Here is a 57,671-nt window from a genome sequence, read left to right as displayed (position 1 = left end):
AACGGATGCAAATGGCATTACGCCACAAGCACCTGTGATGTATCGTGGAATGCAAGTGGGGATTGTGAACCGCTTAAGCTTAAGCGAATTAGGAGATAGAGTGCTCATTCACTTACGAATTGCAAGTAAGTATAAACATCTTGTGCGTAAAAATAGTGAATTTTGGGCTTCTTCTGGTTATACCATGGATATTAGTTTGGCAGGAGTCAGCATGAATTCAGGAACGATGTCGCAGTTATTCAATGGTGGAATTAGTTTCTCAACGCCATCAGGCAGAGTAGTCCAACCTCAAGCAGAAGCAAATAGACGATTCCTATTAAAGCGTAAGCTCCCTGAGGAAGCTTTGGGGTGGGATCAAGGGATTTCAGAATAGGAAGAACTATGTGATAAAAAGGCTGAAGAAGATATTTCTACTTCAGCCTTTATTTTAAGTATTTGCGTTATACCATATTCTATTAATATAAAGAGTGACTTTTCCAAGAGGCGTTTCAACCTGAATTTCATCATCAACTTGTTTACCAATTAATGCTCGAGCAACCGGAGAGTCAATAGAAATCCACTGTTTTGATGGATCAAATTCATCACAACCAACTATCCGATATTGTTTAATTTCACCTTCTTCATTTTCTAATTCTACCCAAGCACCGAAGAAGACTTTACCTTCCTGACTTGGATGATAATCGACAATTTGTAATACTTCTAAGCGTTTAGATAAAAAGCGAACACGGCGATCGATTTCACGTAAACGGCGTTTGCCATAAATATATTCGGCATTTTCGCTTCGATCACCAAGCGCTGCTGCATCAGATACCGCTTGAGTGACTTTAGGGCGTTCATCTTTCCAAAGGTATTTAAGCTCTTGGTCTAACGCTTGCCAGCCTTCACGAGTGATATGATTTGATTTTGCCATTAACTTGCAAACTCCACGATACCCGAGACTTTACCCTCTTCTGTTACCGCAATTAATGAGTGGATATGTTTTTCTTTCATGAACTCTTCTGCGTGTGCAAGGAAGGTGCTATCCAAAATGGTTTTTGGATTTCGAGTCATTATATCTTCTGCTGTTTTATTTAAGCTATCTGCTCCAAATTTAGCCAGAGTTCGACGAATATCTCCATCAGTAATAATCCCTTGCAACTCATCTTGTTGCATCACAATTGCTACCCCCATTCTGCCTTCATTCATCACATTTAAACAGTCACTAAAAGAAGCTGATGGATATGTGATTGGTAATTTACGTTGCATTACATCGCGAACGCGACAAAGTAGCTTACGACCTAAACTTCCACCTGGATGGAATCGAGCGAAATCTTCCGCTTTAAAATCTCTAGCTTTAATTAACGCAATTGCTAACGCATCACCAAGTGCCATCGTAATTAAACTAGATGTTGTTGGCGCAAGGTTATTAGGGCAGGCTTCACGTTCAATGCTGATATCTAAGGTAATATCAGCATGACGACCGAGAGTTGATTGCGGGTTCCCTGTCATGGCAATAATTTTATTACCAAAGTTTTTTAGGCTAGGGATTAATTTATTGACATCGTCCGTTTCGCCACTATAAGAAATCAAAATAACCACATCAATGGGTTTTAACATCCCTAAATCGCCATGAAATGCTTCGGTTGGGTGTAAAAAGAAACTTGGTGTGCCTGTTGATGCGAAAGTTGCTACCATTTTTTTACCCACTAAGCCTGATTTCCCTATACCCGCGACAACAACACGTCCTTCGCAATGTAAGATCATTTCAACGACTTGATTAAAATTGTCAGATAAATTTTGATTTAGACGAGAAATAGCTTGTGCATAAAGCGTTAACGCAGTATTGGCATTTGATAGATGATTCATTGGGTTATCCTTATTTAATCGGAAATTCGTGGCAAATTATACGCTTTTCTCAAAATAAAAAAACACGGAAAGTTTCCTGTTCCGTGTTTCTCAATCATAAATCGCTATCTATTATTCAGCTTTCGGTTTAATCACCGCATAAGTCACACCCGTCACCGCAGAACCAATTGCAATGGCTGCCAAGTACATCAACGGTTGCGAAACAAATGGGATCACGAATAAACCGCCGTGTGGGGCTTGTAATGTGATGCCTAAACCAAGAGAAATCGCGCCTGCCGTTGCACCGCCTAAGATGGAAGTGGCAATCACACGCACTGGGTCTGCTGCTACAAACGGTAACGCACCTTCAGAGATAAAGCATAAGCCGAGTACGAAAGAGGCTTTGCCTGCATCACGTTGGTTTACGGTAAATTTATTGCGAGCAATCCAAGTCGCAATCGCCATACCGATAGGTGGAACCATACCTGCAGCCATTGCTGCCGCCATCGGGGTATTTACGTCTGAGGCTAACATACCAACAGAGAAAGTGTAAGCTGCTTTGTTTACTGGACCGCCCATATCGGTACACATCATCACGCCAAGTACAATACCAAGTACAATCGCATTGATTTCACCCATTGATTTTAACCAGTTGGATAAGGCTTCCATGATGCTGGCAACAGGTGGGTTAATCACATAAACCATTGCAAGACCGACAATCGCAGAGCCTAAGAGCGGTAGGATTAAGATCGGTTTTAACGAAGTCAAACTTGCCGGTAACTTGATGTTATCATTCAAGAATTTCACCACATAACCTGCAAGGAAACCTGCGATAATACCGCCTAAAATCCCTGCACCTGCCGTTGTCGCTAACATACCGCCGACAAAACCTGCGGTTAAACCAGGGCGGTCAGCAATCGAATAGGCAACATAACCAGCAAAGACTGCGATCATTAAGTGGAATGCCGCACCGCCACCGATATCCATTAATGCTTTCGGTAAACCGCCTGCGATATTCGGATCTTTAAAGGCTTCAATACCAAACATAAAGGAAATGGCAATTAACAAACCACCAGCAACCACGAACGGCAACATATGTGATACGCCCGTCATCAAGTGTTTATAAATCCCTTTCTTCTCGCCAGTCGTTTCTTCGCCTTTCGCAGCTGCCGCAGAACCGCCTTGATAAACGGTCGCTTGTTGGAAGGCTTTTTCAAACTCTTGAGCTGTTTTCTTCAAGGCTAAACCTGTTGAAGTGCGGTACATTAATTTGCCTTGGAATTTGCTTAAATCCACATCAATATCCGCTGCCACAAAGACTAAATCTGCTGCTGCAACTTCTTCCGCTGAAATCGGATTGCCTGCACCGACTTGTCCACGGGTTTCTACTTTCACATTCCAGCCTTGTGCTTTGGCATAGTTTTCAATCGCTTCGGCAGACATAAAGGTATGTGCAACCCCTGTTGGACAAGCGGTTACTGCAACGATATTTTTTACGCCAGAGTTTGAAACCGCTGCTTGTGTTGCATTTGCAAAAGTTTGAGCAGAATTAACCGCTTGTGAGAATGTCGCTTCAGGTTGAGCAAAGGCTTGCTCAAGGCTAACCACCGCCCCTTGTTTACCGACAACGTTCGCAGGCACTTGCTCATCAAATAACACCACAAAATCCGCTTGTTCTGCATTGACCACAGAATGTCCTTGCTGTTTTGCCGCTGCCGTTAGCACTTCATTCACAAGAAATGCTCTTGCTTTACCGAGTTGTGCCGGGAAAATAAATGAAATATTCATATTTTATTCCTATCAATGTTTAAGAAATCTGTTTTCTTTCTAAGGTAGGGTGCGTTTACACGCACCCTACAATTAAAGTTCAGTCAATTTAACCTGTGCCAAAATCCCTTCCAACGCCGTTTTATCGCTTACGCCCACGTTACTTTGGGATACCGCTAGGGCAGATGTCGCACTGGCAAAGGCAAGGGTTTTCGCTTTATCCCAACCTTGCAAGAAACCGTAGATCAGCCCTGCAACCATTGAGTCGCCAGCCCCTACGGTACTTACCACATCTTCACAACGTGGCGGTTGAGCTTGAAGTACCCCTTCGTTATTGATCCAAACCGAGCCTTTTTCACCCATTGAGATAATCACATTTTCAATGCCTTGAGTGCGTAGCTCTTGTGCTGCTTCAATCACCGCATCTAAGGTTTCAAGCGGTCGGTTTGCCCACACTTCTAACTCACGGCGGTTTGGTTTCACCAACCAAGGATTTGCTTTTAAGCCTGCGGTTAATGCTTGGTTGCTGGTGTCTAACACCACTTTCAACCCTTGATCGTGCAAGGATTTCAACCAATCGGCAAACTGTTCTGCAGTAACTCCACGCGGTAGTGAACCGCAAATTGCCACCAAGTCAAACTGCGTATGCCATTGCTGTGAAAGTGCGGTGAATTTACGCCAATCGTTTGTACAAATTTCAAAGCCTAAGAAATTCAGATCCGTCACATCGGCTTCTGTTTCGGTAATTTTGACGTTAATACGGGTTTTGCCTGCAATGCGATAAAACTGATCGACCAGACCATTTTGTTGAAAGGCTTGAACAAAATCCCCTTGATTTTCTTCGCCTAAAAAGCCTGTTACCGTCAGATTTGTGCCTAAATCCGCAAGGACTTTTGCCACGTTAATCCCTTTTCCTGCTGGGTAAAGTCCAAGGGTTTCCACCGTGTTCACTTCACCGACTTCAATGCGTTTCAAACGCCCGACTAAGTCAAAGGCAGGGTTTAGGGTCACCGTTGCAATGCGTAATTGTTGTGCCATTTTTCCCCCTATTCGCCTAAGCCGGCTTCAATCGCTTTGCCGATACCGTCTAAGGCTTGCTGTGCTTCTTCGCCTGTTGCAACAAAGCGTAAGCGGTGTCCTTTTTGCACGCCTAATGCCACGATTTTCATCAAGCTTTTCGCACTGACTAGCTGGCTGTCACGGTCAAGGTTTTGCACTTGGATAGTCGCATTATATTTTTTCACTTCATTAACTAACATCGCACTTGGACGAGCGTGCAAGCCGTGTTCGTTGCGGATCGTGAATGTCGCTTCAAGTTCTTCTTTATTTGCAATATTTTCGTTCGATGTGACCGCTTGTGCGATTTCTTGAGCCACTTCTGCCACTTTCGCTGCGACACTATTTCCTGTCGCTTCAATCGTATCTTCAACTGCAGGAACAAAAGTCACCGCTTCCCCTAAGCCTGCCACAAACGCTTGTTGTAAGGCTTCGATAGCTTGTGGTGCATCACTGCCTTCTGCCACAAAGCGTAAACGGTGACCTTTTGCCGCACCAAGAGCAACCACTCGCATTGTACTTTTCGCATTCACAGGTTCTGCTTGGCGATCAAGATTAACAACGGTAACTTTGGCTTCAAATGGTTTTAAGGTTTGAACTAACACTGCACAAGGACGAGCGTGTAAACCGTGTTCATTGCGGACAGTGAAAGTGCCGATTACCTGATCTGCATTTGCAAAATTTTCAGCAGAAGCCGCCGCTTGTGCAGGTGCTGAAACAGCTTCTGGTGCAGATTGACCGAAAATTGCCAAAATACGATCTGCAGGGGCAATCATTAACTGCTGACGGGTCGTGATATTGAGCAATTTAGCTAAAGTAGTCTGCAAGCTGTCGTCCGTTGCCGCAACGGTTACAAGGGTTTTACCTTCTTTACTACGAGCAACCGCCACACCGTTTAATAAGTTACCTTTGCTGCTGTCTGCTAAGAAAACATTGTTGCCTAACGCTAGGGGCTGATTTTCTACGACATCGCTAATAAAGGTTTGATTAACATAGCCTTTTTCTTGCAATTTGGCTGCGTTAATCGCAGAAAGGGTAATAAGACTTGATGTATCAATGTCTAAAGAGATAAGTTCGGCTGAAATCACAGGTTCGTTACGTTTACCGCTTAATAACGCCACGAACTCATCAAGATCTTGCGTTTTCGCCAATTTTTCCGCTACCGCTTCATCGCCGAGTACCGTGGTTAATTGACGAAGTAGGGTTAAATGTTCATCGGATTTTGCCGCAATCCCAATCACAACATAAGCGGTATTGCCTTCGCCCCATTCGATCCCTTGTGGGAATTGATAAACTTGTACCCCAGTGGTTTTGACTAAATCACGAGTGTCTAAAGTGCCGTGTGGGATCGCAATACCATTGCCTAAATAGGTTGATGTTTGCGTTTCACGAGTTAGCATTCCGACTTCATAGCCTTCAACAACATTGCCGTTGGCAACTAAGCCACTTGCAACCAAGCGAATAGCTTCTTCTTTATTGCTTGCCGAGCCGTTTAAACGGATATTTTGTGCAGATAAGTTGAGCATTGAAACCCCTTATAAATTTAATTTAAAAGATAAAATAATTATAAGGATTGTACTCTATTTTTTGCTAAATCGATCTAGCAATTTAAGGGAAAGCAAAATAAAAATCCCTTTTTGTGATCTAGCTCACAAAAAGGGATATAAATAAGTTGTAGGGGCAAATTACATTTACCCCAAAATGATTGCAGGAACGTCAGGGCGAATGTTATTCGCCCCTGCATTTCATCTACACAATCTCACTCGGCGTAAAGAAATAGGCAATTTCACGTTTTGCGGAAGTTTCAGAGTCCGAACCGTGTACCGAGTTTTCACGGTAGCTTAAACCAAACATTTTGCGAATAGTGCCTAGTTTGCGTTCTTCGGGTTTGGTTGCCCCCATCAACAAGCGATAGTTTTCCACGGCATTTTCGCCTTCTAACACCGCAACAACGATAGGCTCAGAAATCATAAATGCCACGAGCGGATCAAAAAAGTCTTTTCCTTGATGTTCTGCATAAAAACCTTCCGCTTGTTCTTTGGTTAAGTGAAGCATTTTTAATGCTTTGATCGCTAAGCCATTTTTTTCCATATAACTTAAAATTTCACCGATAAGATGGCGTTTAGTCGCATCGGGTTTAATAATGGCGAGAGTTTGTTGGATCATTAGTTATCCTTTTATATCAATAAACTGACTTATCGGGTGGGGATAAACCCCAGCCCTACGAAGATTAAATGTAAGATGTATCTCTGATGAATTTACTTCACCTGCATACCAGCCGTTACGCCACTATCCGCAGAGAGCAAATAAAGATCTGCACCGCCTGTGCCAGCAGATAAAATCATTCCTTCCGACATACCAAACGACATTTTGCGTGGGGCAAGGTTGGCAATCATAATCACAAATCTGCCTTCAAGCTCTTCAGGTTGGCTGTACGCCGCTTTGATACCAGAGAAGACTTGGCGAGTATGATCGCCTAAATCGAGTTCAAAACGTAATAATTTATCTGATTTCGGCACAGCTTCACATTTCAATACTTTTGCCACACGCAGATCGAGTTTGGCGAAGTCGTCAATGGTGATTTCAGGGGCAATAGGTTCAACTTTGGTTTCACAAGCGGTCATTTCTTTTCCTTTTTTTGCAGTTTCTGCTTTTACGCTTTCGGCGAAAAGTGCTTTGGTTTCTTCAATCACAGCGTCAATCTGTTTTTTCTCTAAGCGAGAGAAGAGCGATTTAAACGGTGCAATGTTGTGGGCAAATAGCGGTGAACCGATATTGTCCCAACGTAGTTCTGTTTGTAAAAAGGCTTCGGCACGTTCCGCTAATTTTGGTAATACAGGTTTGAGATAGCTCATTAATACACGGAATAGCTCTAAGCCCATTGAACAGACCGCTTGTAATTCAGCGTCTTTGCCTTCTTCTTTGGCAATCACCCAAGGGGCTTTGTCGTCAATGTATTTATTGGCTTTATCCGTTAATGCCATAATTTCACGGATCGCTTTGTTGTATTCACGCGTTTCAAAATAAGTGGCGATCTGTTCCGATTGTGCAACAAATTCATCAAAAAGTGCTGGATTTTCTAATGTTGAAGCGAGTTTGCCTTCAAAGCGTTTTGTGATGAACCCTGCGGTACGAGAAGCTAAATTGACTAATTTATTGACGATGTCGCTGTTTACCCGTTGTACGAAATCTTCTAAATTGAAATCGAGATCTTCAATGCGATCGTTCAGTTTCGCCGCATAGTAGTAACGCAAACACTCAGGATCGATATGTTTCAAGTAAGTGCTGGCTTGAATGAACGTGCCACGGGATTTAGACATTTTTTGTCCATCGACTGTCACATAACCGTGTGCAAAGACGTTTGTCGGTTTGCGGTATTCGCTTCCTTCTAACATCGCAGGCCAGAATAGACTGTGGAAGTAAACTATGTCTTTACCGATAAAGTGATACAACTCAGCATCACTCTCTTTTTTCCAGAAATCATCAAAGTTCAAGCCCGTGCGGTCACAGAGATTTTTGAACGAAGCCATATAGCCGATAGGGGCATCAAGCCAAACATAGAAGAATTTGTTTTCGCTATCCGGAATTTCAAAGCCAAAGTAAGGTGCGTCACGGCTGATGTCCCATTGCTGTAAACCGCTTTCAAACCACTCTTGCATTTTATTGGCAATTTCAGGCTGAAGCGAGCCGGAACGTGTCCACGCTTTCAACATACCTTCAAAACTTGGTAAATCAAAGAAAAAGTGTTCCGACTGTTTTACCACAGGGGTAGAGCCTGATACCACCGAACGTGGATTGATTAAATCCATCGGGCTATAAGTAGAAGCACAGACTTCACAGTTATCGCCGTACTGATCTTCCGCTTTACATTTCGGGCAAGTGCCTTTCACAAAGCGATCAGGTAAGAACATATTTTTTTCAGGGTCAAATAACTGCGAGATCACCTTGCTTTTGATAAAACCGTTCGCTTTTAATTTTTTATAGATGGCGGAAGTATATTCACGGTTTTCTTCGCTGTGGGTGGAATGATAGTTATCGAAACTGATATTAAAGCCAGCAAAATCAGCAATGTGATCAGCTTTGGCCTTTTCGATTAACTGTTCAGGGGTAATGCCGAGTTTATCCGCATTCAACATAATCGGCGTGCCGTGAGCGTCATCGGCACAGACGAAGTGAATTTCGTTGCCACGCATACGCTGAAAACGCACCCAAATATCCGCTTGAATATGTTCAAGCATATGCCCTAAATGGATCGCTCCGTTAGCATAAGGCAAAGCACAGGTTACCAGTATTTTTCTTTTTGGATTTGACATTCTAAATCTCTCTAAAATATAGCAAAAAATTATGGGGATTGTAGCGGAAAAGGGCAGAAATGCCTAGTGATAAGGAAGAATGAAGGAAACAAAAAAGCTGAAATTTCTTTCAGCTTTTGCAACATTTTATTCGGATCTACCTGCTTGTTTTTCCGTTTTATCATCTTTCTCAGGATCAAACTTCACCACAGGCACACAACCACGGCATGCACCTTGATCCACACCAAGATCTTTACAGAGATCATTATATTTATCTAAGAGTTTACGGAAAAAGCTTTTGTGTTCGGTTTCCATTGTATTCTCCTTTAGCGAAATAAGTTGCGGTTTGTTTTACGGCTACGTTTGAACTGACTTAATATAATCAATACAAAAATCACCAGATAAACAGCAAAAATAGCAATAAGCCACTGTGGCATCGATAAATCGAAGAATTTCCAAACAATTTTGGCACAATCTCCACCTGCTGTTGCTTCAAATACATTTGGAAACCATTTGTTTAATGGCAATGTTTCAGGAAATTCAACAAAAGGTGAACATTGATTCCAAGGGGCTGGATTAAGTTGATAATCCGTATGCTTCAAGGCTAAATTTAATCCTTTGATTGAGCCAAAAAGTCCTAAAAGCAATGCAATCCAGCGAACTAAGGCATTACGGGGGGCAAGCATACCAATAACGCCAGCAATGAGAATAGCAAATAATGCTAAACGTTCGTAAATACACATTACACAAGGATTTAATCCCATGCCATGTTGGAAATAAAGAGCTGTCGCTTCAAGTGCCGCACAACTCGTTGTTAATAACAGCCAAGCACTACGGCTAAGAGAAAGCTCTTTGAAATAATTAAACATAATGTTCCTTAATTAGCGGGTGACTAACCATCCCCAATTTGTCATTAATTCGGTTAGTGGCGGTAGTAAGAATTCCAATGCTAAGAATCCAACGCCAGACAGAACGATAGTATATGGTAATGCCATATAAACCATTCGTCCATAGGATAATCGAATTAATGGGGCAATTGCTGATGTTAATAGGAATAAAAATGCCGCTTGACCATTTGGCGTGGCAACAGATGGCAAGTTTGTTCCTGTATTAATTGCGACAGCAATTAAGTCAAATTGTTCACGACTAATGATTCCTGCTTCAAAAGCAGATTTGGCTTCATTGATATAAACGGTGCCTACGAAAACATTATCCGAAATCGTTGAAAGTAAGCCATTGAATGTATAGAACAAGGCTAACTGAGAACTTGGTTCAGCGGATAGAACAAACTGAATAATTGGATCAAAGAGTTTCAAATCTACAATCACGGCAACGATAGAGAAGAAAACCACAAGCAACGCAGTAAATGGTAGCGATTCTTGGAAAGAACGTCCTAAGGCGTGTTCATCAGTGACACCACAAAATGCGGTACAGAGAATAATGACAGATAAACCGATTAAGCCAACATCCGCTAAGTGGAGAGCTAAGCCGATAATCAACCAAACCCCTGTTATCGCTTGAATGACTAATTTCATTCTGTCTTGTTTTGTCATCTCTTGCTCTTTACGCAAGTTATAATGTGCTAACACAACCCAAACCTTACGTGGCAAGCGGTCGCCATAGCCAAATAGTTTGTATTTTTCTACAAGGTAGCAAGTCGCAACGCCTGATATCAGTACGATGATACTAATTGGAGCTACACGTAAGAAAAATTCACCAAATCCCCAACCAGCTTGAGCCGCAATGATTAAGTTTTGCGGTTCACCCACCATTGTCATCACGCCGCCTAACGCACTTCCCACACCTGCGTGCATCAATAAGCTACGTAAGAAACCACGGAACTGTTCCAAAATTTGTTTGTTCGTAATTAATTTATCATTGGAAGCATCATCGGACTCATCATCATCTAAAAGTCCGCCTGATGCGACCTTATGGTAAACTTTATAGAAACCCATTCCAACGCTAATAATTACCGCAATGACTGTTAAAGCATCAAGGAACGCAGAGAGAAATGCAGCACTTAAACAGAATGTGAGTGCAAGTATTTTTTTAGAATGAATAGAAATCAGTAGTTTAGTGAACGCATAAAGTAACAAGCGTTTCATAAAGTAAATGCCTGCCACCATAAAGATCAACAGTAAAACAACTTCAAAATTCGCTAAAATTTCTTTTTTTATATGTCCAGCACTTGTCATTCCAATAGCTACTGCCTCAATTGCTAATAGACCACCTGGTTGGAGTGGGTAGCACTTTAGCGCCATTGCTAAGGTAAAAATAAATTCCGCAACTAAAGCCCAACCTGCAACGAAAGGACTGATGAAAAAGTAAAGTAGCGGATTAATAATTAAAAACGCAACAATGCAAACCTTATACCATTCAGGCGCATTACCTAGGAAATTTTTATAAAAAGCATCAATATTATTCATAATACTAAACTTAAGTAAGGAAAAAATGATTGTGGATTGTAATCTAGTTTGGATTAAACGATAATACCTAAAGAGTCCTTAATGTGGAAGGTAATATCATTTCTGATAAGTAAATCACACTTTTTATTATTTATTTGAAGTATTTCTTCATTTTTTGAGATAAATCAATGAATCAATCAAACATTTTAAAAGCCCAGAGTCCAGCAGCCCTTGCTGAAGAATATATCGTAAAAAGTATTTGGAGCCATCATTTCCCTGCGGGTTCTGATCTCCCTGCTGAACGTGAGCTAGCGGATATTATCGGTGTGACAAGAACAACGCTTAGGGAAGTCTTACAACGGCTTGCTCGTGATGGGTGGGTCAGTATTCAGCATGGTAAACCAACAAGAGTTAATAATATCTGGGAAACCGCTGGTCCGAATATTATTCATACGCTAATTAGCTTAGATACATCAATTACACCTACCATTATCTCCAATGTCGTTTCCTTGAGAACGAGGATGGGGGAATATTTTATTCCAGAGGCAATTAAGACAGATCATCAAGCATCTACCTTGCTTTTAAAGGATTTAGATCAACTGCAAGATAACGCACAAGCTTATGCGGAGTTTGATTATAAGCTTTATCATGATTTTACCTTTATTGCGAATAAACCCGTCTATGGACTCATATTGAATAGTTTTAAAGATCTCTATTTGAAAACGGCATCACTCTTTTTCTCTAACCCGAATTCACGTCAACTAAGCTTTGCATTTTATCAGGCTCTTCGTACCGCTTGTGAAACTAATGATGCTCAAAAAGCGGTAGAATGTTTAGCCATGAGTCGTCAACGTAGTACTGAAATCTGGGCTCTAATGCTAAAAAATCTTCCCTCCAATTTTGGAGAGTAATTTATTTTTCCTTTCTAAATTTAAAAGGCATCCTGGATGCCTTTCTTTTTTTCATATAAAGCTTGCCCATCACCTCCTAAAATTATAAAATTCTCAGATTAAAGTGGGAAAAAGTGGTGTTTTGTGGAACTTTTTCTATATTAGATACTCTGTAAACAATGGCGAGAAAATAGAAATGTTTCGTGGTGCAAGTTCAATTAGCATTGATAGCAAAGGGCGGATGGCAATTCCGACCCGTTATCGTGCTGAGCTTTTGGAGCGTCATCACGGCTCACTTGTTTGTACTGTGGATATTCGCCAGCCATGTTTATTACTTTACCCATTACATGAGTGGGAATTAGTAGAGCAAAAATTATTGGCTCTGTCGAATTTTGATCCTATGCAACGCCGTATTCAGCGAGTGATGTTAGGCTTTGCGACAGAGTGTGAAATGGATTCCTCAGGCAGAATTTTACTTAGCCCGACTTTACGCCAACATGCGCAATTAGAACAACAAATCATGCTTGTTGGACAATTAAATAAATTTGAAATTTGGCAAGATCAGCAATGGCAGCAACAAATTCATGAAGATCTTGCCATTGGCAGTTCGGAAGAAATGCTGAGTTGCGATGCGTTAAAAAATCTTTCTTTATAAACGACAGTGGATCATACAATGAGTGACTCACCCAAACATATTACTGTGTTATTGCACGAAGCAGTTGATGGTTTAGCCATTAAACCCAACGGTATCTACATTGATGGTACTTTTGGGCGTGGTGGGCATTCACGTCTTATTCTAAGCAAATTGGGGGAACAGGGTAGATTGATTGCGATTGACCGCGATCCGCGTGCGATTGCAGAAGCGAATACCATCACGGATCCTCGTTTCCAAATTGTTCATAGTACTTTCTCATCAATTCCGGATATTTGTGATGAACTTCATTTAGTCGGCAAAATTGACGGTATCTTACTCGATCTTGGCGTATCTTCCCCACAACTTGACGAAGCAGAGCGTGGCTTTAGTTTTATGCGTGATGGACCATTGGATATGCGAATGGACACCACCAAAGGCTTATCTGCAATGGAATGGTTAGCACAGGTGTCTGTTGATGATCTCGCTTGGGTGTTGAAAGAGTTTGGCGAAGAGCGTTTTGCCAAGCGTATTGCACAAGCGGTGGTTTCTTACAATAAATCTGCAAATGAAAAAATTTCCCGTACCTTGCAGCTCGCCCAAATTATTGCGGATGCGGTACCCTTTAAAGATAAACATAAACACCCTGCAACTCGTTCTTTTCAGGCAATTCGCATTTACATTAATAGTGAATTAGATGAATTAGAAAAAGCGTTAAATTCAGCCTTAACTGTACTGGCACCTGAAGGGCGTTTGTCTATTATCAGCTTCCATTCGTTAGAAGATAGAATGGTGAAGCAATTTATGCGTAAACAGAGCAAAGGCGAAGCCGTGCCGAAAGGTCTGCCGATTTTAGAAAGTGAGTTAAATAAGAATATTCCTTTAAAAACCGTTGGCAAAGCGATTATGCCAAGTGAAGCAGAGATTGAAGCTAATCCACGCTCACGCAGTGCGGTGTTAAGAGTTGCGGAGAAAAGATAATGTCGAGTGAACGCTATCCTCTACGTCAAGTGATTTTAGATGATTTAACCAGCCACAATAAAGTCGCTTTGTTATTACTACTTGGCGTTATTATGAGTGCAATTGCTACTATTTGGATTACACATCAAACACGGTTATTAATTGCAGAGCAGGGCTCTCTTGTTCAAAAACATCAAAAATTAGAAAGCCAATATATTCATTTGCAGTTAGAGGAAAATTCACGTAGTCAGAAATCTCGAGTTGAGGCAGTAGCAGAAAAATTTGGTTTACAGCCTGTTAAAAAAGAGCAAGAAGTTATTTTAGTAGAGTAATAATGAAAAAATCCGTTAAATTCAAACCGAAAAAAAAGGAAGAAATTGTTCAAGAACAAGATAATTCGAAAGGTGATAATCAATCGAGTTTTTTGCCTTGGCGTTTTACCTTGGCTTATGCTTTGTTAGCTATTTTAGCTATCGCATTAGTTTGGAAAAGTTTTTCTCTACAAGTGCTTGATTCAGAGAGATTGATTAAAGAAGCCAATGATCGCTCATTAAGAACCAAAGAACTGCCGTTTACTCGTGGAAAAATTCTCGATCGTAATGGGCGAGTGCTCTCTATTAGTGTGCCGATGTATTCGATCACTATCGACCCTAAAGAATATTTTGATACGAAACTTCGTCGTAATAAAGCACAGTGGCGTGCCTTAGCGGTGGATATGGAAACATCGGCAAGTAAAATTGAGGCAAGTGTGAATAATTTCATCAAAACAAAGCCTCAAAATAAAGAACAAAAATATGATGCGAGAGCGATTTTAAACAGTAAAAGTGAAGATTACTGGACGTTATTAGCAAGATCAACTGGATTAGACTATAACCAATTAATTCAGCGTGTTAGAAATAATCCTGAATCAGCTTTTTTACGTTTAGAGAATGAATATAGCCAGCTAGAACGTCAAAAAATGCAAGAGCTATCGAAAGCACTTGGTATGAAGTACAACGATATGATGGATAAAATGTATTCATCATCAAGCCAACGCTTTTTATATCTCTCACGCCATGAATCCGAAGTGGTAGCGGACTATTCTAAAGAACTTAAAATTGATGGGTTAGTACTTAAGGTAGAATCCCGTCGTGTTTATCCTTTAGCAGAAGAAGTTTCACAATTAGTCGGTTTTACGGATGTCGATGATAAGCAAGGCACAGAAGGTCTTGAACGTAGTTTTGATAGCTTATTAGTGGGTAAAAACGGTAAACAGGTTATTCGTAAAGATGCTCGTGGTAATGTGATTGAACATATTCGCGATGAGAAAAAATATGATCCGCAAGATGTAATGTTGAGCATTGATGAAGAACTTCAATCAATGGTTTATCGTGAAATTAAAAAAGCGGTAATCGAAAACAAAGCGGAATCGGGAACCGCTGTTTTAGTTGATGTTCAAACAGGCGAAGTGCTTGCAATGGCAAATGCACCCTCGTTTAATCCTAATAAGCGGGATACATTTAAGCCTGAGTTAATGCGAAATCGTGTGATTACCGATACTTTCGAACCAGGTTCTACGGTAAAACCTTTAGTTGTACTCACTGCATTACAAAATGGGGCAACTTATCGTGGCGAAATCATTAATACACGCCCATTTGTTGCTAATGGTCATACAATTAAAGATGTTTCGCCACGAGAAAGCCTTTCACTTACCGGGATTTTACAAAAATCCAGTAACGTAGGGGTAAGCCGCTTAGCACTGAGAATGCCAAGTACGGCGTTAGTCGATACTTACAGCAAAGTAGGCTTTGGTAAAGATACAGGATTAGGACTTGGCGAGCAGCGTGGTACAAACGGGGATCGTAAACGTTGGGCGGATATTGAGCGTGCGGCCATAGCATATGGTTATGGTTTAAGCGTAACACCGCTACAATTAGCCCGAGCTTATGCAACTTTAGGAAGTTTTGGGGTTTACCGTCCTCTTTCTATTACGAAAGTCGATCCGCCGGTGCTAGGGGATCGAGTATTACCGGAAAAGATAACACGTGATGTCGTGAAGATGATGGAAAGCGTTGCGCAAAAAGGCGAAGGCGGACAACGAGCAATGGTTGATGGCTACCGTGTGGCTGTAAAAACAGGTACAGCCCGTAAGTTGGAAAAAGGGCAATACGTTAAAAAACATTTAGCTTACACCGCAGGTATTGCGCCTGCAAGTAATCCACGCTTTGCGTTAGTGGTGTTGCTCAACGAACCTAAAGCAGGCAATTATTACGGTGGTGCAGTATCTGCGCCATTATTCTCCAGTATTATGGGCTATGCACTAAAAGCGTATAACATTAAACCGGATAATCTTTCAGAAACTCATTAAGTGATTATAGTATGAAACGTTTACTTTCATTTTTTCCGGCACTTGAAAGCTGGGCAGAATTAAAAACTTTAAACAAAATGACCTTGGACAGCCGTCAGGTTGAAAACGGCGATCTATTTGTTGCCTTAAAAGGACACCAAGTCGATGGTCGTCAATTTATTGAAAAAGCGATTGAACAAGGTGCTTCTTTAGTTTTAGCTGAAGCGGACGATGACGTTCAAGCGGTGAGATTTGCAGAAAAATTTGCAAATTCGACCGCTTGTGTACTGGAAGTACCAAATTTACCGAAACAACTTTCGGCGATTGCTGGTGCCTTCTATGGCAATCCATCAGAAAAATTAACCCTTGTGGGTATTACAGGCACTAACGGCAAAACCACTACCGCACAGCTTTTTGCGCAATGGCGAAACTTGCTTGGCGGTAAATCTGCGGTGATGGGCACTATTGGCAACGGACTATATGGGCAAGTGCAAGAAGCGGTAAATACCACAGGTTCTGCCGTTGAAATTCAACGTAACCTTGCGAACTTTGTCGAATTAGGGGCGGATTTCTGTGCAATGGAAGTCTCTTCTCACGGCTTGGCTCAATATCGTGCCGAAGCTCTTGCTTTTGACTTGGCGATTTTCACTAACTTAAGCCGTGATCACCTTGATTATCACAACACAATGGAAGAGTACGCTCTGGCAAAATATCGCTTATTTGGCGAGCTTTCATCAAAACAACAAGTGATTAATGCTGATGATGAAATCGGGCGTGAATGGCTGGCAAAATTACCTGAGGCTGTTGCTGTGAGTACCGACAGCCAGTTCCAACCACAACAAACCCGTTGGGTCAAAGCCAAAGCGGTACAATTTACCTTACAAGGTGCGACTATCGAATTTGAAAGTAGCTGGGGTAACGGCGAAATTAAAAGCCGTTTAATCGGGGCGTTTAATGTCAGCAACTTATTAACCGCTTTCGCTGGTTTATTGGCGTTGGGCTACGATTTGCAAAAATTAGTCGAAACCGCACCGCTGTTAAACGGTGTATGTGGACGTATGGAGTGTTTAATCAGCGAAGAAAATGCGGAAGAAAGCCCGATGGTGATTGTTGATTATGCTCATACCCCTGATGCCTTAGAAAAAGCCTTAGATGCCGCGCGTTTGCATTGTGAAGGCGAGTTATGGTGTGTCTTTGGTTGCGGCGGTGACCGTGATACAGGTAAACGTCCATTAATGGCACGTATTGCCGAACAGTTAGCGGATAAAGTAATTGTAACGGATGACAACCCACGTACCGAAGATCCTGATGTGATTTTTAACGATATTATGAAAGGTTTCCGCAAACCAAAAGCGGTACAGTCTATGCATATTCGCCAATATGCTATTGAACAAGCGATCGCCCAAGCCGAGCCAAAAGATGTGATTTTAATTGCCGGTAAAGGGCATGAAGATTACCAAATTATAGGCACGAAGAAATATCATTTTTCGGATCAAGAGTGGGCGAAAAAATTTCTTGGATAGGGATCGATGAATAAACAAAGAATTACGATTACTGCCTTTATTTTTAAATTAGGTGACGATTATTTAGGATTTTTAAGGAATCTTACTCCAACGGTACTTTTTCTTTCTTTGGCGTTTTTTGGATTGCCTGAATTAGAGAATCCAAATTGGAGCCTTGAAAAAGTAGGCATGGTGTTGTTTTCTTTAGGATCACTCTTTATTGCAATCAGCGCTATGGCGGTGAATATCGCCTCATTTGCTAAGAAAGCATTAAAAGCTTTACAAGAATTGCAGAATATAGAAGTCAACACACCGCTGAGTTTTTGGCAAACGGTGAAGTTATTTTGGCAAGAAGGTAATGCTAAAGTGGTGATGTTCTTTTTCGTCATTAACATCGTCGCTATTATGATGGTAATGACCTACGGCATGAACTATGCCTTTAATTTCTACCGAACCATATCTAGTATGGTGGGTTAATAAAAATAAGATAATAAATGATACAACAAACCACCCAACAACTCGCCCAAACTCTAAAGGGTAAACTACTCGGTAGTGGCGAGATAAGGCAATCAGTGTCTATCTTATATTGAATAGTCAGGAAAAACTTATGAAATTGCTGTTATCAGTCTGTTTGCTATGTTTACTCACCGGCTGTTCTATACTGAAAAGTCACTCCTGTTCTTCGGTCATCGTTGAATTATTAGAGGATACGAAGTTAGAAGAGCACGAAGGTACAGAAATCGACCTAAATAATAACAGGTCTAAATATACTTGGTATTCGGCTCATCTAGAGGGAATTATAATAGGGAGTACTGCTAGCTTTTTTGATCGTTGTGAATATTTTCCACAAGGAAAATTGGTTAATGCAAATGTAGAATTTCCAGAAAAATTGATATTGAAAAAAGGGCAAAGAGTCGAATTATTTGCTAACCATTATTATGAGCTAAATGGAAAGGCAATAATTGATGAGGGATATAAACTAAAATGATAAAACAAAGCACCCAACAACTCGCCCAAATCCTAAAGGGTAAACTACTCGGTAGTGGCGAGATTATTGTTGAAAACATCAGTACAGACACCCGTCAAGCGGTGGAAAAAGGCTTATTTTTTGCATTAAAAGGCGAAAAATTTGATGCTCACGATTATGTGGCAAAAGCGATTGAACAAGGCTGTGTGGCGTTAGTCGTTGAGCGTGAATTGGCGGTGAATATACCACAAATTATTGTGGAAGATACTCGCTTGGCGTTAGGACAGTTGGCAAAATGGCTGAAAGCAGAAATTAACCCTAAAACCGTGGCAATGACAGGGTCATCGGGTAAAACTACCGTTAAAGAGATGACGGCAAAAATTTTGCAAAAAGTAACCGCTTGTGAAGATCAAGTACTTTATACCTTTGGTAATTTAAACAACGATTTAGGTGTGCCATTGACCCTATTACGTTTAACTCCTGAGCATAAATTTGCCGTGGTGGAACTTGGGGCTAACCATATTGGAGAGATAGCTTATACCACTGAAATTGCACAACCTGATGCTTGTTTAGTGAACAATGTGGCGTCCGCTCACCTTGAAGGCTTTGGTTCATTGGCTGGTGTGGCTCAAGCCAAAGGCGAGATTTATCGTGGTTTGAAAGTGGGCGGTAAAGCGATTGTCAATTTAGCCCATTACTACCCTGAATGGCAGAAAGAGATTGGCGATCACGAGTTGCAATCTTTCTGTTATACAGGCGAAGATAAAGACAGTTATGCAGATTTTTGGGCGGAAAATGTTGAGTTACATCTCAATGGTTCACGCTTTACTTTACATACCCCACAGGGCGAAATTGAGACCAACCTGCCTTATTTGGGCGCACATAATGTAAGTAATGCGTTAGCGGCAACGGCACTCGCAATGGCAGTCGGAGCGGATTTAACGGCGGTTAAAGCTGGATTAGAACAGCGTTCAGCGGTTAAAGGGCGTTTGTATCCGATTGAAATTAAAGACAATGTACTGTTTATTGATGACAGTTATAATGCAAACGTGGACTCAATGAAATCTGCGGTATCTGTGTTAAAACAGTATCCGGCTTTCCGCATTTTTGTGGTGGGCGATATGGCGGAGCTTGGTAAAGACAGCCCAGCTTGCCACCAAGAAGTTGCCGATTTCGTTAAACAGGCGAAGTTAGATTTAGTGGTCAGCTTCGGCAAAGAGAGTGAGGTGATTAGCGGTAATTCAGCTCACCACTTTAATGACAAAACCGCAATGGCGACGTTTTTGCTTCCGATTATTTTGCAAAAAATCGAACAAAACCAACCGCTTGTATTATTAGCAAAAGGCTCTCGCAGCCAAAAAATGGAAGAAGTAATTGCTTCCTTATGTCGTTCTTTTGATGTTTCTTTTTAAGGATTAGCTTATGTTAGTGTGGCTCGCTGAATATCTGGTGCAATACAACACCGCGTTTAACGTGGTGTCGTACATTACTTTCCGTTCTATTATGGCGTTATTGACCGCGTTAATTATCGGCTTATGGATTGGACCGACGGTCATTCGCCGTTTACAAATTCTCAAATTCGGACAGGAAGTTCGCCACGATGGTCCTGAAAGCCACTACAAAAAACGGGGTACACCAACGATGGGCGGTATTATGATTTTATTCGCTATCGGTGTAAGTACGTTGTTATGGGCGGATCTGCGTAACCCTTATGTCTGGTTTGTGCTGTTTATCCTATTTGGTTATGGGGTTGTCGGTTTTGTTGATGATTATTGGAAAATCGCCCGTAAAAATACCGATGGCTTGATTGCCCGTTGGAAATATTTTTGGTTATCGGTGATTGCCTTAGTATCTGCGTTTGGTATGTATGCGATTGGTAAAGATACCGCTGCTACCCAGTTAGTTGTTCCTTTCTTTAAAGATGTGATGCCACAGCTTGGCTTATTCTATATTGTTCTCACCTATTTTGTGATTGTCGGCACCAGTAATGCAGTGAATTTAACCGACGGCTTAGACGGCTTGGCAATTGTGCCGATTATTATGGTAGCAGGAGCATTTGCGTTAATTGCGTGGGCAACGGGTAACTATAATTTTGCACAATATTTGCACATTCCTTATATCAAATATAGCGGTGAATTAGTGATTTTATGTACGGCGATTGTTGGAGCAGGTTTAGGTTTCTTATGGTTTAACACCTACCCTGCACAAGTCTTTATGGGTGACGTTGGTTCATTGTCACTCGGCGGTGCGTTGGGTGTAATTGCCGTGTTAGTTCGCCAAGAATTGTTATTGGTGGTGATGGGCGGTGTATTTGTGGTTGAAGCCTTATCGGTTATTTTACAAGTCGGCTCGTACAAACTTCGCCAAAAACGTATTTTCCGTATGGCACCAATTCACCACCATTTTGAACTTAAAGGCTGGCCGGAGCCACGCGTTATCGTGCGTTTCTGGATTATTACCTTAATGTTGGTGTTAATTGGATTGGTAACGTTGAAGTTACGTTAAGGAAATCTACACAAAATATCAGAATTTTCGTAGGGGTGGGGTTTATCCCCACCCGAATGCGATGGATATTTTTACGGGCGGGGATAAACCCCGCCCCTACGAATTTGCAATATAAGATCAATAAAATTTAAGAGACCAACAAAATGCAAAATCAATATCAAGGCAAAACCATCACAATCATCGGCTTAGGCACAACAGGCTTATCTTGTGTCGAATTTTTTGCGGACAAACAGGCTCAAGTGCGAGTGATTGATACCCGTGCAAATCCGGCTGGGGCAGATAAATTATCGAAGGACATTCCACTACATACAGGCAGTTTAAACCTTGAGTGGTTATTAAGTTCCGATTTAATTGTGATTAGCCCGGGGCTTGCCTTAGCAACGCCTGAAATTCAGCAAGCTATTCAAGCCGGTGTAGAAGTGGTTGGCGATATTGAATTGTTCTGTCGAGAAGCGAAAGCACCGATTATTGCGATTACAGGATCGAACGGTAAAAGTACCGTAACGACTTTGACGACTGAAATGGCAAAACAAGCTGGAGTTAAAGTTGGAATGGGCGGCAATATCGGCGTGCCGGCATTGAGTTTATTGAAAGGCGATTACGAACTTTATGTGTTGGAGTTATCGAGTTTCCAACTTGAAACGACCTATTCTTTAAAAGCAAAAGCGGCAACCATTTTGAATATCAGTGAAGATCACATGGATCGCTACGATAGCATTGAAGATTACCGCCAAGCAAAATTAAAAATTTATCACAATGCGGAAAATGTGATTGTGAATGGCGAAGATCCGCAAACCTTCCCCGAACAAGCGGTCGGATCTTTGAAAAAATTTGCAGAAAAAGATGCGGAATATACCGCTTGTAATGGCGAACTTTATTCAGGCGATGAAGCTGTCATTGCGATTAATGAGCTGAAAATCACTGGTCGCCACAATGTGATGAATGCCTTAGCGTCAATGGCATTGGCGGAAGCGGCTGGCGTTGATCGTTCGGGTATCGTGAAAGCTCTACAAAGCTATTCAGGATTAGATCACCGTTTCCAGTTAGTGCCGACGAATGATGGCGTGCGTTGGATTAACGACTCAAAAGCAACGAATGTCGGCAGTACTGTCGCAGCATTAAATGGTTTACAAGTCGAAGGAACGCTTTATCTGTTATTGGGCGGTGATGGAAAAGATGCTGATTTTTCTGAGTTAAAACCTTTTATTAATCAACCAAATACAGTGTGTTACTGCTTCGGAAAAGATGGGGCGGAACTTGCCGCGTTAACTCAAAATAGTGTTTTAGTGGAAACAATGACACAAGCTGTCGCACAAATTCGTTTAAGATTAAAAGCAGGCGATATGGTGCTACTTTCACCAGCTTGTGCAAGTTTAGATCAGTTTAAAAATTTTGAAGAGCGTGGCAAACAGTTTGCGGCGTTGGCTCAAGGGGTAAGTGCTTGATGCTTGAAACATTGAAGAATGAATGGCAAAAATGGACTGTATTGACGCCACAAAATTCATTATACGATAGAACGTTAATTTGGCTATTTATCGGTTTATTAATGATTGGATTTGTCATGGTGACATCTGCGTCTATTCCAGTCAGTACCCGATTATTTGATGATCCTTTTCATTTTGCTATTCGTGATGGCTTTTATGTGATTGCGGCGATGTTAGCATGTGCTTTCTTTGTTCAGATACCAAGCAAAAGCTGGGAGAAGTATAATGTTTGGTTCTTTGTTTCTGCATTAATCTTACTCATAGTCACTCTATTTATTGGTAAAAATGTTAATGGGGCAACACGTTGGATTCCTATTGGCCCAATTAATTTTCAGCCCGCTGAATTAGCGAAACTTGCTGTAATTTGTTATTTTGCAAGCTTTTATGTAAGAAAGTTTGATGAAATGAGACAAAAAAGTATGAGCTTTATTCGCCCCATGTTAATTTTGATGCTATTTAGTGGATTGTTATTATTTCAGCCAGATTTGGGAAGTACGGTTGTACTTTTTGTATTAACGTTTGCTATGCTTTTTATCATGGGAGCCAAAGTCCTACAGTTTATTTTATTAGGTGTCTCTGCTGTTGTTGTTTTCGGTGCTTTGATTTTAAGTTCCCCCTATCGTTTAAAACGTGTAACCTCGTTTATGGATCCCTTTGCGGATGCTTATGGAGATGGATTCCAATTATCCAATTCTCAAATGGCGTTTGGTCAAGGTGAATGGTTTGGACGAGGCTTAGGCAACTCTGTTCAGAAGCTAGAATATTTGCCAGAGGCACATACCGACTTTGTGATGGCTGTCGTTGCGGAAGAATTTGGACTATTAGGGATAGTCGTGATTGTGTTACTGTTAGTCGCTTTAACGGCAAGGGCATTAAAAATTAGCCGTGAATCTCTTATTTTAGAAGAAAAATTTAAAGGGTTCTTTGCTTTTGGTATTGGTGTTTGGATTTTCTTACAAGGATTCGTAAATTTAGGTGTAGCATCTGGTTTATTACCAACCAAAGGTTTAACTTTTCCATTAGTGAGCTATGGTGGATCGAGTCTCGTAATTATGGCAATAGCTATTGCGGTGTTATTGAGAATAGATCACGAGAATCGTCTTGAGCGAATTGGGCATGCTCACTTAAATGATGATTAATATTTAGGATAAAAAATGACAAAAAAATTATTGGTGATGGCTGGTGGAACCGGGGGGCATGTTTTCCCTGCGATTGCTGTGGCAAAAGAATTACAACAGCAGGGCTGGGAAATCCGTTGGTTAGGAACTAAAGATCGAATGGAAGCGGATTTAGTGCCAAAACACGGTATTCCGATTGAGTTTATCCAAATTTCAGGATTAAAGGGCAAAGGGATTAAAGCATTACTTACTGCCCCTTTTGCGATCTTAAGAGCAGTACTTCAAGCGAAAAAAATTATTAAAGCGTACAAGCCTGATGCTGTACTCGGAATGGGCGGTTATGTGTCTGGACCGGGCGGTATTGCGGCAAAATTATGTGGCGTGCCTGTGATTTTGCACGAACAAAATGCGGTGGCAGGTTTAACTAATGTATGGCTCTCTAAAATTGCTCGCCGTACTTTGCAAGCATTTCCAACAGCTTTTCCAAATGCGGAAGTGGTGGGAAATCCTGTTCGCCAAGATCTATTTCAAATTGCTCTGCCAGAACAACGTTTTGCAGAAAAGGGCTACCCGATCAATATTTTAGTGATGGGTGGCAGTCAGGGCGCATTGGTAATCAATAAAACGGTGCCAGAAGTGGCGAAAGTTTTAGGACAAAACGTATTTATTAGTCATCAAGTCGGTAAAGGCAAATTAGCCGGGGTGGAAGAAGTTTATCAAGCCACAGGCAACGGTACTGCAAGCGAATTTATCGATGATATGAAAGCCGCTTATGAATGGGCAGATTTGGTAATTTGCCGTTCGGGAGCTTTAACCGTATGTGAAATTGCTGCAGCAGGATTACCTGCGATTTTTGTGCCGTTTCAGCATAAAGACCGTCAGCAATTTTTAAATGCAGAATACCTTGCACAAGCAGGTGCGGCAGTGATTATTGAACAACAGGATTTTACCCCTGAAAGTTTATTAAAAGCATTAGAGCCTTTAATTGCCGACCGTCAAAAACTCACGGAAATGGCGATCAAAGCAAGAGCAAAAGCCACACCATTAGCCGCAAAACGTGTGGCGGAAGTGATTGTAGAAAATAGTTTGTAATATTTTCTCTTGTAAAAACGCAATTAAATTTGATTGTAGGGGCGGGGTTTATCCCCGCCCGATATAGAATAAAATGTGAACGGGTGGGGATAAACCCCACCCCTACGAATAAAAAAGGAAAATGAATGAAAAATTTCCAAGATAAAGTTAAAAAATTAGTCCCTGAAATGCGTCGTGTAAACCAAATCCACTTTATTGGGATTGGCGGTGCAGGTATGTCTGGGATTGCTGAAGTATTATTAAATGAAGGCTATCAAATTTCAGGCTCGGATATTGCTGATGGTGCAGTCACGCAACGTTTAGCAAAAGCAGGTGCAAAAGTTTTTATCGGACATAAAGCAGAAAATATTGAAGGTGCAAGCGTAGTTGTTGCTTCGAGTGCGATTGATGAAAGTAACCCAGAAGTTGCGGCTGCAAAAGAAGCGCGTATTCCTGTGATTCAACGTGCACAAATGTTAGCGGAAATTATGCGTTTCCGTCACGGTATTGCAATTGCAGGTACGCACGGTAAAACCACTACAACAGCAATGATTTCAATGATTTATACCGAAGCAAAACTTGATCCAACCTTCGTAAATGGTGGTTTAGTGAAATCAGCGGGTAAAAATGCTCATTTAGGCGCGAGCCGTTACTTAATTGCGGAAGCCGATGAAAGTGATGCATCATTTTTACATTTACAACCGATGGTGTCTGTTGTGACTAACATTGAGCCAGACCATATGGATACCTACGGTGGCGATTTCGAGAAAATGAAAGAGACCTATGTGCGTTTCTTACGCAACCTGCCTTTCTATGGTTTAGCGGTAATGTGTGCTGATGATGAAACGGTGATGGAAATTGCCCCGAAAGTTGGTCGCCAAGTGATTAGCTATGGTTTTAGCGAAAAAGCCGATTACCGTATTGAAGATTATCAACAAACCGGTTTCCAAGGGCATTACACGGTGGTTTGTCCAACAGGTGAGCGTATTGAGGTCTTATTAAACGTACCGGGTAGACACAATGCACTGAATGCAACGGCTGCATTAGCGGTTGCGAAAGAAGAAGGCATTGCGAATGAAGCGATTTTAGCTGCTCTTGCGGATTTCCAAGGTGCAGGTCGTCGTTTTGACCAGTTGGGTTCGTTTATTCGTCCAAATGGTAAAGTGATGTTAGTTGATGACTACGGCCATCACCCAACCGAAGTCGATGTAACGATTAAAGCAGCTCGCCAAGGCTGGGAAAATAAACGTGTGGTGATGGTATTCCAGCCGCACCGTTATTCTCGTACCCGTGATTTATTTGATGATTTCGTTAAAGTATTATCGCAAGTAGATGCATTGATTATGCTCAATGTGTATGCCGCAGGCGAGGCACCAATTGTGGGCGCAGAGAGTAAAGACCTATGCCGTTCAATTCGCACACTAGGTAAGGTGGATCCGATTTTAGTGTCAGATACTTCACAACTTGGTGAAGTGTTAGATCAAATTATCCAAGACGGTGATTTAATTTTGGCACAAGGTGCGGGTAATGTGAGCAAGCTTTCGCGTGATTTAGCAGAAAGTTGGAAAGCATAATAATATTTAACAAGCGGTCAGATTTTGCAAATTTTTTGCAATAAGTGACCGCTTGTAGAACAGAGATAAGGTACAAAATAATGAGCTTAAAAAACGAAAAAATTGCGGTGTTATTTGGTGGCGTTTCGGCAGAACGCGAAGTTTCGCTTAATTCTGGCAAATCGGTGTTTGAAGCCTTACAGAGTTTAGGTTATAACGTTGAAGCGATTGATACAAAAGAATTTCCGATTGAAAAATTGAAAGAAAAAGGTATTCAGCGTGTATTCAATATTCTTCACGGTGGTATCGGTGAAAATGGCGTGCTTCAAGGAGCGTTAGAACAGCTTGGTATTCCTTATACTGGCTGTGGCGTAATGGCTTCTGCAATTACGTTAGATAAATTCCGCACTAAATTATTGTGGAATGCAGTTGGTTTACCAACGGCGGCAATGGAAGTCGTACGCCGTGGACAAGCGGTCAATTCCGATGAAATTATTGCAAAATTAGGTTTACCGTTGTTTGTGAAACCTGCGAGCGAAGGCTCAAGTGTCGGCGTGAGCAAAGTGAAAACTGCAGAACAGTTACTCCCTGCAATCGAAGAAGCATTAAAATTTGATTCGATCGTATTAGTAGAAGAAAATTTAGCGGGAGCGGAATACTCTGTGCCAGTACTTGATGGCGAAGTGTTGCCGGCGGTACAAATTATTCCAGACGGCGAGTTTTATGACTACCACGCAAAATATATTTCAGACAATACCCAGTATGTTGTGCCAGCATTAAATGCGGATCGCCAAGCGGAAGTCGCTAAATTAGTGAAACAGGCTTATGATGTGGTTGGATGCCGTGGCTGGAGCCGAATTGATGTGATGGAAGATGGCGAAGGAAACTTCCGTTTAGTGGAAGTGAATACCTGCCCAGGTATGACTAGCCACAGTATTTTCCCGAAATCAGCGGCGACTGTGGGTTATAGTTTTGAGCGTTTAGTTGAACGTGTATTGGAGTTAAGTGCGTAATGGTTGCGGTTTTTCGTAAGAAACCAACGTCGGTGATACGCACAAAAGCGAGTAAACCGAAAGCACCTATTAATTGGTTGAATTTTTTTAAGCCTGCCTTAGTATTCGTTGGTTTAATTTTAGCGTATATTGTCTATGCGAATTGGACAACTTGGCTACAGGCTTTGGATAAAACCCCAATTCGTTCTTATGCATTGACACATAAAACACAATTTACGACGAATAATGATATTCGAGAAATATTATCAAAAGAACCCATATTAAAAGGGTATTTTGGACAAGATATTCAAGAAGTGAAAGATAAATTTTTATCGCTTTCTTGGATTAAAGATGTTGTTGTGAGAAAAGTTTATCCAGATAAACTCAGCCTCACATTATTAGAGCATCGTCCCGTTGCATTGTGGAATAATAGTGAATATCTTTCAGAACAAGGAGTGGTGTTTAGTTTACCTTCAGGTCGTTTTAATCCTACGGGATTACCTGTTTTATATGGACCAGATTCAGAAGGTAAGGTTGTTCTAGATGCGTGGAACAAAATAAAAAATGATTTAAAAGCGAGAAATTTAGCGTTATCTTCCATTTCCATGGATAATCGAGGGTCTTGGACAATTCGTCTTGATAATGGCGTAGAGCTTCGATTAGGTCGAGGAGATTGGTTGCCTAAGATTGATCGTTTTGTGACAATTTTCCCTGAAATTGAAATTCCTGAAGGAAAACGTTTGTCCTATGTCGATTTACGCTATGAACATGGCGCATCCGTAGGGTTTAGTAATCAATAATTTATTAACTTGCAAACATAATTAATATGACAAAAGTAGCAGACTCAAAAGTTATCGTTGGTTTAGAAATCGGCACTCATAAAGTCGTTGCCGTCGTGGGTGAAGTATTGCCTGATGGTGTGATTAATGTGATTGGCTCGGGTGTTAGCCAATCTAAAGGCGTTTATGGTGGCGGTGTTGTTGATTTAGATGCAGTAGTCAGCTCTATTCAAAGAGCGATTGAAGAAGCAGAATCTATTTCTGAGTGTCGAATTATGGGGGTAACGTTAGCCCTTTCTGGCTCTCATATTACTGCGTTTAATGAAAGTGGAACAGTTCCGCTCTCTGGCGCAGTAAGTGATCAGGATTTAGATAATGCGATTCATATTGCACGTTCCATTAAACTTCCAGATGGCTTAGAAACATTACATATTATTCCGCAAGAGTATAAAGTGGATAGATTACCTGCTACAAAAAATCCACTTGGTTTATCGGGGATGAGATTGCAAGCTCATGCTCACCTGATTGCTTGTCATAATGATTGGTTACGTAACTTAAAAAATGCTGTTGAGCGTAGCAAATTAAAAATTGATCAAATTGTTTTTTCAGGACTTGCTTCAAGTTATTCTGTATTAACGGACGATGAAAGAGAGCTAGGGGTATGTTTAATTGATATTGGTGGCGGTACGATGGATGTACTCGTTTACACGGATGGTGCTTTACGTTTTAGTAAAGTTATCCCATTTGGCGGAAATAATGTTACCGATTACATTGCTCAAGTATTTGCAACCTCTCGCCCAGAAGCGGAAACGATTAAAGTTCATCATGGTAGCGCAATTTCTCCACCAACACATTTCCCTGAGAAAAAAATTGAATTTGCGGGTTTAGGTGGAAGAACATCAAGAACTTTTACTAAAGAGCAGTTGTCAAAAGTCACATCGCAGTGTTATCAAGATTTATTAGGGGTTGTATCCCATGAATTAACACAATTACGCAATGAATTATATCAAAAAGGCATAAAACAAGAATTAATTGCTGGAATTGTGCTTACAGGTGGTGGCTCTCAAATAGAAGATATTGTAGAATGTGCAAAATCTGTCTTTGGATCACAAGTTCGAGTAGGTTATCCGTTAAATATTACGGGATTAACCGACTACGTAAATAAGCCATCATACGCCACAGTATTAGGATTATTACAATATAGTCACTACAATGATGCTGATAGTAGCCCAAGCGGTAAAGCAGATGGCAGTATTGGCGGTATCATTGATATAGTAAGTAATGGTGCTAAAAAAGCATATAATTGGATAAAAACAAGTTTTTAGTGGGCATTAATAAAAGAATTATGCCTTTAGGGAGAATCACAAATGTTTGAACCTATTTTTGAAGCAACGCAAGATGCGGTCATCAAAGTTATCGGTGTTGGTGGCGGTGGCGGTAACGCATTAAACCACATGGTCAGTAGTACTCAATCTGATGTTGGTAGTGTTGAATTTTTTTCTGTAAATACAGATGCTCAAGTATTACGTAGTAGCTCTGTACGTAATACGATTCAAATAGGTGCTACATTAACTAAAGGTTTAGGTGCAGGTGGCGATCCAAATGTAGGGCACCAAGCAGCAGAGGAAGATCGTGAAGCACTAAGCAATATGATTGATGGTGCGGATATGGTCTTTATCGCGGCTGGCATGGGCGGTGGTTCAGGTACTGGTGCTGCGCCTGTTATTGCTGAAATTGCAAAAAGCAAAGGGGCTTTAACTGTCGGTATTGTTACAAAACCATTCTCTTTTGAAGGTAAAAAACGTTCAGGATATGCAGAACAAGGTATCCGTGAACTTGCAAAACATGTAGATTCTCTCATTATTATCCAAAATGACAAATTATTAAAAGTTTTACCAAAAAATGTGAAGTTTAATGAAGCTTTTGGTGTCGCAAATGATGTATTACGTAATGCTGTATTAGGTATTACAGATATGATTACCTCTGAAGGTTTAGTAAACGTTGACTTTGCTGACGTGAAAAAAGTGATGTCTGAAATGGGTAGAGCGATGATGGGAACAGGTATTGCAGATGGTGAAAACCGTGCTGAGAATGCCGCAAAAGAAGCGGTAGCAAGCCCATTATTAGAAGATGTGGATTTATCTGGCGCTAAAGGTATCCTTGTTAACATTTCTTCTGGATATGATATTGAACTTGCAGAAGTCAATACTATCATGGAATATGTAACAAGTTTTGCTGATCCAGATGCGGCTATTATCTTTGGTTCGGCATTCTATCCAGAAATGGAAGGTCAAATCCGTGTAACATTAGTTGCAACAGGTATTGGCCAGCCAGAAGAAATGCCAAAAATTCCAGGTGTACAAGGACGAGCTGATATTCCTCAGCAACCTGTAGTTAATAATGGATTTGTTGGTGGCCGTCAGCCTGATTTTATGAATAATATGGGTGGTGGTTATTCAAACCAAAACCAATATGCTACTCATCAAATGCATCAGCAACCACAACAGGTTCAGCAAACTGCGCCAAGACCACAGCAAGTAGATACAGCTCAGGTCTTTTCGCCAAACTCAATCCCTGGGTTTATGAGAAATGGTCAATAACCATTTCGGGAAATAAGGAAACGATATGATTAAACAAAGAACCCTTAAACAAGCAGCAAAAGTAACAGGTATTGGCTTGCACAGTGGCAAGAAAGTCACCTTAACGTTACGCCCAGCACCTGCAAATACAGGGATTATTTACGCAAGAACAGATCTTGATCCTGTCGTTTATTTCCCTGCAAGCGCTGATTCTATCCGTGATACAACCCTTTGTACTTGTATGATCAACGATGAAGGTGTGCGTATTTCGACAGTTGAACACTTAAATGCGGCAATGTCTGCGTTAGGTTTAGATAACTTAATTGTAGAAGTTGATGCACCTGAAATTCCAATTATGGATGGTAGCTCAAGTCCTTTTATCTATCTATTGTTAGATGCAGGTATTGAAGAGCAGAATGCGCCGAAGACATTTATTCGTATTAAAGAAAATGTACGAGTAGAAGAAGGCGATAAATGGGCTGAATTTAAACCATACAATCACGGTCTTAAATTAGATTTTACCATTGATTTTACGCACCCAATGATCACCAAAGAAGTGCGTAATTACAAAATGGAATTTTCAGCACAGCACTTTATTCAACAGTTAAGCCGTGCTAGAACCTTTACCTTTATGAAAGATGTTGAATATCTTCAATCAATTGGTTTAGCGTTAGGTGGTAGCCTTGATAATGCGATTGTTTTAGATGAATATCGTATTTTGAATGAAGAAGGCTTACGTTTTAAAGACGAACTTGTTCGCCATAAAATGTTAGATGCTGTCGGTGATTTATTTATGTGTGGCTACAATATTTTAGGCGACTTCAAAGCCTATAAATCAGGTCATGGTTTAAACAATAAGTTACTACGTGCAGTTTTAGCGAATGAAAATGCTTGGGAATTTGTTACCTTTGAAGATAAAGCAGAAGTGCCACAAGGTTACCAAGTTACAGAACAAGTATTTATTTAATTGAAAACGAAACAAATAAAAGGCTTAAAATCAGATAGATTTTAAGCCTTTTTGTTATTTTAACAATCGCTGGCTGTTAAACACGACTGTCACAGACGACAATGCCATAGCTACAGCTGCAATCATTGGATTTAATAACCAGCCAGTAAAAGGATAAAGCACACCGCAAGCGATTGGAATGGAAATGATATTGTAAATAAAGGCACCAAACAGGCTCTGTTTCATATTTTGTACAACTTGTTTTGAGAAGGGCAAAATTGCTGCTAGTGGTTGCAAGCCCGATTGCATTAATGAAAGATCCGCAGTTTCTATCGCAATTTCACTACCATTGTACATTGCAACACCAACATTCGCTTGAGCTAATGCAGGGGAGTCATTAATTCCGTCACCGATCATTGCCACTTTTCTCCCTTGCTGCTGTAGCTTCGTTATTTGTTCAGCTTTCTGCTCCGGCAACACTTCTGCAATCACTTCATCTAAGCCCAATGTTTCGGCATAATAGTTTGCTGTAGCTTGGCGGTCGCCCGTGAGCATTATGCAGCGATAGCCCTGCTGTTTAAATTGTGTAATAACCGCTTGGCTTTCAGGACGAAGTTGATCTTGCAAATAGATCACGCCAATAACCTGTTCATTGAGTGAAACAAAAACTTGCGTAGCCAAATCTTGCTCTTCACAAAGGTCAGAAGCAACAAATTGCCGATTACCGACTTTTACATTATCTTCACCCACTTGAGCTGAAATCCCTAAACCTTTGGCAACTTTTATGTTACTCGCAGGATAAGCGGTCAGATCAGGGCGATATTTTACAATCGCTTTAGCAATCGGATGGGCAGCCTGCTGTTCAAGGCTTTTAGCTAAACGTAATACTTCGTCAGCAGATACATTGCCTAAGGCTTCAATTCTAGTGACCAGCATTTTGCCCGTGGTTAGCGTTCCTGTTTTGTCAAACACCAAAGTGTCAATTTCACTACTTGCTTGTAGTGCTTCAATATTCCTCACTAATACACCCAATTCAGCCGAACGAGCAACGCCTGCAATGGTGGAAAGTGGAATAGCCAGCCCTAAGGCACAAGGGCAAGCAATGATTAAAACTGTTGTGAAAATAGATAATGCAAAGGCAAAATCTTGACCTAATACCAACCAAATTAATGCACTGAACAAGGCAATACTCACCACAATAGGCACAAACACCGCTGCAACCTTATCGACCCATTGCGCTAAGGGTGGTTTAGAGGATTGTGCGTGACGGACTGCAGAAATAATCCGAGCCAGTGCAGTTTGAGAACCCACTTGCTCGGCAAGATAAATACCTGCTCCGTCTTGGATAATAGTTCCAGCTCGCACTTTATCGCCTACTCGTTTCTCAACAGGTAACGCCTCGCCTGTGAGCATTGATTCATCTACCCATAATGAACCGCTCTGCAACACGCCGTCCACGGCAAATCTGTCGCCTGTAAGTGCCTGAATCCGCATTTGTGGTTTGATTCCTTTAGTCGAAATGGTTTTTGCAATTTCCCCATCAAAAATAACCGCTTGTTGTGGTGCTAAATCCAACAATTTTTCTAAGGCAAGCGATGAGCGCTGTTTCGCTTTCAATTCAAGATATTTGCCCAAATTGAGAAAGCCGATGATCATCACACTAGCTTCATAGTACAAATGGGAATGAGGTTGTGGAAACAGCGTTAAATACAACGAATAAACAAAGGCAACGCCTGTGCTAATCGCAATCAGGGTGTCCATTGTGGCAGCACGATGTTTTAGACTTGTCCACGCTCCTGTGAAGAAGTGCTTACCGCTAAAAAACATCGTGCTGGCGGTGATTGCCGCCCAAGCGAGCCAAAGCGGACGATTTTCTACGGTCGGTGACATACCGAATATCATACCGTATGTCATTAAGATTGCCCCGACAGCTAATGCCACGATAAATTGACGACGCTTCTGCGTTAAGAGCGTGGCAGTTTGAGCTTGTTGTTTGGCTCGACGAATCTCTTCGCTTTCTAGTAATTCTGCACCAAAACCGATTTTCGTCACTGCTTGTACTACCGAATCAGCCGTGACCTTGCCTTGTACAAAGGCAGTTTGATCAGCTAAATTAACTGACACATATTCCACATCTGCTAATCGTCCGATCACCGTTTCCACACGTCGAACACAAGCCGCACAATGCAAACCGTTGAGTAAAAATTGTTGCTCTTGTGACATTGATTTATACCTCTTTTGCCTCAAAGCCAATATCAACAATAGCATCAATCAAGGTTTTTGCCTGTTCCTCACTTTCAATAGTAGCCATTTGGGTTGCTAAATCAATTTTTACGTCGCTTACCGTTGGTAATTCTCGTAGTGCTTTATCCACACTTTTCACACAATTGCCACAATGTAAGCCATCAAGTTGTAATGTGATTGTTGCCATTTTATTTTCCTTTTGTATTTGAATAAATTAAGTGCATAATAAACCTTTACCCTAGGTGAAGGTCAAGTGTTATGAATATCAGCCAAGCAGCAAAATTATCAGGATTAACCGCCAAACAGATTCGTGATTATGAAAAAGCAGGACTACTACCGCATGCTCAACGCAGTGAGTCGGGTTACCGTCTTTATTCGGAAAAAGACGTAGAGCGGTTACATTTTATTAGCAATGCCCGTAAAGTCGGCTTTTCCCTTCAACAGATCGGAGAATTATTAAAGTTAAATGATGATCCAAATAGAGCAAGCCGTGATGTGAAAAAATTGACAGAACAGCACATTATTGAATTGCAAGATAAGATTGCCGATTTACAAGCAATGTTGAATTTATTGCAAAGTTGGAATCGTTCTTGTTGTGGTAATGAGAAATCGGAATGTGCGATTTTAAAAGGATTACAACAGTAGCAAGCGGTAGGATTTGCCTAATTTTTTGCAAAAAAGTCACTGAAACTAACCGCTTGCTGTTTTAAGTTGAGCCATTGGCAGAAATTCGTTAAAATTCCCCCCTGTTTTTATTTACATTAATTGATTATAAGAGCTCTACTATGTCTGAAAAACGCTACGGTGCTGATGAAATTACCGTTCTCAAAGATCTTGAACCTGTGCAACTTCGCCCAGGTATGTACACTGATACCACTCGTCCAAATCACTTAGGGCAAGAAGTAATTGATAACAGTGTTGATGAAGCGTTATCAGGCTTTGCTAATCAAATTGATGTGATCTTACATAGCGATAATTCTCTTGAAGTCGTTGATAATGGACGGGGTATGCCTGTTGATATTCACTCGACGGAAAAAATTTCGGGGGTGGAACTTATCCTGACAAAACTGCACGCAGGCGGTAAGTTCTCCAATAAAAATTACACCTTTTCAGGCGGTTTGCACGGCGTAGGGATTTCCGTTGTAAATGCCCTTTCTGAAAGGGTGGAGATCACTATTAAACGTAATGGTGAGATTTATACTATTGCTTTTGCAAATGGCGTTAAAGTGGAAGAGTTGAAAGTGATCGGTACTTGTCCAAAACGCCAAACGGGCACAACGGTTCGCTTTTATCCAAATCCAAAATATTTTGATTCGCCGAAGTTTTCGGTTAGTCGCCTACGTCATCTATTGCGAGCCAAGGCGGTACTTTGCCCTAAATTAACCATCAATTTTATCGACCATATCAACAACACCCAAGAAACGTGGTACTACGAAGATGGCTTGCGTGATTATTTAACAGATGCATTAAAAGAATATGAATATCTGCCAAATCCACTATTTGTTGGTGAAGTTGTTGGCGAAACTGAAGCAGTGAGTTGGGCGTTAAGCTGGCTCACAGAGGGTGGCGATCAGATCAATGAAAGCTATGTAAACTTGATTCCAACGGCTCTTGGCGGTACGCACGTCAATGGCTTGCGTCAAGGTTTATTTAAGGCGATGGCTGAATTTTGTGATTTTAGAAATCTGTTGCCTAAAGGTGTCAAATTAACTGCCGATGATGTTTGGGGGCGTTGTTGCTATGTGCTATCGCTTAAAATGCAAGAGCCACAGTTTGCAGGGCAAACCAAAGAGCGTTTATCATCACGACAAGCGGCGAGTTATGTTGAAAATAGTGTAAAAGATGCCTTTAGTTTATGGCTAAACCAAAATGTCCAAGTTGCCGAACAACTGGCGGAAATGGCAATTAGCTCTGCTCAGAGACGTTTACAAGCAGAAAAGAAAGTTGTTCGTAAAAAATTAGTAAATGGTCCAGCGCTCCCTGGTAAATTAGCAGATTGTAACTCCCAAGATATTACACGGACCGAATTGTTCTTAGTCGAAGGGGATTCTGCGGGCGGTTCAGCGAAGAAAGCGAGAGATAAAGAGTTTCAAGCGATCTTGCCTTTGAGAGGAAAAATTTTAAATACTTGGGAAGTGTCTCCCGATCAAGTTTTAGCTTCAACGGAAGTGCATGATATTGCTGTTGCATTAGGTATCGATCCCGATAATGACGATTTAAGTCAGCTACGTTACGGTAAAGTCTGTATTCTTGCTGATGCGGATTCGGATGGATTGCACATCGCAACATTACTGTGTGCGTTATTTCTACGCCATTTCCCTACCTTAGTGAAGAATGGGCATGTGTATGTAGCAATGCCACCGCTTTATCGTATTGATATTGGTAAGGATGAAGTGCATTATGCGTTAGATGAAGCAGAAAAAGAGAGCATTTTGGCTCGCCTTGCAAAGAAAAAAGGCACGCCAAACGTTCAACGCTTTAAAGGATTGGGTGAAATGAACCCTGAACAGCTACGTGAAACTACGATGAATCCGAGTACTCGCCGTTTAGTTCAATTAGTTCTGGAAGAGCAAAGTGAAGAAGAAAGTACTTCTACCTTTGAATTAATGGATATGCTACTTGCTAAAAAGCGAGCGGAAGATAGAAAGCAATGGTTGCAAAACCGTGGTGATGAAGCAGATTTAGATATATAAAGATAGGGGCTAAATGCCCCTTATTTATTGCGCCATCTGATGAACCACTTTCATAAACCCATCTGCAGTGGCATAAACTTCTTCTTTGCCTTGGGCTTTTAAAATCATATCGGAAAGCTCACGGAATGCGGAATGTCCGCCTTTACGCGTTAAGACTAAATCAGCCTGATTTTTGACATAATCAAAGGCATCGCCCACAGCAACCGCTAATCCACAGACTTCAAATGCAGGTAAGTCCAGCGTATCATCGCCTAAAAATGCAGTTTCTTCGGCTGAAACCCCCGCTTGTTGCATTAATTCAAAACAGGCATCACGTTTAGACATTTTGCCAAGTTGGAAAAGGGGAATACCTAAATCTTTAATACGACGGCGTAAAATCGGGGTGTCACCACCTGACAGCACGGCAACTTGAATACCACAAGCAAGGAGCATTTTGATCCCTAAACCGTCTTTCACATTGAAGTATTTTAATGCTTCGCCATTTTCAGAATAATATAAGCTCCCATCAGTAAGTACACCGTCCACATCGGTAATCACAAGTTTAATTTTTGTTAGTCTTTGCATAAGTATCCTTGATTTCAGTTAAGTGGAGTTTTATGATCTTGCTCATTATAGCCTTTTGGAGTAGCCAATGTCGATTTCTCAAAATTTAGCGACAATTTCTCAACAAATTCAACAATATTGTCAGCAAGCTAATCGCCCTGAACAGAGTGTGAAACTACTTGCGGTGAGCAAAACTAAACCCATTTCAGCCATTGCCGAAGCCATTGAAGCAGGACAACGTGCTTTCGGCGAAAATTATGTGCAAGAAGGTATTGAAAAAATTCAACATTTTGCGAATAACGACACATTAGAATGGCACTTTATCGGTTTATTACAATCCAATAAAACACGCCCCGTCGCAGAGCATTTTGATTGGGTTCAAACGATAGACAGGCTCAAAATTGTACAACGTTTAAGCGAGCAACGCCCTGAACATCTGCCTGAATTAAACGTTTTAATCCAAATTAATATCAGTGATGAAGCATCTAAATCGGGTATTTCTGCGAAAGAAATGCTAGAATTAGCCACTCAAATTAGCCAACTGCCACGTTTAAAATTGCGTGGTTTAATGGCAATTCCGAAGCCTGAAAGTGAGCCTGAGCAACAGAAAATCGCCTTAGCTCAAATGAATGAACTCTTTCTTCAACTGCAATCCAAATTTGAAGGGATTGATACGCTATCAATGGGAATGTCTGATGATATGCAGAGTGCGATTGAATGCGGTTCAACCATGGTGCGTATCGGCACGGCGATTTTTGGGGCAAGATCTTAAATTTGATTGCACTTAAAGACAAATATTCTTATCCTTTCCATATTCAAAAAAACTAAGGGAAAAGCTATGCAACCTAAAGCAAAATTTAGAAAAGATTACCGTCAGCCTGATTTTACGATTCATCAAATTTATCTTGATGTTCAGCTTGATCCTGAGCAGACGATTGTCACATCGACGTTGTCAGTCGTGCGTAAAAATGCGGACGCGACTACATTACGTTTAGATGGGCATAGCTTTGAGTTTTTATCGATTAAATTTAATGGCGAGCCATTTAAAGAATATCAAAAAGATGATGAGTCTTTGACCTTAAATTTAGCCCATTCCCCTGCGGATCAATTTGAGTTGGAAATTCAGACCAAGCTCAATCCATCAACCAATACATCACTGCAAGGGTTATATCAATCGGGTGAAGGGATCTGCACTCAATGTGAAGCTGAAGGCTTTCGTCAGATTACGTATATGCTTGATCGCCCTGATGTACTTGCAAAATATCGCACTAAAATCACCGCTTGTAAGAGTAAATATCCATACCTGCTTTCTAATGGCAATCGTATTGCTCAAGGGGAGTTGGACGATGGTCGTCACTGGGTTGAGTGGGAAGATCCGTTCTTCAAACCAAGCTATTTATTTGCCTTAGTCGCAGGGGATTTTGATCTGTTACAAGATAAGTTTATCACGATGAGCGGACGTGAAGTCGCCCTTGAAATCTATGTGGATCGGGGAAATCTTGACCGTGCTACTTGGGCGATGGAGAGCTTAAAACGTTCAATGAAATGGGACGAAGAGCGTTTTGGGTTAGAGTATGATTTAGATATTTATATGATCGTGGCGGTCGATTTCTTTAATATGGGGGCAATGGAAAATAAAGGGTTAAACATTTTTAATTCGAAATTTGTGCTGGCTAACCCGCAAACTGCAACGGACGATGATTATTTGAATGTTGAAGCGGTGATTGCTCACGAGTATTTCCATAACTGGACTGGCAACCGTATTACTTGCCGTGACTGGTTCCAACTCAGTTTAAAAGAAGGTTTGACAGTTTTCCGTGACCAAGAGTTTACTTCAGATTTATGGTCAAGATCGGCAAAACGAATTGAAGATGTGCGTTTGTTGCGTGCGGTACAATTTGCTGAAGATGCAAGCCCGATGGCTCACCCTATTCGCCCTGAAAAAGTGATTGAAATGAATAACTTCTATACAGTTACCGTCTATGAAAAAGGGGCGGAAGTTATTCGAATGATCCATACCTTACTCGGCGAAGAGCGTTTCCAAAAAGGAATGAAACTCTATGTGGCAGAAAATGATGGCACGGCGGCAACCTGCGAAGATTTTGTGTCTGCAATGGAACGTGCTTCAGGGGTGGATTTAGATCTGTTCCGCCGTTGGTATAGTCAATCAGGTACACCTGAATTAACAATTTCTGATGAGTATGATGAAAAACGCCATACCTACCGCTTGCACGTTTCTCAAAGTACGCCACCAACCGCCGATCAGCTTGAGAAAGTGAATTTACATATTCCGTTGAAAGTGGCGTTATATAGTCAAGATGGTAAGAAAATCAATTTACAACACGAATTATTAACCGTCAGTGATGTGTTAGATGTAGTCCACGAACATCAAACCTTTGAGTTCCATAATGTGCAACAACGCCCAGTGCCTGCACTGTTGTGTGATTTCTCTGCCCCTGTGCGTTTAGATTACGACTATTCAACAGAACAGCTTTTGACGCTATTGAAATTTGCTGAGAATGATTTTGTACGTTGGGACGTGGCACAAATGTTGTTTAACAATGAGTTGCGTGAAAATCTAAGTCGCTACCAACAGGGCGAAGCAATGGCATTCTCACAAGGTTTGTTAGAAGCACTCACCTTTGTGATCGACAATGCAAATAAAGATCCAGAACTCGCCGCTTTAACCTTAACCTTGCCAAAAGAAACGGAATTTGCAGAGTTGTTTAAAGTGATCGATCCTACGGGCATTGCGGCTGTTCGCCACTTTATGCAACAAGCGATTGCTGATGAATTAAAAGATCGTTTCTTAGTCGTTTACAACCAAAATAAATTAACGGAATACCGTGTGGTTGCCGATGATTTGGCAAAACGTGCATTACGCAATGTTTGCTTGTCTTACCTTGCCTTTACCGAAGTGGGTAATACCTTGGTACACAAACATTATCATCAAGCAAACAATATGACGGATACTTTGGCTGCACTCTCAGCTTCAACCAAAGCACAACTCGCTTGCCGAGATCAGCTTCTTGCCGATTTTGAACAAAAATGGCAACACGACGGTTTAGTGATGGATAAATGGTTTGCTTTACAGGCGACACGTCCAGATGAAAATGTACTTGAAATTGTGCAAGATTTATTAACGCACCCAAGTTTTAACTTTAAAAATCCAAACCGTGTGCGTTCATTAGTTGGAGCATTTGCAAGTCAAAATCCAAGTGCATTCCACGCCATTGACGGCTCTGGTTATCGTTTCTTAGTGGATATGTTGATTAAGATGAACGAAAGTAATCCACAGGTCGCAGCTCGTTTAATTGAACCATTAATTAAACTTTCTCGTTATGACACTCAACGCCAAACCCTGATGCGTCGTGGTTTAGAGCGTTTGAAAGGCTTAGATAATCTTGCTCGTGATCTGTTTGAGAAAATTGAAAAGGCGTTGCAGTAATGATTTGGCATCAAGCGTTATTTTCCTTTCACGGAAGGTTAAACCGCAAAGGCTTTTGGATTGGCTTTGGGGTTAATTTTGCATTTTTATTTATTTTTGCAAATTTTATCTTAAATCCGACCGCTTTCAGTTGGATCAGCGTTCTTCCTTTAACGCTTTCATTTTTTAGTCTGTCAGCAATTATTGTGAAACGCTTACATGATCGTAACCGTTCAGGTAAAGCACTAATGATGGTTCTAGTCCCGATTTTGTGCTACTTAACTTCCTTAGGTGCTGAGGGAAATATGGCATGGATGCTTGGTATTATGATGCCAGCATTTATCTCGACAATCTTAGTGATGGAATGGGGCGTGTTTGCCGGCAACCCTGAAGCAAATCAGTATGGTGAGAAAGGATTGAGCGTGAGATTTAGATAATATGAGTTCCTCTCTTTTCAAAGAGGGGAGCTAGTTACGAATTTTAATAACAAACAAATTCAAAATGACCGAAATAAAACTTAATTACCACAAAACCCATTTTTTAACCTCTGCACCTGATATTCGCCACTTACCTGAAGACAGTGGCGTGGAAATTGCCTTTGCAGGGCGTTCAAATGCAGGGAAATCGACGGCATTAAATGCCTTAACTAACCAAAAGAACTTGGCTCGTACTTCTAAAACCCCAGGGCGTACGCAGTTAATTAACTTATTTGAAGTAGAACCCAACTGTAAATTAGTCGATTTACCTGGCTATGGCTATGCGGCGGTGCCTGAGCAGATGAAACTTCAGTGGCAACGCTCTTTAGGTGAGTATTTGCAGAAACGTGAATGTTTACGGGGCGTAGTAATTTTAATGGATATTCGCCACCCGTTGAAAGATCTCGATCAGCAGATGATCGAGTGGGCGGTATCTGCGGAGTTGCCTGTATTATTGCTACTTACCAAAGCAGATAAACTTAGCCAAAGTGCGAGAAGCAAAACCGTCAAAATGGTGCGGGAAGCAATTTTACCGTTTCAAGGCGATGTGCAAGTCGAAGCCTATTCTGCGTTAAATCGTATTGGTATTGATAAACTTGCGACTAAATTAGATAGTTGGTTCGCCGAAATTTTTACTCAAACCCAAGAGGGATAACTTATGTATAACTTAACCGAATTACGCCAAGAAACCGATGAAATCATCGAATCTTTATTAGCCGATGGAAGCGATCCTGAAGCCCTTTATATTATCGAACACCACGTTGCTCATCACGATTTCGATAAACTTGAGAAATTAGTTGTAGATGCTTATAAGTTGGGCTATGAGATTTCTGAAGCGGAAGAAGTGGAAGAAGAGAATGGCGATCTCGTGTTTGTGTGCGATATTGTTAGCGAAATTAAACTAGATGCGGAACTTATTACCGCTCAACAAAAAGAGCTACTGCCGTTAATCGAAAAATCGGGTGCGGTTTATGAAGGCTGGGGAACTTATTTTGAAGATCCAAACAGTGATGAAGATGAATATGGCGATGACGGCGAATTTTTCGATGACGAAGATGATAATTTTGATGATGAACGTCGTCATTAATTAAATGGACAAGCGGTGAGATCTTGCAAATTTTTTGCAAAATCTCACCGCTTGTTCTCTATAAACCTTTTTTTACCCAATATTGATAAGGCTTAGTATCTGTTTGACTTTTTAATAGCTGATGATCCATAAATTGACAAAAACTCGGAATATCACGAGTAGTTGCGGGGTCATCAGCAATAATTAGCAACACTTCACCGTCTGCCATATTGCGAATGGTTTTACGAGTAAGCATTACGGGTTCAGGGCAACGTAGCCCTAGGGTATCTAAAGTGTGGTTAATGGTTAGTTCGGTCATATTTATTATCTTATCTATGTAAAAATTTACTCTCTTCCGTTCACGGGAGAGAGACAGCCCAAAATAGCGTAAGGCTATTTGGGGCAGAGAGAGGGCAAGCGGTCAGATTTCACAAAAAATTTGCAAAGCCCTCTCCCTCCGCAAATCTTCGATTTGCTCTTTCCTCTCCCGCATTTTCGGGAGAGGGGATGATTATATAAGGGATCTTTATGCAACATATCTTTTCACAACATATCGCACGCATTCAACAAATTGTACAGCACGCCTTAGAGCTGGCTCGTCTTGACGGGCTTTGGATTTATGCAGGGCAGGCAAAATATCATTTTTTAGATGACCAAACATCGCCATTTAAAATCAATCCGCATTTTAATTATATTTTCCCTGATCCCACTGCAGAACAAAGTTGGCTTTTTTTAGACGGTAAAAATAAACCGAAACTCTATTTTTATGCACCGCAAGATTATTGGCATTGTACGCCAAATCCGCCGACATCGGCATTTTTTGCTGATGAGTTTGAATGGCAAATGCTCACGGATAGCCAACAAATTCAACAATATATCCTTAATCCGACCCATTGTGCCTTTATTGGTGAACAAACGGAGCTTGCCAAATCGCTAGGTTTTGAGCATATCAATCCACAGAAAGTGCTAAATGTACTGCATTTTGAGCGTTCGATCAAAAGTGAATTTGAAATTGAGTGCATTTATCAAGCTCAACTTACCGCTTTAGCAGGACATCAAGCGGCAAAAGAGGCTTTTTTGGCAGGTAAAAGTGAGTTTGAAATCAATCTAGCCTATCTTCAAGCGACCAAACAATCGGATAACAATGTGCCTTATGGCAATATTGTTGCCGTCAATCAGCATAGTGCTATTCTACATTATACAAAATTGGATTTCACGCCACCTTGCGAACGCCACAGTTTTTTACTTGATGCTGGCACAAGCTATCTTGGTTATGCCTCTGATCTCACCCGAACCTATGCCTTTGATCCACAAAGTGAATTTGCCACCATGGTTGCTCAAATGGAACAGTTTAAACTGGATACGATTGCTGATATGCAAGTGGGGATGAATTATCTGAGTTACCATACCCAAATGCACCGTTGGATCTCGCAAATGCTTCATCAGTTTGAGTTTGTGAAATTACCTGCCGATCAAATTTTTGAAGAGGGTATTAGCCGTACTTTCTTCCCACACGGCTTAGGGCATCAGCTCGGCTTGCAAGTCCACGATGTTGCAGGTTTCCAACAAAACCACCGTGGCACACACAAAGCACCGCCTGAGATTTACCCAAGTTTGCGTTGCACTCGTGATTTAGCCGAAGGTATGGTGCTTACCATTGAACCTGGCTTCTATTTTATTGAGATGTTGCTAAATCAATGGAAGAACCATCCGCTTGTACGTTTCTTTAACTGGCAGAAAATCGATGAATTTAAACGCTACGGCGGCATTCGGACGGAAGATAACATTGTGATGAGAGCGACTGGCGCAGAAAACTTAACGGCAAAAGCAGCACAAATCATTAAATAATTATTGAGTTTAACTGCATAATTATGCATAATGATCACCAAGACAAGCGGTGAGAACCGCTTTTTTATTTGCAAATCATTTTTTCGTACAAAGGATACTGATATGGCACTTTGGGGTGGACGTTTCACACAACAAGCAGATCAACAATTTAAATATTTCAACGATTCATTACGTTTTGACTACCGTTTGGCATTACAAGATATTGATGGTTCAATCGGTTGGGCGAAAGCAATTCATTCTGTTGGGATCATTACTCAAACAGAATTAAACGATCTTATTCAAGCGTTAAAACAGTTACGAGCTGAAGTTGCACCTAATTTAGCCATTGTGCTACAGGAAGATGCCGAAGATATTCATAGCTGGGTTGAGCTTCAACTGATTAAAAAAGTCGGTGACCTCGGTAAAAAATTGCACACAGGACGTAGCCGTAACGACCAAGTTGCCGTGGATATGAAATTATGGTGTAAAGCCCAAGTGCTTTCACTACAAGAGTCTATCCGTGCGTTACAAGAAAAATTGGTGGAAACCGCAGAAGCTAATCAACTTTCTGTAATGCCAGGTTATACCCATTTACAACGGGCTCAGCCGATCACCTTTGCCCATTGGTGTATGGCATATTACGAGATGCTAGATCGTGATTACAGCCGTTTAACCGATGCTTATAAACGAATGAATACTTGCCCACTAGGTTCAGGGGCGTTAGCGGGTACGGCTTATGCAATCGACCGTGATTTACTCGCACAAGACCTTGGATTTGAAACTGCGACTCGTAACAGTTTAGACAGTGTATCTGACCGTGATCACGTGTTAGAACTTTTAGCGGCGGCTTCTATCAGTATGATGCACCTTTCTCGTTTTGCTGAGGATCTCATCATCTTTAACAGCGGCGAATCTCACTTTGTCGAACTCTCAGATCGTGTGACTTCAGGTTCATCATTAATGCCACAGAAGAAAAACCCCGATGCTTGTGAGCTTGTGCGTGGTAAAACAGGGCGTGTGTTTGGTGCATTAAGCGGTTTATTAGCAACCTTAAAAGGCTTACCTTTAGCTTATAACAAAGATATGCAGGAAGACAAAGAAGGTATTTTTGATGCGATTGAAACGTGGCAAGCGTGCGTCAATATTTCAGCATTGGTGTTAGAAGATATTAAAGTCGATACTGAGCGTACCAAAGAAGCAGCACAGCAAGGTTATGCAAATGCAACAGAACTTGCAGATTACTTGGTTGCGAAAGGTATTCCGTTCCGTGAGGCACACCACATTGTCGGTGAAGCAGTGGTTTATGCAATCAGTCAGAAAAAAGCGTTAGAAGAGCTGAATTTAGACGAATTCAAGCAATTCCATTCTGTGATTGGCGATGATGTTTATCCGATTTTATCGTTAGACTCTTGTTTGGCAAAACGTTGTGCCAAAGGTGGTGTGAACTTAGAACGTGTGGCTGAAGCGATTGCCGCAGCAAAACAAAATCTAAATCAATAATAAGAATGGGGATGTAGCGATACATCCCTTTTGTCTATATAAAAGGAGCAAATATGACAAAACAACTTACCCCTGAGCTTGTGTTGGTCGATTACAACCAAATTCCAGTGCTTGAAATTGTTCACCCGAAAGTGAAAGCGAAGGTGGCTTTACAAGGTGCGCATTTATTGAGCTGGCAACCTGTTCACGCTGAGCAAGATGTTTTTTGGCTCAGTGAAGTTGAGTCATTTGAGCAAGGCAATGCTATTCGTGGTGGCGTGCCGATTTGTTATCCTTGGTTTGGTGGTGTAAAACAACCCCCACACGGTACCGCTCGTAATCGCTTGTGGGAGCTATCTCACTATCAAGTTCAAACGGAGCAGGTCAAACTTGAGTTCAGTTTGTTTGATGAAAACCATCAATTAGAAGCAAAAATGGAGATGGAATTAGGGCTAACTTGTCAGTTGCGTTTTACCCATTTAGCTCAAGGCGAAGCACAAGTTGCATTACATAGTTATTTCAATGTCAAAAACATTGAGCAGGTGGAGCTGTGTGGCTTACCAGAACAGGCCTTTAATTCCCTTATTCAGCAACAACAAGCGGTTAGTTCACCACGAAAAATTGCAGAATTAGTAGATGAGATTTATGAAGCCAATCAGCAACCAACGCTAATCCAAGATCTTGGCTATTCCCGTCAAATGATGGTTGAACATCAAAATGCCAGCGAAGTAGTAGTTTGGAACCCGTGGCATAAGGCAATGAGCGGAATGAATGAAACGGGATATCGAACGATGGTTTGTGTTGAAACTGCACGGATTTATCAATTAGTGCAATCAGGCGAACAAGTTAGCGTGAAGATTAGCGTAAAATCCCTGTAATTTATGATATGATTTGCCCTATCAAGCCCGATGGGGCATTTTTATTTTGAGAGAATAGTATGACAATGTTAAAAAATGATCGTTATTTAAAAGCATTATTGCGTGAACCTGTTGATATGACACCTGTTTGGATGATGCGTCAAGCAGGGCGTTATTTGCCTGAATATAAGGCGACCCGTGCAGAAGCAGGGGATTTTATGTCGTTATGTCGCAATGCGGATTTAGCGTGCGAAGTGACTATTCAGCCTTTACGTCGTTATGCGTTAGATGCGGCAATTTTATTCTCTGATATATTAACTATTCCAGATGCCATGGGATTAGGTTTAAGTTTTGGCGCTGGCGAAGGCCCTAAATTTGCTCGTCCAATTGAACGTAAAGCCGATGTCGATCATCTGCCTATTCCTGATCCTGAACAAGAATTGCAATATGTGATGAACGCTGTGCGTACCATTCGTCGTGAATTAAAAGGCGAAGTGCCATTAATTGGTTTTTCGGGTAGCCCTTGGACATTAGCGACTTATATGGTTGAAGGCGGAAGTAGCAAAGCCTTTACTAAAATCAAAAAAATGATGTATACCGAGCCTGCGTTGCTACACGCTCTGTTAGCCAAACTGGCTGACAGCGTTATTCTTTACCTGAATGCACAAATTAAAGCAGGTGCTCAGTCGGTAATGGTCTTTGATACTTGGGGTGGCGTATTGGCACACCGTGATTATAACGAATTTTCCTTACGCTATATGCACAAAATCGTCGATGGCTTAATCCGTGAAAATGAAGGTAGAAAAGTGCCTGTGACCTTATTCACGAAAGGCGGTGGTCTATGGTTGGAAGCCATTGCTGACACAGGCTGTGATGCAGTAGGATTAGACTGGACGGTGGATATTGCTGACGCTCGTCGCCGTGTTGGACACAAAGTTGCATTGCAAGGCAATATGGATCCAAGCGTACTCTATGCAAGCCCTGAACGTATTGAACAAGAAGTAAAAGCAATTTTAGCCGGCTTTGGGCAAGGCTCAGGACACGTCTTCAATCTGGGACACGGTATCCACCAAGATGTTCCGGTAGAAAGTCCGAAAGTGTTTGTGGATAGCATTCACGCCTTTTCACAGCAGTATCACAAATAAGGATAACGAATGAGAAACCCTATTCATAAACGTATCGAGCGTTTTGAAACTTGGCAACATCTTACCTTTATGGCGTGTTTATGCGAACGTATGTTGCCTAACTTTCAACTCTTTTGCGAGGTCAGTAAGCGGTCAGATGATGCTAAAACTTTTCAAAATATTCTCAATTTAGTTTGGGAACATCTGACTGTCAAAGGGGCAAAAATCAATTTTGAGAACCAACTCGAAAAATTGGAAGCCATTATTCCTGATGTGAATGAATTTGATTTTTACGGCGTATTCCCTGCTGAAGATGCCTGCCACGCCTTAGCGGAAGTTTTACATAGCATTATCGCAGGAGAAACGTTGGAGCAGGCAATCAAGATTAGCCAAATTTCACTTTCGACCGTGGCAACCTATTTAGAAACACAAGCAGATCGCAGCTTAAATGAACAAGAGCTTAAAAATGCCCCGGAAATTCAAGATGAATTAGATGTGCAATGGCAAGTTTATCGTTTGCTTAACGAGTGTGAAGAAAGAGACATTGAACTCATTTTAGGGCTAAAAGATGAGATTAGAAGTAGCGGAATTAGTAACATTGGATTAAATTTTAATCAATAAGTGTGATTTAGCTAACAATTTTTGCATTATTTACTTTGAGAATAAGGCGGTTTGAATTAAGCTACGCAACGCATTTACGCAATTTTATTTAGGCTATTTAATGCCATCTTACTGATCATATCTTTAGAGGATAAAACTATGAACAAAACTGAGTTAATCGATGCAATTGCAGCAAAAGCTGAATTAAGCAAAAAAGATGCTAAAGCAGCATTAGAAGCGACTTTGGAAGCAATTTCTGAAAGTCTTAAAAAAGGTGATGCAGTTCAACTAATCGGTTTCGGTACTTTCAAAGTAAATCACCGTAAAGCTCGCACAGGTCGTAACCCAAAAACTAACGAAGCAATCGAAATCCCAGCAGCTAACGTACCAGCATTCGTTGCAGGTAAAGCATTAAAAGATTTAGTAAAATAATTTCTTTACCGCATATATTGCTGAAGAGCCTAGAGAATATCTAGGCTTTTTGCGTTTATCAGATTGTGATTTTCCGTTACAATAGCGATATTTGAAATACAGATAAACAAGACATGAAAGCATCTATTATTAATAAACTAGACAGCCTAAGCGAACGCCACGAAGAGCTACAAGCCTTATTGGGCGATGCAACAATCATCAGCGATCAAGAAAAATTCCGTGCTTATTCCAAAGAGTACTCTCAATTGGAAGAAGTAGTTAGTACCTTTAATCGTTGGAAGAAATTACATAGCGACATCGAAGAAGCACAGATTTTGCTTGATGATCCGGACATGAAAGATATGGCAGCTGAAGAGATCGAAGCAAATAAAACCGAGATCGAGCAACTTGAGCAAAACTTACAAATCTTATTACTACCGAAAGATCCGAATGATGAATATAACTGCTTCCTTGAAATCCGTGCTGGAACAGGCGGTGATGAAGCGGGTATTTTTGCTGGCGATTTATACCGTATGTACAGCCGTTATGCAGAAAGCAAACGCTGGAGAATTGAAGAATTAAGTGCTAACGAAAGCGAACAAGGCGGATATAAAGAGATTATCGTTAAAATCAGTGGTGAAGGCGTTTATGGACAGCTCAAATTTGAGTCGGGCGGTCACCGTGTACAACGTGTACCAAAAACCGAATCACAAGGGCGTATTCACACTTCCGCTTGTACGGTCGCAGTAATGCCTGAATTACCAGAAAGTGAAATGCCGGAAATCAACCCAGCGGATCTGCGTATTGATACCTACCGTTCATCAGGGGCAGGTGGTCAGCACGTTAATACCACCGACTCTGCGGTGCGTATCACCCACATTCCGACAGGCATTGTGGTAGAGTGCCAAGACGAGCGTTCACAACACAAAAACAAAGCCAAAGCACTTGCGGTACTTGCTTCACGCATTGTTCAAGTTGAGAAAGAAAAACAAGCACAAGAGCAAGCGGATACTCGCCGTAACCTACTTGGCTCGGGCGACCGTTCAGACAAAATCCGTACTTACAACTACCCACAAGGGCGTGTAACCGATCACCGCATTAACTTAACCGTTTACCGTTTAGATGAAGTGATGAATGGCAAAATTGATGAATTAATCCAACCGATTATTACCGAATATCAAGCGGATCAGTTGGCTGCGTTGTCGGATCAGAATTAATCTGTTCTTAGGGGGAGAAATCCCCATATCGAGATATTCTCTATGGCTCAAATTCACTCACAATGGCAATTCGGCACCACACCAAATTATTTAGCCACATTGGTTCTGTCTGGTAAAAAAACAGCGACTTGTTCAGGCAAAATATTCTATTCCCTTGAAAATGGAGATAAATATCCTGTTCAAGATGAATTGCATACTATTTTAGATAGCCAAAATCAGCCTTTAGTGATAATAAAATTGACAGAAGTGACTTTTAATACCTTAGGCAAGGTATCTGAAGCCTTTGCAGTTGCAGAAGGTGAAGGCTCTTTGGAAGAATGGAAATCGGCACATCAACATTTTTTTAGCCAACAATTAAATCAACCGATTAGTGATGAATTTGAGCTCGTATGTGAACGTTTTGAAGTGGTGAAGATTTTTAGTAAAACCTACCAACAATGGCTCACCTTTGCCGAACAAACCTTACTTGAAAACGCATCACAAGATCCGTTTTTAAACGCCAAAGCCGATGCCAACATTCTGCTACAAGCGGTAACAAAACGTTCAAAATCTGCAATTTTTGCTTTTGCTGAAACGGAACTGAGCGAAAGCGAACTACGCCAACTTGCCGAGCTACTTGCTCGCCGAGCCAAAGGCGAACCGATGGCATACATCTTGGGCGAAAAAGAGTTTTGGTCGTTACCTTTGGCGGTATCCACGGCAACTTTAATTCCCCGTCCTGATACAGAACGCTTGGTAGAAGTTGCGTTAGAATGGGTACACAAGCGGTTAGATACTCAAGAAAAATTGCATATTTTAGATTTAGGCACTGGCACAGGGGCGATTGCTTTAGCATTAGCAAGTGAGCTAGGCAAAAAAGTGGATATTATAGGGATAGATAAACAGCCCGATGCAGTAGAACTCGCAGAGAAAAATCGCCAGAAATTAGGATTTGAAAATGTCCGCTTTTTACAAAGCGATTGGTTTGAAGCCTTGAAAAATCAACACTTTGATCTTATTGTGAGTAATCCGCCTTACATTGATAAAGACGATGAAAATTTAACACAAGGGGATGTTCGTTTTGAACCATTAACCGCACTGGTTGCCGAACAAAACGGGCTGAGCGATTTGCAAAAAATTATCCAAAACGCACCGCTTTATTTAACTCAAAACGGGGCATTGATGTTAGAACACGGCTGGCAACAAGCGGCGAGTGTTCAAGATATTTTCCAACAAAATCAATGGAATGCAGTCACCACATTCCAAGATTATGGCGGTAATGATAGAGTAACAGTAGCAATATGGACAACATAATTAACGATATTTTCCAAGAGATTAAAAAGCCCAAAAGCGTGGTGAGTAAAGTTCAGCTTCAGAAATTTCTTTACCGTGAGTTAGTTCGTTTAACCTTGATGATTGATGATAGCCTGTCTGAACCGCAAGTGTTAGGCTTGATGTCGGCACTTGTCAAAAAAGCTCGCTATGATGTGAATGGGGAAACAGATGCAGAGCGTTTGAACCAACTATTAACCCTAGTTTATCAAGAGTGGGGCTTTCATTGTCATCACGCCGAGTATTTCTATACGGATAACTTATTGATTAATCGGGTGATTCGTAAACATCGTGGAATGCCGGTCTCTTTAGGGGCAGTGGTGCTTTATTTGGCGGCTTCACTGAATTTACCCTTGTACCCCGTCAATTTCCCGACACAATTAATTTTACGTGCTGAATTGAAAAATGAGCAAGGCAGAACGGAGGTGAAATTTATCAATCCGTGGGACGGCTCTGAGTTAGACCGTGAAAAATTAGATAAATGGCTCGAAGGGGAAATGGGCTACGGCGTAGAATTAAGCCAAGAGTATTTGCGTATTGCGGAAGAAGATGAGCTATTAGAGCGGTTAGAAACGGTATTTAAAATGGCTTTAACCCGTGAAGGCAAATATGAAGAAGCACTGCGTTTAATCGAATATCGTTTAACCATTAGCCCTGAAGATCCCTATGAAATCCGTGATCGTGGGATGATTTTAGCGAGTATGGATTGCTATCAAGCCGCTTTTGATGATTTAAGCTACTTTATCGATCAATGCCCAGACGATCCGTCTGCAATGATGTTAAAACTTGAAATTGCAGGGCTTGAGAAACAGAGTAAGGCAAGTGTAGTACACTAATTTTAATTTAAACAAGGATACTTTATGCAACAAAAAACAATCACTCTCGGCAATATCGACATTGCAAATAACAAACCTTTCGTATTATTCGGGGGAATGAACGTACTTGAAAGCCGTGATATGGCAATGCAAGTCTGTGAAAAATATGTCGAAGTTACGCAAAAATTAGGCGTGCCGTATGTCTTTAAGGCTTCTTTCGATAAAGCAAACCGCTCATCTATCCACTCTTATCGTGGACCAGGTATGGAAGAAGGTTTAAAAATTTTCCAAGAATTGAAAGATACTTTCGGTGTCAAAATTATCACTGACGTACACGAAATCTATCAATGCCAGCCAGTTGCAGAGGTAGTGGATATTATCCAGCTACCAGCATTCCTTGCTCGTCAAACAGATTTAGTCGAAGCAATGGCTCGCACAGGTGCGGTTATCAATGTGAAAAAACCACAATTTTTAAGCCCAGGGCAAATGGGAAATATCGTGGAAAAAATCGAAGAGTGCGGTAACGACAAAGTGATTTTATGTGACCGTGGCACGAACTTTGGTTACGATAACTTAGTCGTGGATATGCTTGGTTTTAACGTCATGAAAAAAGTGTCAAAAGGTTGCCCTGTGATCTTTGATGTCACCCATTCATTACAATGCCGTGACCCATTTGGTGCTGCGTCAGGCGGTCGCCGTGATCAAGTGACTGAACTAGCTCGTGCAGGTATGGCGATTGGTTTGGCTGGTCTATTCCTAGAAGCCCACCCAGACCCGAAAAATGCTAAATGTGATGGTCCATCAGCATTGCCACTTTCTAAATTAGAAGCCTTTGTTTCACAAATGAAAGCGATTGATGATCTCGTAAAATCTTTTGAAGAGATTGATACGTCTAATTAAGTTCACTTGTAGGGACACACGGAGTGTGTCCCTTATACATTTTTAACTAAGCTAATTCCACGATTGATTTAGTGAGATAAAAATATGGAACTCAAACTTCCTCCGCCCTTTGTTGCATTGATTTGTGCAACAATAATCTATTTTCTGCCAAACTATGCCAATCCAAATTGGGTTTATCAAAGCTTTGCGATAATCTGTTTTATATTTGGAGTGAGTGTTGATCTCTCTGCATTGTGGGCTTTTTGGCAAAATAAGACGACAATCAATCCGCTTGAACCCAATAAAGCCTCAACTTTAACAACACAAGGCGTTTACCGCTTTAGTCGAAATCCGATGTATTTAGGGATAGTGAGTCTACTATCTGCTTGGGCATTTTGGTTAGGAAATGCGTTCGCATTGCTTGTCGTGTGGGGATTTATTGCTTACATTACTCGTTTTCAAATTGAGCCAGAAGAACGGATTTTAGAACAGAAATTTGGGAAATTTTATCAAGAGTATTGTCAAAAAGTCCCTCGTTGGCTATGGTAATCAGTACAAGCGGTCAGATTTGCAGAAAACTTTGCAAAATTTGCAAAAAAGTTGGACAATCCTACCGCTTACAACATTTATATAAGGAAACATTATGCTAACCAACTACGAAGAAACTATTTTCAGCAAAATTATCCGTAAAGAGATCCCTGCGGCAATCGTGTATCAAGATGAGCTTGTCACTGCATTCCGTGATATTGCTCCACAGGCGAAAACCCACATTTTAATTATTCCAAACAAATTTATTCCAACAGTTAATCACGTTACTGTGGAAGATGAACAAGCTCTTGGTCGTTTATTTACTGTTGCTGCGAAAATTGCCAAAGAAGAAGGCATTGCAGAAGACGGCTATCGCTTGATTATGAACTGTAATAAACACGGCGGACAAGAAGTGTTCCATATCCATATGCACCTTGTTGGCGGTGAGCCGTTAGGTAAAATGTTGGCGAAATAAGATGAAATTCTCTTTTTCTCTTGTTGCACTATTAAGCGTATTTCTGACCGCTTGCGCATCAAATCCGCCAAGCTATCTGCCATCAGGCACAACGCCGATTGTTAATATCGAAGCCAATGTCGCAGAGATCACGGAGGTTGTCGCAAAATCAGATGAACTTGCGGTATTTAATAAAAGTGAACACCCTTTGCATTTAAGCTATAAGCTGTTTTGGTACGACAAAATGGGCGTGACGCAGACCTTGAACGGTGAAGAAACATCGCCTTGGCAACATTTGTTCCTTGAGGCTAAACAACGCCAAAGAATTGCTTTAGACAAGCCAACCCCTGAAAGTGAAAACTACCGTTTTTACTTACGTTTTCAGCGATAATGGCACTTCAATGGCTTGAACAACAGCAACAACAAGCGGTCAGTTCTGTCACAAAATTAGCAGGGCTAACCGCTTGTAGTCATTTGGTCGAATTAGCCAATGGCGAGCGTTACGTTTTACGTTCTCAAACCCAACGAGCCACCGACTATGGCATTGATTACCAACAAGAAGTCGCTTTTTTGCGACTAATTGAGCCACTCGGTTTCGCCCCTAAGGTTATTTATGCTAACAAAACATCTGCCTTGTTATCTTGGATTGATGGGAAAACACCTAGCCATTTTAGCCAACCTTTACTCGAAAAATTAGCTGACCAACTAGCCTGTTTACATCGCTTTGATTGGCAAGCGGTGTGTTCTACGCAAAAATTGACAACCCTAAATCTTGCCGAACGTTGCCAATTCTTATGGAAAAACTTACCGCTTGAAACGCAAAACAGCTTAAACTTCACGCCCCCTTTTCAGCAAATCAGCCCTTATAAACAAGCTATTTGCCATCACGATATTCATCTTGCAAATTTAGTCGAACAAGATGAAAAACTCTTTTTGATTGATTGGGAATATGCGGCGATCTCCGATCCTGCTTTGGAATTAGCGTTGCTTTTTCATAACAATCCTTTGTCTGCGGAACAAAAGGCGTTTTTCTTAGCACGCTATTTTGCAAAATCAGGCTTCGATCCCACCGCTTGTATAGCTAAAATGGTGGAATATCAGCCTGAAATTGAGAAGTTAAATAGATTGTGGTTTGCGATTGGATAAAGAATAAATTAGCACTGTTGCTCTAAAATCACAAAACCAATTCGACGACGTTCAGCGATTCGGCGCTTTAATCGATAAATATGTAAAATACGGCGAGATTTATTGCTATTTAAACGTCTAACACGTTGTTTTAATTTACGTTTTCTCATAATGTAAATTCCTTATTTATTGTTATTTTCCAATGTTACCGGCGCATAATTGACTTCTAAATTGGCATCAGTATTTTCTTGTAACTGACGGCTTTGGTTTTCTTGCTCTTTAACGCGCTGATGATTCATAATGCTATTGTAGTAACGACGGATATTTTCAACGTACTGAAATGCTTCAAAGCCACGTGCATAGCCATATTTGAGCTGACTATAATAGCGTTTTTCCGCCAATAACGGTAAATGCTTCTTCACATCAAGCCAATTATCAGGATCGCCCCCTAACTGCTTCGTTAAACAGCGTACATCAATTAAATGCCCCATACCCATATTATATGCCGCTAAACTAAACCAAATACGATCTTCGGCTGCAATACTTTGTGGCAGTTGATTCATTAATAAATGTAAATAGTCTGAACCTGCTTTCACACTTTGCTCTGCATTGGTTCGATTCATCACGTTCATTCGATCTGCGGTATCTTTTGTCAGCATCATCATACCACGTACCCCAGTTGGTGATGTCGCTGAGGGATCCCAATGAGATTCTTGATAAGCAATCGCCGCCAACATTTGCCACTCTAATGTTCCACGGTATTTTTCAAAGAGATGTTGATACTTCGGCAAGACATTTTCAATGGCTTTGAGATAACTTTGGCTATCCACATAGTCAAAACGGCTTAAATAATTGAAATACTTCTCTTCAATACGAGAGATTAAGCCTGTTTCATTGGCATTGTCCATAAAAGCCAATACGGCAGCTTGTAATTCACTATAAGCACTATTTTGCAAATACCATACCACAGGCTCTTCATCGGTTAAGTCAAACCCAACGGCAACATCAGGCTTGATATGCTGTGCTGCGGAAACATCAATAGAAACCGCCACCGTATATGGAATTTTGCCATCTGCCACTTGCAATAACAGCTCTTCTTGGGTGAAATTATCAGTGATTTTCCATGTTAATTTAGGGTGACGCTCTTGTAAGGCACTCAAAATAGGAATCACTGCCGAACCTGACGGAATTAACAATTCCCCCTGTAAATCATCAATGGTATAAGGGCGTTGAGTACCCTTTTTATAAACCACTTGCCAAGATGCTGAATAATAGCTCGGCCCAATTTGAAACTTCTCTATATTTTCAGGTTGATAGAGTAAGCCAGCCGCTGCAATATCGACTTCATTCTGTTTAAGTCCATTAAAAAGTTGCTCACTGTTATTGTAGGTTTTTACTTCTAAATTTACGCCCAAGTAATCAGAAAATGCTTTCGCCAGTTCGTATTCAATCCCCGCAGTGCCTTCTGAACCAATAAAATACGAGATTGGGTGATTAATCATACCAACCTTCAACATTTTACGTTGCTGAATCTGCGTATAACGATTTTCTTCCGCTTGCATCGCTTGTTGCCAAGGAAATACCATATCCCAAGCCCACAGTAAAAGCGCAATGCCAACCACCAGCCGTATTGCTAGACCTTTCAAATTTGTTATCTCTGTAATATGAATAATAAAGCCGAAGTTTAGCAAACTTCGGCTCAAATCAAAATGGATTTACACAAACGACAAGCGGTGAGTTTCAATCAAAAATTTGCAAATTTCTCTGCAAATTCGACCGCTTGCTACACTTCTTCCGGTAAGAACCCGCCACTTTGGTGTGCCCAAAGTTTTGCATAAACACCGTTTAACGCGAGTAGTTCTTCGTGGCTGCCTTGTTCGACAATTTCGCCTTTGTCTAACACAATTAAGCGATCCATCGCCATAATGGTCGATAAACGGTGAGCAATCGCTACCACGGTTTTGCCTTCCATCAGTTCGGTTAAGTTCTCTTGAATTGCCACTTCCACTTCTGAATCTAAAGCACTGGTCGCTTCATCCAGTAGCAAAATCGGTGCATCTTTCAACATCACTCGGGCAATCGCAATACGTTGGCGTTGTCCGCCTGAGAGTTTTACACCACGTTCACCGACGTGTGCATCGTAACCTGTTCTGCCTTTGGCATCGGTTAAATAAGGAATGAAATCCGCCGCAGAAGCACGCTCAACTGCACGTAACATCTCTTCTTCCGTTGCCGTCGGACGACCGTACATCAGATTTTCACGCACAGAACGGTGAAGCAAAGAGGTATCTTGCGTCACCAAACCGATTTGCGAGCGCAAGCTCTCTTGAGTGACATCACGGACATCTTGCCCATCTACTTTAACTGAACCACTTTGCACATCATAGAACCGCAGTAACAAATTGGTGAGCGTGGATTTACCCGCACCGCTACGCCCTACTAAGCCGACTTTTTCGCCCGCTTTAATATGTAAATCGAATTTTTTCAGTAACGGCTTATTTTCGCTATAAGCAAAATCGACGTTTTCAAAACGAATATCGCCTTGTTCAACGGTCAATGGTTTCGCATTCGGACTATCGACAATGGTATGCGGTTTAGACAGCGTTCCCATGCCGTCTTGTACTGTGCCGATATGCTCAAACAGACTAGCAAACTCCCACATAATCCATTGCGCCAACCCTTTCAAGCGTAAAGCTAATGCCATAGATGTCGCGATTGCCCCTGCGGTAATCAGTGCATTTCCCCACAGCAATAATCCCATTGCTGCAGAAAAAATAATTAAAGTTACAGCATTGATATACGTAATGGTGTCAATCAGGGTTACCAAACGCATCTGTTTATGCACTGTGGTCATAAACTCTTCCATGGATTCTTTCACGTAGCTGGATTCACGTTTGCCGTGAGAGAACAGTTTGACCGTCGCAATATTCGAATAAGCATCGGTAATC

The 57,671-nt window shown here is 41.2% G+C and carries 58 protein-coding genes and 1 pseudogene (2 of these 59 running past the window's edge); 42 read left to right on the top strand and 17 right to left on the bottom strand.

Annotated features, from left to right (window positions below):
- Positions 1 to 373, top strand: the 3' end of a protein-coding gene (locus EXH44_RS03275) for a PqiB family protein (RefSeq protein WP_162856261.1). The gene continues 2,297 nt to the left of window position 1, outside the view; only the last 373 of its 2,670 coding nucleotides appear in the window; the start codon falls outside the window, past its left edge; its stop codon occupies positions 371 to 373.
- A 54-nt stretch (positions 374 to 427) separates the two neighbouring features.
- On the opposite strand, the gene greB is transcribed toward EXH44_RS03275, so the two are convergent.
- From greB to nhaB, 10 genes are all read right to left on the bottom strand, one after another.
- Complete coding sequence (greB, locus tag EXH44_RS03270; protein ID WP_162856260.1) at positions 428 to 910, bottom strand: transcription elongation factor GreB; 483 nt, start codon at positions 908 to 910, stop codon at positions 428 to 430.
- Complete coding sequence (locus EXH44_RS03265; RefSeq protein ID WP_162856259.1) at positions 910 to 1,845, bottom strand: KpsF/GutQ family sugar isomerase; 936 nt, start codon at positions 1,843 to 1,845, stop codon at positions 910 to 912. The genes greB and EXH44_RS03265 overlap by 1 nt, the downstream gene beginning before the upstream one ends.
- Positions 1,846 to 1,956: 111 nt before the next feature.
- Positions 1,957 to 3,612 (bottom strand): fructose-specific PTS transporter subunit EIIC, encoded by a 1,656-nt coding sequence (locus EXH44_RS03260; RefSeq protein ID WP_162856258.1) that lies wholly within the window; start codon positions 3,610 to 3,612, stop codon positions 1,957 to 1,959.
- A gap of 72 nt (positions 3,613 to 3,684) precedes the next feature.
- Positions 3,685 to 4,629, bottom strand: a complete 945-nt coding sequence (fruK, locus tag EXH44_RS03255) for a 1-phosphofructokinase (protein ID WP_162856257.1) — start codon at positions 4,627 to 4,629, stop codon at positions 3,685 to 3,687.
- Positions 4,630 to 4,637: 8 nt separating this feature from the next.
- The gene (fruB, locus tag EXH44_RS03250) at positions 4,638 to 6,173 is read right to left on the bottom strand and encodes a fused PTS fructose transporter subunit IIA/HPr protein (RefSeq protein ID WP_162856256.1); all 1,536 of its coding nucleotides are present in this window, start codon (positions 6,171 to 6,173) and stop codon (positions 4,638 to 4,640) included.
- A 223-nt stretch (positions 6,174 to 6,396) separates the two neighbouring features.
- Entirely contained in the window at positions 6,397 to 6,813 is a 417-nt protein-coding gene (ndk, locus tag EXH44_RS03245) for a nucleoside-diphosphate kinase (RefSeq protein ID WP_162856255.1), read from the bottom strand.
- A gap of 92 nt (positions 6,814 to 6,905) precedes the next feature.
- Positions 6,906 to 8,960, bottom strand: coding sequence for a methionine--tRNA ligase (gene metG, locus EXH44_RS03240; protein WP_162856254.1), 2,055 nt, complete (start codon positions 8,958 to 8,960; stop codon positions 6,906 to 6,908).
- A 126-nt stretch (positions 8,961 to 9,086) separates the two neighbouring features.
- Positions 9,087 to 9,254: a DUF5363 domain-containing protein gene (locus EXH44_RS03235; protein ID WP_162856253.1), complete on the bottom strand. Its 168-nt coding sequence runs from the start codon at positions 9,252 to 9,254 to the stop codon at positions 9,087 to 9,089.
- 11 nt (positions 9,255 to 9,265) lie between these two features.
- Complete coding sequence (gene dsbB / locus EXH44_RS03230; protein WP_162856252.1) at positions 9,266 to 9,808, bottom strand: disulfide bond formation protein DsbB; 543 nt, start codon at positions 9,806 to 9,808, stop codon at positions 9,266 to 9,268.
- A 12-nt stretch (positions 9,809 to 9,820) separates the two neighbouring features.
- A complete protein-coding gene (gene nhaB, locus EXH44_RS03225) occupies positions 9,821 to 11,365 on the bottom strand; it encodes a sodium/proton antiporter NhaB (RefSeq protein WP_162856251.1) in 1,545 nt (514 codons plus the stop codon).
- A 167-nt stretch (positions 11,366 to 11,532) separates the two neighbouring features.
- Here nhaB and fadR point away from each other — a divergent pair, with 167 nt between their 5' ends.
- The 19 genes from fadR to lpxC all read left to right on the top strand — a co-directional run bounded on the left by fadR (position 11,533) and on the right by lpxC (position 31,668).
- Complete coding sequence (gene fadR / locus EXH44_RS03220; RefSeq protein WP_162856250.1) at positions 11,533 to 12,255, top strand: fatty acid metabolism transcriptional regulator FadR; 723 nt, start codon at positions 11,533 to 11,535, stop codon at positions 12,253 to 12,255.
- Positions 12,256 to 12,430: 175 nt separating this feature from the next.
- Entirely contained in the window at positions 12,431 to 12,889 is a 459-nt protein-coding gene (gene mraZ / locus EXH44_RS03215; RefSeq protein WP_162856249.1) for a division/cell wall cluster transcriptional repressor MraZ, read from the top strand.
- A gap of 18 nt (positions 12,890 to 12,907) precedes the next feature.
- Complete coding sequence (rsmH, locus tag EXH44_RS03210; protein ID WP_162856248.1) at positions 12,908 to 13,846, top strand: 16S rRNA (cytosine(1402)-N(4))-methyltransferase RsmH; 939 nt, start codon at positions 12,908 to 12,910, stop codon at positions 13,844 to 13,846.
- Positions 13,843 to 14,157 carry a cell division protein FtsL gene (gene ftsL, locus EXH44_RS03205; RefSeq protein ID WP_162857521.1) on the top strand — a complete coding sequence of 105 codons (315 nt, stop codon included), beginning with the start codon at positions 13,843 to 13,845 and terminating at the stop codon, positions 14,155 to 14,157. Before rsmH ends, ftsL begins: the two co-directional genes overlap by 4 nt.
- Before the next feature lie 2 nt (positions 14,158 to 14,159).
- Positions 14,160 to 16,172: a penicillin-binding transpeptidase domain-containing protein gene (locus tag EXH44_RS03200; RefSeq protein WP_162856247.1), complete on the top strand. Its 2,013-nt coding sequence runs from the start codon at positions 14,160 to 14,162 to the stop codon at positions 16,170 to 16,172.
- An 11-nt stretch (positions 16,173 to 16,183) separates the two neighbouring features.
- A complete protein-coding gene (murE, locus tag EXH44_RS03195) occupies positions 16,184 to 17,674 on the top strand; it encodes a UDP-N-acetylmuramoyl-L-alanyl-D-glutamate--2,6-diaminopimelate ligase (RefSeq protein WP_162856246.1) in 1,491 nt (496 codons plus the stop codon).
- 6 nt (positions 17,675 to 17,680) lie between these two features.
- Positions 17,681 to 18,130: a hypothetical protein gene (locus EXH44_RS03190; protein WP_162856245.1), complete on the top strand. Its 450-nt coding sequence runs from the start codon at positions 17,681 to 17,683 to the stop codon at positions 18,128 to 18,130.
- A gap of 130 nt (positions 18,131 to 18,260) precedes the next feature.
- Entirely contained in the window at positions 18,261 to 18,641 is a 381-nt protein-coding gene (locus EXH44_RS03185) for a hypothetical protein (protein ID WP_162856244.1), read from the top strand.
- Positions 18,638 to 20,032, top strand: a complete 1,395-nt coding sequence (murF, locus tag EXH44_RS03180; protein WP_162856243.1) for a UDP-N-acetylmuramoyl-tripeptide--D-alanyl-D-alanine ligase — start codon at positions 18,638 to 18,640, stop codon at positions 20,030 to 20,032. The genes EXH44_RS03185 and murF overlap by 4 nt, the downstream gene beginning before the upstream one ends.
- 10 nt (positions 20,033 to 20,042) lie before the next feature.
- The gene (mraY, locus tag EXH44_RS03175; RefSeq protein WP_111749586.1) at positions 20,043 to 21,125 is read left to right on the top strand and encodes a phospho-N-acetylmuramoyl-pentapeptide-transferase; all 1,083 of its coding nucleotides are present in this window, start codon (positions 20,043 to 20,045) and stop codon (positions 21,123 to 21,125) included.
- A gap of 143 nt (positions 21,126 to 21,268) precedes the next feature.
- Positions 21,269 to 22,570: a UDP-N-acetylmuramoyl-L-alanine--D-glutamate ligase gene (murD, locus tag EXH44_RS03170; RefSeq protein WP_162856242.1), complete on the top strand. Its 1,302-nt coding sequence runs from the start codon at positions 21,269 to 21,271 to the stop codon at positions 22,568 to 22,570.
- A complete protein-coding gene (ftsW, locus tag EXH44_RS03165; protein WP_162856241.1) occupies positions 22,570 to 23,748 on the top strand; it encodes a putative lipid II flippase FtsW in 1,179 nt (392 codons plus the stop codon). The genes murD and ftsW overlap by 1 nt, the downstream gene beginning before the upstream one ends.
- 15 nt (positions 23,749 to 23,763) lie before the next feature.
- Positions 23,764 to 24,819 (top strand): undecaprenyldiphospho-muramoylpentapeptide beta-N-acetylglucosaminyltransferase, encoded by a 1,056-nt coding sequence (gene murG, locus EXH44_RS03160; protein ID WP_162856240.1) that lies wholly within the window; start codon positions 23,764 to 23,766, stop codon positions 24,817 to 24,819.
- Positions 24,820 to 24,944: 125 nt separating this feature from the next.
- Entirely contained in the window at positions 24,945 to 26,372 is a 1,428-nt protein-coding gene (gene murC / locus EXH44_RS03155) for a UDP-N-acetylmuramate--L-alanine ligase (RefSeq protein WP_162856239.1), read from the top strand.
- A gap of 80 nt (positions 26,373 to 26,452) precedes the next feature.
- Complete coding sequence (locus tag EXH44_RS03150) at positions 26,453 to 27,364, top strand: D-alanine--D-alanine ligase (RefSeq protein WP_108923373.1); 912 nt, start codon at positions 26,453 to 26,455, stop codon at positions 27,362 to 27,364.
- Positions 27,364 to 28,143, top strand: a complete 780-nt coding sequence (locus tag EXH44_RS03145; RefSeq protein WP_162856238.1) for a cell division protein FtsQ/DivIB — start codon at positions 27,364 to 27,366, stop codon at positions 28,141 to 28,143. Before EXH44_RS03150 ends, EXH44_RS03145 begins: the two co-directional genes overlap by 1 nt.
- Before the next feature lie 26 nt (positions 28,144 to 28,169).
- A complete protein-coding gene (ftsA, locus tag EXH44_RS03140) occupies positions 28,170 to 29,447 on the top strand; it encodes a cell division protein FtsA (protein ID WP_162856237.1) in 1,278 nt (425 codons plus the stop codon).
- Between the two features lie 42 nt (positions 29,448 to 29,489).
- Complete coding sequence (gene ftsZ / locus EXH44_RS03135) at positions 29,490 to 30,722, top strand: cell division protein FtsZ (protein ID WP_162856236.1); 1,233 nt, start codon at positions 29,490 to 29,492, stop codon at positions 30,720 to 30,722.
- A 25-nt stretch (positions 30,723 to 30,747) separates the two neighbouring features.
- Positions 30,748 to 31,668, top strand: a complete 921-nt coding sequence (lpxC, locus tag EXH44_RS03130) for a UDP-3-O-acyl-N-acetylglucosamine deacetylase (RefSeq protein ID WP_162856235.1) — start codon at positions 30,748 to 30,750, stop codon at positions 31,666 to 31,668.
- Between the two features lie 54 nt (positions 31,669 to 31,722).
- On the opposite strand, the gene EXH44_RS03125 is transcribed toward lpxC, so the two are convergent.
- The gene (locus tag EXH44_RS03125; protein WP_162856234.1) at positions 31,723 to 33,870 is read right to left on the bottom strand and encodes a heavy metal translocating P-type ATPase; all 2,148 of its coding nucleotides are present in this window, start codon (positions 33,868 to 33,870) and stop codon (positions 31,723 to 31,725) included.
- Between the two features lie 4 nt (positions 33,871 to 33,874).
- Complete coding sequence (locus EXH44_RS03120; RefSeq protein WP_162856233.1) at positions 33,875 to 34,078, bottom strand: heavy-metal-associated domain-containing protein; 204 nt, start codon at positions 34,076 to 34,078, stop codon at positions 33,875 to 33,877.
- A 71-nt stretch (positions 34,079 to 34,149) separates the two neighbouring features.
- Here EXH44_RS03120 and cueR point away from each other — a divergent pair, with 71 nt between their 5' ends.
- Entirely contained in the window at positions 34,150 to 34,536 is a 387-nt protein-coding gene (cueR, locus tag EXH44_RS03115) for a Cu(I)-responsive transcriptional regulator (RefSeq protein WP_162856232.1), read from the top strand.
- Positions 34,537 to 34,676: 140 nt separating this feature from the next.
- A complete protein-coding gene (parE, locus tag EXH44_RS03110; protein ID WP_162856231.1) occupies positions 34,677 to 36,584 on the top strand; it encodes a DNA topoisomerase IV subunit B in 1,908 nt (635 codons plus the stop codon).
- Positions 36,585 to 36,608: 24 nt separating this feature from the next.
- Here parE and EXH44_RS03105 read toward each other — a convergent pair whose 3' ends face one another.
- Positions 36,609 to 37,148 (bottom strand): KdsC family phosphatase, encoded by a 540-nt coding sequence (locus tag EXH44_RS03105; RefSeq protein WP_162856230.1) that lies wholly within the window; start codon positions 37,146 to 37,148, stop codon positions 36,609 to 36,611.
- Positions 37,149 to 37,215: 67 nt separating this feature from the next.
- Here EXH44_RS03105 and EXH44_RS03100 point away from each other — a divergent pair, with 67 nt between their 5' ends.
- From EXH44_RS03100 to rraB, 5 genes are all read left to right on the top strand, one after another.
- The gene (locus EXH44_RS03100) at positions 37,216 to 37,899 is read left to right on the top strand and encodes a YggS family pyridoxal phosphate-dependent enzyme (RefSeq protein ID WP_162856229.1); all 684 of its coding nucleotides are present in this window, start codon (positions 37,216 to 37,218) and stop codon (positions 37,897 to 37,899) included.
- A 66-nt stretch (positions 37,900 to 37,965) separates the two neighbouring features.
- A complete protein-coding gene (gene pepN, locus EXH44_RS03095; RefSeq protein WP_162856228.1) occupies positions 37,966 to 40,575 on the top strand; it encodes an aminopeptidase N in 2,610 nt (869 codons plus the stop codon).
- Complete coding sequence (locus EXH44_RS03090) at positions 40,575 to 40,991, top strand: DUF805 domain-containing protein (protein ID WP_162856227.1); 417 nt, start codon at positions 40,575 to 40,577, stop codon at positions 40,989 to 40,991. The genes pepN and EXH44_RS03090 overlap by 1 nt, the downstream gene beginning before the upstream one ends.
- Positions 40,992 to 41,055: 64 nt before the next feature.
- Positions 41,056 to 41,685 (top strand): ribosome biogenesis GTP-binding protein YihA/YsxC, encoded by a 630-nt coding sequence (yihA, locus tag EXH44_RS03085; protein ID WP_026916806.1) that lies wholly within the window; start codon positions 41,056 to 41,058, stop codon positions 41,683 to 41,685.
- Between the two features lie 3 nt (positions 41,686 to 41,688).
- On the top strand, positions 41,689 to 42,117 hold the full coding sequence (gene rraB, locus EXH44_RS03080; RefSeq protein ID WP_162856226.1) for a ribonuclease E inhibitor RraB: 429 nt from the start codon (positions 41,689 to 41,691) through the stop codon (positions 42,115 to 42,117).
- A gap of 58 nt (positions 42,118 to 42,175) precedes the next feature.
- Here rraB and tusA read toward each other — a convergent pair whose 3' ends face one another.
- Positions 42,176 to 42,415, bottom strand: a complete 240-nt coding sequence (gene tusA, locus EXH44_RS03075; protein ID WP_135672812.1) for a sulfurtransferase TusA — start codon at positions 42,413 to 42,415, stop codon at positions 42,176 to 42,178.
- A 209-nt stretch (positions 42,416 to 42,624) separates the two neighbouring features.
- Between tusA and pepQ the strand changes: the two genes are divergently transcribed.
- From pepQ to EXH44_RS03005, 15 genes and pseudogenes are all read left to right on the top strand, one after another.
- The gene (gene pepQ, locus EXH44_RS03070) at positions 42,625 to 43,944 is read left to right on the top strand and encodes a Xaa-Pro dipeptidase (RefSeq protein WP_162856225.1); all 1,320 of its coding nucleotides are present in this window, start codon (positions 42,625 to 42,627) and stop codon (positions 43,942 to 43,944) included.
- A 102-nt stretch (positions 43,945 to 44,046) separates the two neighbouring features.
- Positions 44,047 to 45,423: an argininosuccinate lyase gene (gene argH, locus EXH44_RS03065; protein WP_162856224.1), complete on the top strand. Its 1,377-nt coding sequence runs from the start codon at positions 44,047 to 44,049 to the stop codon at positions 45,421 to 45,423.
- A gap of 53 nt (positions 45,424 to 45,476) precedes the next feature.
- Positions 45,477 to 46,280 carry a D-hexose-6-phosphate mutarotase gene (locus EXH44_RS03060; RefSeq protein ID WP_162856223.1) on the top strand — a complete coding sequence of 268 codons (804 nt, stop codon included), beginning with the start codon at positions 45,477 to 45,479 and terminating at the stop codon, positions 46,278 to 46,280.
- Between the two features lie 59 nt (positions 46,281 to 46,339).
- Positions 46,340 to 47,404: a uroporphyrinogen decarboxylase gene (gene hemE, locus EXH44_RS03055; protein WP_162856222.1), complete on the top strand. Its 1,065-nt coding sequence runs from the start codon at positions 46,340 to 46,342 to the stop codon at positions 47,402 to 47,404.
- A gap of 9 nt (positions 47,405 to 47,413) precedes the next feature.
- Positions 47,414 to 48,004, top strand: a complete 591-nt coding sequence (locus tag EXH44_RS03050) for a YjaG family protein (protein WP_162856221.1) — start codon at positions 47,414 to 47,416, stop codon at positions 48,002 to 48,004.
- A gap of 138 nt (positions 48,005 to 48,142) precedes the next feature.
- Complete coding sequence (locus EXH44_RS03045) at positions 48,143 to 48,415, top strand: HU family DNA-binding protein (RefSeq protein ID WP_162856220.1); 273 nt, start codon at positions 48,143 to 48,145, stop codon at positions 48,413 to 48,415.
- Between the two features lie 113 nt (positions 48,416 to 48,528).
- Complete coding sequence (gene prfA, locus EXH44_RS03040) at positions 48,529 to 49,611, top strand: peptide chain release factor 1 (RefSeq protein WP_162856219.1); 1,083 nt, start codon at positions 48,529 to 48,531, stop codon at positions 49,609 to 49,611.
- Between the two features lie 42 nt (positions 49,612 to 49,653).
- Positions 49,654 to 49,965: pseudogene (locus EXH44_RS11110) on the top strand (ASCH domain-containing protein); the annotation flags it as partial.
- A 60-nt stretch (positions 49,966 to 50,025) separates the two neighbouring features.
- Entirely contained in the window at positions 50,026 to 50,904 is an 879-nt protein-coding gene (prmC, locus tag EXH44_RS03035) for a peptide chain release factor N(5)-glutamine methyltransferase (RefSeq protein ID WP_244238753.1), read from the top strand.
- Positions 50,892 to 51,758 (top strand): SirB1 family protein, encoded by an 867-nt coding sequence (locus EXH44_RS03030; RefSeq protein WP_162856217.1) that lies wholly within the window; start codon positions 50,892 to 50,894, stop codon positions 51,756 to 51,758. Before prmC ends, EXH44_RS03030 begins: the two co-directional genes overlap by 13 nt.
- A 24-nt stretch (positions 51,759 to 51,782) precedes the next feature.
- Positions 51,783 to 52,637: a 3-deoxy-8-phosphooctulonate synthase gene (gene kdsA, locus EXH44_RS03025; protein WP_162856216.1), complete on the top strand. Its 855-nt coding sequence runs from the start codon at positions 51,783 to 51,785 to the stop codon at positions 52,635 to 52,637.
- Between the two features lie 84 nt (positions 52,638 to 52,721).
- Positions 52,722 to 53,165 (top strand): methyltransferase family protein, encoded by a 444-nt coding sequence (locus EXH44_RS03020; protein WP_162856215.1) that lies wholly within the window; start codon positions 52,722 to 52,724, stop codon positions 53,163 to 53,165.
- A gap of 94 nt (positions 53,166 to 53,259) precedes the next feature.
- The gene (gene hinT, locus EXH44_RS03015) at positions 53,260 to 53,619 is read left to right on the top strand and encodes a purine nucleoside phosphoramidase (RefSeq protein ID WP_162856214.1); all 360 of its coding nucleotides are present in this window, start codon (positions 53,260 to 53,262) and stop codon (positions 53,617 to 53,619) included.
- A gap of 1 nt (position 53,620) precedes the next feature.
- Complete coding sequence (locus EXH44_RS03010; RefSeq protein WP_162856213.1) at positions 53,621 to 53,989, top strand: YcfL family putative periplasmic lipoprotein; 369 nt, start codon at positions 53,621 to 53,623, stop codon at positions 53,987 to 53,989.
- Positions 53,989 to 54,744 carry a choline/ethanolamine kinase family protein gene (locus tag EXH44_RS03005; protein WP_162856212.1) on the top strand — a complete coding sequence of 252 codons (756 nt, stop codon included), beginning with the start codon at positions 53,989 to 53,991 and terminating at the stop codon, positions 54,742 to 54,744. The genes EXH44_RS03010 and EXH44_RS03005 overlap by 1 nt, the downstream gene beginning before the upstream one ends.
- A gap of 8 nt (positions 54,745 to 54,752) precedes the next feature.
- Here the strand turns inward: EXH44_RS03005 and EXH44_RS03000 are convergent, their stop codons facing one another.
- The 3 genes from EXH44_RS03000 to EXH44_RS02990 form a co-directional block, all read right to left on the bottom strand.
- Positions 54,753 to 54,893 (bottom strand): hypothetical protein, encoded by a 141-nt coding sequence (locus EXH44_RS03000; protein ID WP_162856211.1) that lies wholly within the window; start codon positions 54,891 to 54,893, stop codon positions 54,753 to 54,755.
- Between the two features lie 12 nt (positions 54,894 to 54,905).
- A complete protein-coding gene (mltF, locus tag EXH44_RS02995) occupies positions 54,906 to 56,369 on the bottom strand; it encodes a membrane-bound lytic murein transglycosylase MltF (protein ID WP_162856210.1) in 1,464 nt (487 codons plus the stop codon).
- A 137-nt stretch (positions 56,370 to 56,506) separates the two neighbouring features.
- On the bottom strand, positions 56,507 to 57,671 hold the 3' portion of the coding sequence (locus tag EXH44_RS02990; protein ID WP_162856209.1) for an ABC transporter ATP-binding protein. The gene runs 677 nt beyond the window's last position; the window shows 1,165 of its 1,842 coding nt (coding positions 678-1,842); its start codon lies off the right edge, out of view — the gene reads right to left on this strand; the stop codon is at positions 56,507 to 56,509.

Origin of the sequence: Actinobacillus indolicus (genome assembly GCF_004519515.1) — a bacterium.
Classification (GTDB): Bacteria; Pseudomonadota; Gammaproteobacteria; order Enterobacterales; family Pasteurellaceae; genus Glaesserella; species Glaesserella indolica_A.
The sequence above is the reverse complement of the archived record's forward strand: the minus strand, read 5'-3'. Positions and strand labels throughout refer to the sequence as shown.

Bases quoted from the DNA above. Each gene is read 5' to 3' on its own strand.
- EXH44_RS03050 (WP_162856221.1), top strand. From the start codon at position 47,414: ATGAGAAACCCTATTCATAAACGTATCGAGCGTTTTGAAACTTGGCAA.
- ndk (WP_162856255.1), bottom strand. From the start codon at position 6,813: ATGATCCAACAAACTCTCGCCATTATTAAACCCGATGCGACTAAACGC.
- EXH44_RS03120 (WP_162856233.1), bottom strand. From the start codon at position 34,078: ATGGCAACAATCACATTACAACTTGATGGCTTACATTGTGGCAATTGT.
- murG (WP_162856240.1), top strand. From the start codon at position 23,764: ATGACAAAAAAATTATTGGTGATGGCTGGTGGAACCGGGGGGCATGTT.
- EXH44_RS03105 (WP_162856230.1), bottom strand. From the start codon at position 37,148: ATGCAAAGACTAACAAAAATTAAACTTGTGATTACCGATGTGGACGGT.
- EXH44_RS03005 (WP_162856212.1), top strand. From the start codon at position 53,989: ATGGCACTTCAATGGCTTGAACAACAGCAACAACAAGCGGTCAGTTCT.
- fruB (WP_162856256.1), bottom strand. From the start codon at position 6,173: ATGCTCAACTTATCTGCACAAAATATCCGTTTAAACGGCTCGGCAAGC.
- EXH44_RS03265 (WP_162856259.1), bottom strand. From the start codon at position 1,845: ATGAATCATCTATCAAATGCCAATACTGCGTTAACGCTTTATGCACAA.
- metG (WP_162856254.1), bottom strand. From the start codon at position 8,960: ATGTCAAATCCAAAAAGAAAAATACTGGTAACCTGTGCTTTGCCTTAT.
- EXH44_RS03100 (WP_162856229.1), top strand. From the start codon at position 37,216: ATGTCGATTTCTCAAAATTTAGCGACAATTTCTCAACAAATTCAACAA.
- kdsA (WP_162856216.1), top strand. From the start codon at position 51,783: ATGCAACAAAAAACAATCACTCTCGGCAATATCGACATTGCAAATAAC.
- yihA (WP_026916806.1), top strand. From the start codon at position 41,056: ATGACCGAAATAAAACTTAATTACCACAAAACCCATTTTTTAACCTCT.
- EXH44_RS03200 (WP_162856247.1), top strand. From the start codon at position 14,160: ATGAAAAAATCCGTTAAATTCAAACCGAAAAAAAAGGAAGAAATTGTT.
- mraY (WP_111749586.1), top strand. From the start codon at position 20,043: ATGTTAGTGTGGCTCGCTGAATATCTGGTGCAATACAACACCGCGTTT.
- rraB (WP_162856226.1), top strand. From the start codon at position 41,689: ATGTATAACTTAACCGAATTACGCCAAGAAACCGATGAAATCATCGAA.
- EXH44_RS03045 (WP_162856220.1), top strand. From the start codon at position 48,143: ATGAACAAAACTGAGTTAATCGATGCAATTGCAGCAAAAGCTGAATTA.
- EXH44_RS03260 (WP_162856258.1), bottom strand. From the start codon at position 3,612: ATGAATATTTCATTTATTTTCCCGGCACAACTCGGTAAAGCAAGAGCA.
- EXH44_RS03185 (WP_162856244.1), top strand. From the start codon at position 18,261: ATGAAATTGCTGTTATCAGTCTGTTTGCTATGTTTACTCACCGGCTGT.
- EXH44_RS03010 (WP_162856213.1), top strand. From the start codon at position 53,621: ATGAAATTCTCTTTTTCTCTTGTTGCACTATTAAGCGTATTTCTGACC.
- murF (WP_162856243.1), top strand. From the start codon at position 18,638: ATGATAAAACAAAGCACCCAACAACTCGCCCAAATCCTAAAGGGTAAA.
- mraZ (WP_162856249.1), top strand. From the start codon at position 12,431: ATGTTTCGTGGTGCAAGTTCAATTAGCATTGATAGCAAAGGGCGGATG.
- lpxC (WP_162856235.1), top strand. From the start codon at position 30,748: ATGATTAAACAAAGAACCCTTAAACAAGCAGCAAAAGTAACAGGTATT.
- nhaB (WP_162856251.1), bottom strand. From the start codon at position 11,365: ATGAATAATATTGATGCTTTTTATAAAAATTTCCTAGGTAATGCGCCT.
- EXH44_RS03030 (WP_162856217.1), top strand. From the start codon at position 50,892: ATGGACAACATAATTAACGATATTTTCCAAGAGATTAAAAAGCCCAAA.
- ftsW (WP_162856241.1), top strand. From the start codon at position 22,570: ATGCTTGAAACATTGAAGAATGAATGGCAAAAATGGACTGTATTGACG.
- pepQ (WP_162856225.1), top strand. From the start codon at position 42,625: ATGCAACATATCTTTTCACAACATATCGCACGCATTCAACAAATTGTA.
- dsbB (WP_162856252.1), bottom strand. From the start codon at position 9,808: ATGTTTAATTATTTCAAAGAGCTTTCTCTTAGCCGTAGTGCTTGGCTG.
- rsmH (WP_162856248.1), top strand. From the start codon at position 12,908: ATGAGTGACTCACCCAAACATATTACTGTGTTATTGCACGAAGCAGTT.
- EXH44_RS03235 (WP_162856253.1), bottom strand. From the start codon at position 9,254: ATGGAAACCGAACACAAAAGCTTTTTCCGTAAACTCTTAGATAAATAT.
- EXH44_RS03000 (WP_162856211.1), bottom strand. From the start codon at position 54,893: ATGAGAAAACGTAAATTAAAACAACGTGTTAGACGTTTAAATAGCAAT.
- fadR (WP_162856250.1), top strand. From the start codon at position 11,533: ATGAATCAATCAAACATTTTAAAAGCCCAGAGTCCAGCAGCCCTTGCT.
- tusA (WP_135672812.1), bottom strand. From the start codon at position 42,415: ATGACCGAACTAACCATTAACCACACTTTAGATACCCTAGGGCTACGT.
- ftsA (WP_162856237.1), top strand. From the start codon at position 28,170: ATGACAAAAGTAGCAGACTCAAAAGTTATCGTTGGTTTAGAAATCGGC.
- hemE (WP_162856222.1), top strand. From the start codon at position 46,340: ATGACAATGTTAAAAAATGATCGTTATTTAAAAGCATTATTGCGTGAA.
- hinT (WP_162856214.1), top strand. From the start codon at position 53,260: ATGCTAACCAACTACGAAGAAACTATTTTCAGCAAAATTATCCGTAAA.
- murE (WP_162856246.1), top strand. From the start codon at position 16,184: ATGAAACGTTTACTTTCATTTTTTCCGGCACTTGAAAGCTGGGCAGAA.
- greB (WP_162856260.1), bottom strand. From the start codon at position 910: ATGGCAAAATCAAATCATATCACTCGTGAAGGCTGGCAAGCGTTAGAC.
- EXH44_RS03020 (WP_162856215.1), top strand. From the start codon at position 52,722: ATGGAACTCAAACTTCCTCCGCCCTTTGTTGCATTGATTTGTGCAACA.
- pepN (WP_162856228.1), top strand. From the start codon at position 37,966: ATGCAACCTAAAGCAAAATTTAGAAAAGATTACCGTCAGCCTGATTTT.
- EXH44_RS03125 (WP_162856234.1), bottom strand. From the start codon at position 33,870: ATGTCACAAGAGCAACAATTTTTACTCAACGGTTTGCATTGTGCGGCT.
- argH (WP_162856224.1), top strand. From the start codon at position 44,047: ATGGCACTTTGGGGTGGACGTTTCACACAACAAGCAGATCAACAATTT.
- EXH44_RS03190 (WP_162856245.1), top strand. From the start codon at position 17,681: ATGAATAAACAAAGAATTACGATTACTGCCTTTATTTTTAAATTAGGT.
- prfA (WP_162856219.1), top strand. From the start codon at position 48,529: ATGAAAGCATCTATTATTAATAAACTAGACAGCCTAAGCGAACGCCAC.
- EXH44_RS03150 (WP_108923373.1), top strand. From the start codon at position 26,453: ATGAGCTTAAAAAACGAAAAAATTGCGGTGTTATTTGGTGGCGTTTCG.
- parE (WP_162856231.1), top strand. From the start codon at position 34,677: ATGTCTGAAAAACGCTACGGTGCTGATGAAATTACCGTTCTCAAAGAT.
- murC (WP_162856239.1), top strand. From the start codon at position 24,945: ATGAAAAATTTCCAAGATAAAGTTAAAAAATTAGTCCCTGAAATGCGT.
- cueR (WP_162856232.1), top strand. From the start codon at position 34,150: ATGAATATCAGCCAAGCAGCAAAATTATCAGGATTAACCGCCAAACAG.
- EXH44_RS03145 (WP_162856238.1), top strand. From the start codon at position 27,364: ATGGTTGCGGTTTTTCGTAAGAAACCAACGTCGGTGATACGCACAAAA.
- EXH44_RS03090 (WP_162856227.1), top strand. From the start codon at position 40,575: ATGATTTGGCATCAAGCGTTATTTTCCTTTCACGGAAGGTTAAACCGC.
- ftsZ (WP_162856236.1), top strand. From the start codon at position 29,490: ATGTTTGAACCTATTTTTGAAGCAACGCAAGATGCGGTCATCAAAGTT.
- fruK (WP_162856257.1), bottom strand. From the start codon at position 4,629: ATGGCACAACAATTACGCATTGCAACGGTGACCCTAAACCCTGCCTTT.
- EXH44_RS03060 (WP_162856223.1), top strand. From the start codon at position 45,477: ATGACAAAACAACTTACCCCTGAGCTTGTGTTGGTCGATTACAACCAA.
- murD (WP_162856242.1), top strand. From the start codon at position 21,269: ATGCAAAATCAATATCAAGGCAAAACCATCACAATCATCGGCTTAGGC.